General features: G+C 54.3%; 55 protein-coding genes and 1 other RNA gene (1 of these 56 running past the window's edge). 23 read left to right on the top strand and 33 right to left on the bottom strand.

Translation table 11 applies throughout. The annotated features are described in order from the left end of the window. Together HOJ08_05420 and bioD are read left to right on the top strand one after the other, a co-directional pair. A protein-coding gene (locus HOJ08_05420) for an 8-amino-7-oxononanoate synthase (GenBank protein ID MBT5672872.1) crosses the window boundary here: on the top strand, window positions 1–275 show its 3' end. It extends 886 nt beyond the left edge of the window; the window shows 275 of its 1,161 coding nt (coding positions 887–1,161); its start codon lies off the left edge, out of view; the stop codon is at window positions 273–275. Continuing rightward, a complete protein-coding gene (bioD, locus tag HOJ08_05415; protein ID MBT5672871.1) occupies window positions 275–955 on the top strand; it encodes a dethiobiotin synthase in 681 nt (226 codons plus the stop codon). Before HOJ08_05420 ends, bioD begins: the two co-directional genes overlap by 1 nt. A gap of 8 nt (window positions 956–963) precedes the next feature. On the opposite strand, the gene recR is transcribed toward bioD, so the two are convergent. The 5 genes from recR to HOJ08_05390 form a co-directional block, all read right to left on the bottom strand. After that, a complete protein-coding gene (gene recR / locus HOJ08_05410; GenBank protein MBT5672870.1) occupies window positions 964–1,557 on the bottom strand; it encodes a recombination protein RecR in 594 nt (197 codons plus the stop codon). 17 nt (window positions 1,558–1,574) lie between these two features. Beyond that, window positions 1,575–1,898, bottom strand: coding sequence for a YbaB/EbfC family nucleoid-associated protein (locus tag HOJ08_05405; protein MBT5672869.1), 324 nt, complete (start codon window positions 1,896–1,898; stop codon window positions 1,575–1,577). Continuing rightward, entirely contained in the window at window positions 1,895–3,751 is a 1,857-nt protein-coding gene (locus tag HOJ08_05400; protein ID MBT5672868.1) for a DNA polymerase III subunit gamma/tau, read from the bottom strand. The genes HOJ08_05405 and HOJ08_05400 overlap by 4 nt, the downstream gene beginning before the upstream one ends. Before the next feature lie 54 nt (window positions 3,752–3,805). Continuing rightward, window positions 3,806–3,896, bottom strand: an RNA gene (gene ffs, locus HOJ08_05395) — signal recognition particle sRNA small type. 57 nt (window positions 3,897–3,953) lie between these two features. Continuing rightward, window positions 3,954–5,246, bottom strand: coding sequence for an MFS transporter (locus tag HOJ08_05390; GenBank protein MBT5672867.1), 1,293 nt, complete (start codon window positions 5,244–5,246; stop codon window positions 3,954–3,956). 174 nt (window positions 5,247–5,420) lie between these two features. On the opposite strand from HOJ08_05390, the gene egtD reads away from it, so the two are divergent. From egtD to HOJ08_05375, 3 genes are read left to right on the top strand one after another with little or no spacing between them, the layout of a single operon-like run. After that, on the top strand, window positions 5,421–6,434 hold the full coding sequence (gene egtD, locus HOJ08_05385; protein ID MBT5672866.1) for an L-histidine N(alpha)-methyltransferase: 1,014 nt from the start codon (window positions 5,421–5,423) through the stop codon (window positions 6,432–6,434). Further along, complete coding sequence (nudC, locus tag HOJ08_05380; GenBank protein ID MBT5672865.1) at window positions 6,431–7,390, top strand: NAD(+) diphosphatase; 960 nt, start codon at window positions 6,431–6,433, stop codon at window positions 7,388–7,390. Before egtD ends, nudC begins: the two co-directional genes overlap by 4 nt. Further along, window positions 7,387–7,959, top strand: coding sequence for a manganese efflux pump (locus HOJ08_05375; GenBank protein MBT5672864.1), 573 nt, complete (start codon window positions 7,387–7,389; stop codon window positions 7,957–7,959). Before nudC ends, HOJ08_05375 begins: the two co-directional genes overlap by 4 nt. A gap of 24 nt (window positions 7,960–7,983) precedes the next feature. Here HOJ08_05375 and HOJ08_05370 read toward each other — a convergent pair whose 3' ends face one another. Both HOJ08_05370 and HOJ08_05365 read right to left on the bottom strand, forming a co-directional pair. Continuing rightward, on the bottom strand, window positions 7,984–8,829 hold the full coding sequence (locus tag HOJ08_05370; GenBank protein ID MBT5672863.1) for a prephenate dehydratase: 846 nt from the start codon (window positions 8,827–8,829) through the stop codon (window positions 7,984–7,986). After that, on the bottom strand, window positions 8,829–9,587 hold the full coding sequence (locus tag HOJ08_05365; GenBank protein ID MBT5672862.1) for a 3-deoxy-manno-octulosonate cytidylyltransferase: 759 nt from the start codon (window positions 9,585–9,587) through the stop codon (window positions 8,829–8,831). Before HOJ08_05365 ends, HOJ08_05370 begins: the two co-directional genes overlap by 1 nt. 153 nt (window positions 9,588–9,740) lie before the next feature. Between HOJ08_05365 and HOJ08_05360 the strand changes: the two genes are divergently transcribed. From HOJ08_05360 to HOJ08_05330, 7 genes are all read left to right on the top strand, one after another. Further along, the gene (locus HOJ08_05360) at window positions 9,741–10,283 is read left to right on the top strand and encodes a cytochrome c family protein (GenBank protein ID MBT5672861.1); all 543 of its coding nucleotides are present in this window, start codon (window positions 9,741–9,743) and stop codon (window positions 10,281–10,283) included. Window positions 10,284–10,311: 28 nt separating this feature from the next. Then, on the top strand, window positions 10,312–11,082 hold the full coding sequence (hisN, locus tag HOJ08_05355; GenBank protein ID MBT5672860.1) for a histidinol-phosphatase: 771 nt from the start codon (window positions 10,312–10,314) through the stop codon (window positions 11,080–11,082). An 85-nt stretch (window positions 11,083–11,167) separates the two neighbouring features. After that, entirely contained in the window at window positions 11,168–13,102 is a 1,935-nt protein-coding gene (locus HOJ08_05350; GenBank protein ID MBT5672859.1) for an ABC transporter substrate-binding protein, read from the top strand. Next, a complete protein-coding gene (locus tag HOJ08_05345) occupies window positions 13,099–14,202 on the top strand; it encodes a microcin C ABC transporter permease YejB (protein ID MBT5672858.1) in 1,104 nt (367 codons plus the stop codon). Before HOJ08_05350 ends, HOJ08_05345 begins: the two co-directional genes overlap by 4 nt. A gap of 1 nt (window position 14,203) precedes the next feature. Continuing rightward, complete coding sequence (locus HOJ08_05340; GenBank protein ID MBT5672857.1) at window positions 14,204–15,262, top strand: ABC transporter permease; 1,059 nt, start codon at window positions 14,204–14,206, stop codon at window positions 15,260–15,262. Window positions 15,263–15,267: 5 nt separating this feature from the next. Continuing rightward, on the top strand, window positions 15,268–16,902 hold the full coding sequence (locus HOJ08_05335) for an ABC transporter ATP-binding protein (protein ID MBT5672856.1): 1,635 nt from the start codon (window positions 15,268–15,270) through the stop codon (window positions 16,900–16,902). Between the two features lie 343 nt (window positions 16,903–17,245). Then, window positions 17,246–17,551 (top strand): hypothetical protein, encoded by a 306-nt coding sequence (locus HOJ08_05330; protein MBT5672855.1) that lies wholly within the window; start codon window positions 17,246–17,248, stop codon window positions 17,549–17,551. Between the two features lie 12 nt (window positions 17,552–17,563). On the opposite strand, the gene HOJ08_05325 is transcribed toward HOJ08_05330, so the two are convergent. Both HOJ08_05325 and HOJ08_05320 read right to left on the bottom strand, forming a co-directional pair. Next, window positions 17,564–17,914, bottom strand: coding sequence for a MarR family transcriptional regulator (locus HOJ08_05325; protein MBT5672854.1), 351 nt, complete (start codon window positions 17,912–17,914; stop codon window positions 17,564–17,566). Window positions 17,915–18,030: 116 nt separating this feature from the next. Next, window positions 18,031–19,410 (bottom strand): leucyl aminopeptidase family protein, encoded by a 1,380-nt coding sequence (locus HOJ08_05320; GenBank protein ID MBT5672853.1) that lies wholly within the window; start codon window positions 19,408–19,410, stop codon window positions 18,031–18,033. A gap of 202 nt (window positions 19,411–19,612) precedes the next feature. On the opposite strand from HOJ08_05320, the gene HOJ08_05315 reads away from it, so the two are divergent. Further along, window positions 19,613–20,293 carry a glutathione S-transferase family protein gene (locus HOJ08_05315; protein ID MBT5672852.1) on the top strand — a complete coding sequence of 227 codons (681 nt, stop codon included), beginning with the start codon at window positions 19,613–19,615 and terminating at the stop codon, window positions 20,291–20,293. A gap of 8 nt (window positions 20,294–20,301) precedes the next feature. Here the strand turns inward: HOJ08_05315 and HOJ08_05310 are convergent, their stop codons facing one another. After that, on the bottom strand, window positions 20,302–21,315 hold the full coding sequence (locus HOJ08_05310) for a TAXI family TRAP transporter solute-binding subunit (protein ID MBT5672851.1): 1,014 nt from the start codon (window positions 21,313–21,315) through the stop codon (window positions 20,302–20,304). A 9-nt stretch (window positions 21,316–21,324) separates the two neighbouring features. Beyond that, window positions 21,325–21,804, bottom strand: coding sequence for an OsmC family protein (locus tag HOJ08_05305; protein MBT5672850.1), 480 nt, complete (start codon window positions 21,802–21,804; stop codon window positions 21,325–21,327). A 144-nt stretch (window positions 21,805–21,948) separates the two neighbouring features. Here HOJ08_05305 and HOJ08_05300 point away from each other — a divergent pair, with 144 nt between their 5' ends. Next, window positions 21,949–23,244: a cation:proton antiporter gene (locus HOJ08_05300; GenBank protein MBT5672849.1), complete on the top strand. Its 1,296-nt coding sequence runs from the start codon at window positions 21,949–21,951 to the stop codon at window positions 23,242–23,244. A 37-nt stretch (window positions 23,245–23,281) separates the two neighbouring features. Continuing rightward, window positions 23,282–24,970: a glutamine--tRNA ligase/YqeY domain fusion protein gene (locus HOJ08_05295; GenBank protein MBT5672848.1), complete on the top strand. Its 1,689-nt coding sequence runs from the start codon at window positions 23,282–23,284 to the stop codon at window positions 24,968–24,970. 81 nt (window positions 24,971–25,051) lie between these two features. Here HOJ08_05295 and HOJ08_05290 read toward each other — a convergent pair whose 3' ends face one another. Next, window positions 25,052–25,255: a cold-shock protein gene (locus tag HOJ08_05290; protein MBT5672847.1), complete on the bottom strand. Its 204-nt coding sequence runs from the start codon at window positions 25,253–25,255 to the stop codon at window positions 25,052–25,054. Between the two features lie 255 nt (window positions 25,256–25,510). Between HOJ08_05290 and HOJ08_05285 the strand changes: the two genes are divergently transcribed. Then, complete coding sequence (locus HOJ08_05285) at window positions 25,511–26,425, top strand: ABC transporter substrate-binding protein (GenBank protein MBT5672846.1); 915 nt, start codon at window positions 25,511–25,513, stop codon at window positions 26,423–26,425. A gap of 3 nt (window positions 26,426–26,428) precedes the next feature. Here the strand turns inward: HOJ08_05285 and HOJ08_05280 are convergent, their stop codons facing one another. Beyond that, the gene (locus HOJ08_05280) at window positions 26,429–28,753 is read right to left on the bottom strand and encodes a xanthine dehydrogenase family protein molybdopterin-binding subunit (GenBank protein ID MBT5672845.1); all 2,325 of its coding nucleotides are present in this window, start codon (window positions 28,751–28,753) and stop codon (window positions 26,429–26,431) included. Window positions 28,754–29,037: 284 nt separating this feature from the next. Between HOJ08_05280 and HOJ08_05275 the strand changes: the two genes are divergently transcribed. Both HOJ08_05275 and HOJ08_05270 read left to right on the top strand, forming a co-directional pair. Then, window positions 29,038–31,077 (top strand): EAL domain-containing protein, encoded by a 2,040-nt coding sequence (locus tag HOJ08_05275; protein MBT5672844.1) that lies wholly within the window; start codon window positions 29,038–29,040, stop codon window positions 31,075–31,077. A 121-nt stretch (window positions 31,078–31,198) separates the two neighbouring features. Continuing rightward, window positions 31,199–31,624, top strand: coding sequence for a cupin domain-containing protein (locus tag HOJ08_05270; protein ID MBT5672843.1), 426 nt, complete (start codon window positions 31,199–31,201; stop codon window positions 31,622–31,624). Between the two features lie 3 nt (window positions 31,625–31,627). Here the strand turns inward: HOJ08_05270 and HOJ08_05265 are convergent, their stop codons facing one another. The 12 genes from HOJ08_05265 to HOJ08_05210 form a co-directional block, all read right to left on the bottom strand. Further along, window positions 31,628–32,518: an SDR family oxidoreductase gene (locus tag HOJ08_05265; GenBank protein MBT5672842.1), complete on the bottom strand. Its 891-nt coding sequence runs from the start codon at window positions 32,516–32,518 to the stop codon at window positions 31,628–31,630. Between the two features lie 29 nt (window positions 32,519–32,547). Further along, entirely contained in the window at window positions 32,548–33,264 is a 717-nt protein-coding gene (locus tag HOJ08_05260) for a dienelactone hydrolase family protein (protein MBT5672841.1), read from the bottom strand. Window positions 33,265–33,338: 74 nt separating this feature from the next. Then, the gene (locus HOJ08_05255) at window positions 33,339–34,574 is read right to left on the bottom strand and encodes an MFS transporter (protein ID MBT5672840.1); all 1,236 of its coding nucleotides are present in this window, start codon (window positions 34,572–34,574) and stop codon (window positions 33,339–33,341) included. A gap of 50 nt (window positions 34,575–34,624) precedes the next feature. After that, complete coding sequence (locus HOJ08_05250) at window positions 34,625–35,875, bottom strand: hypothetical protein (protein ID MBT5672839.1); 1,251 nt, start codon at window positions 35,873–35,875, stop codon at window positions 34,625–34,627. 72 nt (window positions 35,876–35,947) lie between these two features. Then, window positions 35,948–36,514: a DUF924 domain-containing protein gene (locus tag HOJ08_05245; protein ID MBT5672838.1), complete on the bottom strand. Its 567-nt coding sequence runs from the start codon at window positions 36,512–36,514 to the stop codon at window positions 35,948–35,950. Window positions 36,515–36,555: 41 nt separating this feature from the next. Further along, window positions 36,556–38,418: a hypothetical protein gene (locus tag HOJ08_05240; protein MBT5672837.1), complete on the bottom strand. Its 1,863-nt coding sequence runs from the start codon at window positions 38,416–38,418 to the stop codon at window positions 36,556–36,558. Window positions 38,419–38,538: 120 nt separating this feature from the next. Continuing rightward, window positions 38,539–39,693 (bottom strand): extracellular solute-binding protein, encoded by a 1,155-nt coding sequence (locus HOJ08_05235; protein ID MBT5672836.1) that lies wholly within the window; start codon window positions 39,691–39,693, stop codon window positions 38,539–38,541. A gap of 152 nt (window positions 39,694–39,845) precedes the next feature. Further along, window positions 39,846–40,979 carry a Rieske 2Fe-2S domain-containing protein gene (locus HOJ08_05230; GenBank protein MBT5672835.1) on the bottom strand — a complete coding sequence of 378 codons (1,134 nt, stop codon included), beginning with the start codon at window positions 40,977–40,979 and terminating at the stop codon, window positions 39,846–39,848. Between the two features lie 66 nt (window positions 40,980–41,045). After that, window positions 41,046–42,158, bottom strand: a complete 1,113-nt coding sequence (locus tag HOJ08_05225) for a Rieske 2Fe-2S domain-containing protein (protein ID MBT5672834.1) — start codon at window positions 42,156–42,158, stop codon at window positions 41,046–41,048. Between the two features lie 67 nt (window positions 42,159–42,225). After that, the gene (locus HOJ08_05220) at window positions 42,226–42,939 is read right to left on the bottom strand and encodes a cupin (protein MBT5672833.1); all 714 of its coding nucleotides are present in this window, start codon (window positions 42,937–42,939) and stop codon (window positions 42,226–42,228) included. A 72-nt stretch (window positions 42,940–43,011) separates the two neighbouring features. Further along, window positions 43,012–43,563 carry a pyridoxamine 5'-phosphate oxidase gene (locus tag HOJ08_05215; protein ID MBT5672832.1) on the bottom strand — a complete coding sequence of 184 codons (552 nt, stop codon included), beginning with the start codon at window positions 43,561–43,563 and terminating at the stop codon, window positions 43,012–43,014. A 41-nt stretch (window positions 43,564–43,604) separates the two neighbouring features. Beyond that, entirely contained in the window at window positions 43,605–44,153 is a 549-nt protein-coding gene (locus HOJ08_05210) for a carboxymuconolactone decarboxylase family protein (protein MBT5672831.1), read from the bottom strand. A gap of 132 nt (window positions 44,154–44,285) precedes the next feature. Here HOJ08_05210 and HOJ08_05205 point away from each other — a divergent pair, with 132 nt between their 5' ends. Further along, complete coding sequence (locus HOJ08_05205; protein ID MBT5672830.1) at window positions 44,286–45,188, top strand: LysR family transcriptional regulator; 903 nt, start codon at window positions 44,286–44,288, stop codon at window positions 45,186–45,188. Window positions 45,189–45,214: 26 nt separating this feature from the next. On the opposite strand, the gene HOJ08_05200 is transcribed toward HOJ08_05205, so the two are convergent. Together HOJ08_05200 and HOJ08_05195 are read right to left on the bottom strand one after the other, a co-directional pair. Next, on the bottom strand, window positions 45,215–46,213 hold the full coding sequence (locus tag HOJ08_05200; GenBank protein MBT5672829.1) for an NADPH:quinone oxidoreductase family protein: 999 nt from the start codon (window positions 46,211–46,213) through the stop codon (window positions 45,215–45,217). A gap of 39 nt (window positions 46,214–46,252) precedes the next feature. Continuing rightward, window positions 46,253–46,876 carry a class I SAM-dependent methyltransferase gene (locus tag HOJ08_05195; protein MBT5672828.1) on the bottom strand — a complete coding sequence of 208 codons (624 nt, stop codon included), beginning with the start codon at window positions 46,874–46,876 and terminating at the stop codon, window positions 46,253–46,255. A gap of 143 nt (window positions 46,877–47,019) precedes the next feature. On the opposite strand from HOJ08_05195, the gene HOJ08_05190 reads away from it, so the two are divergent. After that, the gene (locus tag HOJ08_05190) at window positions 47,020–48,087 is read left to right on the top strand and encodes a tartrate dehydrogenase (GenBank protein MBT5672827.1); all 1,068 of its coding nucleotides are present in this window, start codon (window positions 47,020–47,022) and stop codon (window positions 48,085–48,087) included. Window positions 48,088–48,097: 10 nt separating this feature from the next. On the opposite strand, the gene HOJ08_05185 is transcribed toward HOJ08_05190, so the two are convergent. From HOJ08_05185 to HOJ08_05170, 4 genes are all read right to left on the bottom strand, one after another. Next, complete coding sequence (locus tag HOJ08_05185; GenBank protein ID MBT5672826.1) at window positions 48,098–49,114, bottom strand: 4-hydroxythreonine-4-phosphate dehydrogenase PdxA; 1,017 nt, start codon at window positions 49,112–49,114, stop codon at window positions 48,098–48,100. 51 nt (window positions 49,115–49,165) lie between these two features. Continuing rightward, window positions 49,166–50,425 carry an MFS transporter gene (locus tag HOJ08_05180; protein ID MBT5672825.1) on the bottom strand — a complete coding sequence of 420 codons (1,260 nt, stop codon included), beginning with the start codon at window positions 50,423–50,425 and terminating at the stop codon, window positions 49,166–49,168. Window positions 50,426–50,692: 267 nt separating this feature from the next. Beyond that, complete coding sequence (locus HOJ08_05175; GenBank protein ID MBT5672824.1) at window positions 50,693–51,427, bottom strand: isoprenylcysteine carboxylmethyltransferase family protein; 735 nt, start codon at window positions 51,425–51,427, stop codon at window positions 50,693–50,695. A gap of 179 nt (window positions 51,428–51,606) precedes the next feature. After that, window positions 51,607–52,533, bottom strand: a complete 927-nt coding sequence (locus HOJ08_05170; GenBank protein ID MBT5672823.1) for a hypothetical protein — start codon at window positions 52,531–52,533, stop codon at window positions 51,607–51,609. Window positions 52,534–52,630: 97 nt separating this feature from the next. On the opposite strand from HOJ08_05170, the gene HOJ08_05165 reads away from it, so the two are divergent. The 3 genes from HOJ08_05165 (at window position 52,631) to HOJ08_05155 (ending at window position 56,227) form a co-directional block, all read left to right on the top strand. After that, complete coding sequence (locus HOJ08_05165; protein MBT5672822.1) at window positions 52,631–54,274, top strand: hypothetical protein; 1,644 nt, start codon at window positions 52,631–52,633, stop codon at window positions 54,272–54,274. A gap of 186 nt (window positions 54,275–54,460) precedes the next feature. Next, window positions 54,461–54,991, top strand: coding sequence for a cupin domain-containing protein (locus tag HOJ08_05160; GenBank protein MBT5672821.1), 531 nt, complete (start codon window positions 54,461–54,463; stop codon window positions 54,989–54,991). 108 nt (window positions 54,992–55,099) lie between these two features. Next, window positions 55,100–56,227, top strand: coding sequence for an amidohydrolase (locus tag HOJ08_05155; protein MBT5672820.1), 1,128 nt, complete (start codon window positions 55,100–55,102; stop codon window positions 56,225–56,227). 69 nt (window positions 56,228–56,296) lie between these two features. Here the strand turns inward: HOJ08_05155 and HOJ08_05150 are convergent, their stop codons facing one another. Both HOJ08_05150 and HOJ08_05145 read right to left on the bottom strand, forming a co-directional pair. Next, window positions 56,297–56,899 carry an aldehyde dehydrogenase gene (locus HOJ08_05150; GenBank protein ID MBT5672819.1) on the bottom strand — a complete coding sequence of 201 codons (603 nt, stop codon included), beginning with the start codon at window positions 56,897–56,899 and terminating at the stop codon, window positions 56,297–56,299. 5 nt (window positions 56,900–56,904) lie between these two features. Further along, on the bottom strand, window positions 56,905–57,459 hold the full coding sequence (locus HOJ08_05145) for a phosphonopyruvate decarboxylase (protein ID MBT5672818.1): 555 nt from the start codon (window positions 57,457–57,459) through the stop codon (window positions 56,905–56,907). Between the last annotated feature and the right edge of the window lie 212 nt (window positions 57,460–57,671).

The following is a 57,671-nucleotide window of genomic DNA, read 5'->3' as shown; positions in this document are numbered from 1 at the left end:
CCAAGCCCATTGCCAAAGCCCGTTTGTTTACCGATGCCCTTAGCCTGAAACCAGCCGAAAGTGCCGTGGTGCCCCTGATAATAGGCGATGAGGCGCGTGCGTTATCTGCATCAAGTGCGCTGGAAAAAGAAGGCTTTCTGGTCACCGCCATCCGCCCGCCCACCGTGCCAAAAGGCACTGCGCGCCTGCGCGTCACATTTTCTGCGGCGCATAGTGATGATGATGTTCTGGCACTGGCCCACGCCATCACCAAACTTGATCTGGTGTCTGTTTGATGGCGAAGGGTCTTTTCATCACCGCATCTGGAACCGAGATCGGCAAGACCCTGGTCGCTTGCGCGCTGGCCCACCAGATCGGCGCAAAAGGTGAGGACGTGACGGTTTTAAAGCCCGTCATATCCGGGTTTGACGCAAATGATTTTGAAACCAGCGACAGCGCCCTGCTGCTGGAAGCCGCTGGAAAACAGGCAACATTGGAAACCATTTCTGCCATATCCCCATGGCGCTTTGATGCCCCCATTGCCCCCAACATGGCCGCTCTTCGCGCGGGCAAACCCATTGATCTGGCCGCCGTGATCCAATTTTGCAATGACCAGCTTTCAGACAAGACAACCACCGTGATCGAAGGTGTGGGTGGGGTCATGGCCCCCATAACGGACCATAAAACGGTCATCGACTGGATGGCCGGCATTGATCTTTCTGCCATCATAGTTGTCGGCAGTTATTTAGGGGCGCTGTCCCATGGGCTCACGGCCATCGGTGCCCTGCAAAGACGCAACATTGCCATTGCCGGGATCATCATCAGCGAAAGCGAAGACGCCCCCGTCGCATTGGAAGAAACCAAAACCTGCTTTGAAAATTTTGTCGGAGAAATTCCTGTCCGCGCGCTGCCCCGCCTGAAAACGGACCTGCGTAATTGGGAATCTGCGCCAGATTTCTCCGACCTTCTCCCCTAGATAGGATTTTAAATAGGGCGACGTGCCTTAAGGGCCGCAGAGATTGTGCCGTCATCCAGATAGTCGAGCTCGCCACCCACAGGAACCCCATGGGCAAGGCGGGTCACGGAAACATCAACATCCCCTAAGCGTTCAGCAATGTAATGCGCCGTGGTCTGGCCATCGACCGTGGCAGACAGGGCCAAGATGACTTCGGACGTGCTTTCATCATCCGCACGGGCGATCAGGTTTGTGATGTTCAGGTCTTCAGGTCCCACCCCATCAAGGGCCGAAAGCACGCCACCCAAAACATGATAGCGCCCGCGAAATGAACCGCCGCGTTCCAGCGCCCAAAGGTCTGCCACTTCTTCCACCACACAAAGAAGCGACCGATCCCGCCGGTCATCGCTGCACAGCCCACAGGGGTCTCTCGAATCTAGATTGCCACAGACCGAACAGGAATGAATGGCCGCTGCGGTTTCTTCCAGCGCACGCGACAGCGGGGCCATGACAGATTCCTGGCGTTTAAGAAGATACAGCGTTGCGCGTCGTGCAGATCGCGGGCCAAGCCCCGGCAATTTCGCAAGCAGGCCGATCAGTCGTTCGATTTCTGGACTGGACATGGAAACAAACAGGCTCCCTAAAAAGGCAGCTTCATGCCGGGGGGCAATTGCAATCCGCCCGTCACTTCAGACATTTCTTCCGCAGCCATTTCTTCGACCCGAAGTTTGGCATCATTAAAGGCGGCCCTGATCAGGTCTTCCAACATGCCCACTTCATTGGGGTCAACGATTTCTGGATCGATTTTGAGACTTTGCAGGTTGCCTTTGCCGGTCAACACAACGGAAACCGCCCCGCCGCCTGCACTGCCATCCACCAAGGTCTTATCCAGTCGATCTTGCATTTCCTTCATCCGGTCCTGCATCGCCTGGGCCTGCTTCATCATTTGGCTCAGGTTTTTCATTCATCATTCTCCTGATTGTCATCTTCATTTTCTGGATCATTTTCCGGATCAAGTGCCATATCGGCAACGATCGGGGTATCGCGCACATCTGTGATTTTTGATCCGGGGAACGTTTCCAGCGCGGTCTTCACCAAGGGGTGGCCTGCGGCTTCACGCTTGCGGGCGGCATCTCTGGATTCGGCCTGTTCGGATAAGGTTGGGTCCCCTTCTTCACGCGATAAGCTAACACCCCAATGCACGCCGGTGAGGCGGTCTAAAACCGGCCCCAACCGGTTGGAAAGATTGCTGGACGCATTGGGCCCGGGCCGGAATTCAAACCGAGGGGGTTCAAACCGGACCAAATGGGCCTGGGTACGCAATTCTGCAGCCAACCGCCCTTCGCGGGCATCATCCAAAAGCGCCAGCATGGCTTCATAATTTTTTGGAAGCGTCCCCCCGGTTGCGGGCACCGTTTCAGGCGTGGGAACAGGTTGCAGGGCTGCTTGAGGCGCGCTTGAGGCTGTGCTTGATGTTGTGGCTGGTGCGGTTTCTGCTGGAGCCGGCGCTGGAGCCGGAGCCGAGACAGGTGCCTGAGTTGTTGGTGCCTGAGTTGTTGGTGCCTGAGTTGTTGGTGCCGCTGGCGCTGGGGCGCTCGAAACTGGCGGGGCCTTTTCAAGGCGAGAGACCATTTCTGCAGGCGTTGGCAGGCTGGCGGCATAGGCGATGCGTACCAAAACCATTTCCAATGCTTTCATGGGCTGGGGCGCTGTCTGAACTTCGCTCAACCCTTTCAGCAACATCTGCCAGGCCCGGGTTAAAACCGGCATGGACAGACCTTCGGCCAGACGCCGCCCAATGACCCGTTCGACCTCTGGCACCACAGGATCATCGGCAATAACCGGGGTGATTTTTACCCGCGTCAGCCAATGGGCGAGATCCAGTAGATCGCCCATAATGCTTTCCCCATCAGCGCCTGCGGCATATTGCGCAGAAAGACGGTCCAGCGCCTCGCCGATTTCACCGCTCATGACGGATTCAAACAGCTCAAACACTTCTGTGCGATCGGCAAGGCCCAGCATGGCGCGGACAGCATCTTCGCCAATGCTGCCATCCCCACTGCGTGATGCGATGGCCTGATCCAGAATGGAAAGGCCGTCGCGAACAGACCCATCCGCTGCGTGCGCAATCAGCCGCACCGCACCCGGATCAAGGTCGACCCCTTCTTCTTTGGCAATGCCTGCAAAATGGCTGGACAGTTCATCTTCATCGACGCGGCGAAGATCAAAGCGCTGGCACCGGGACAATACCGTGACCGGAATTTTGCGCGATTCGGTCGTTGCGAAAACAAATTTTACATGTTCTGGCGGTTCTTCCAGGGTTTTCAGCAACGCATTAAAGGCGCTGGTCGACAACATATGCACTTCATCAATGATGTAGATTTTATAGCGCGCGCTTGTTGGCCTATAGCGCACCCCTTCAATCAGGGTCCGCATGTCATCAACACCGGTGCGGCTGGCAGCATCCATTTCCAGAACGTCTGGATGGCGGCCTTCCGCAATGGTGATGCAATTATCGCAAACCCCACAGGGTTCCGGTGTCGGGCCGCCATTGCCGTCTGCGCCAATACAATTCAGCGCGCGCGCGATGATTCGTGCCGTGGTGGTTTTGCCAACCCCGCGCACCCCCGTCAAAAGCCAGGCATGGGCCAGACGGTCCGCATCAATGGCATTGGTCAGGGTCCGGACAACGGCTTCCTGGCCGATCAGTCCGGAAAAAGACTGGGGACGATATTTACGGGCAAGAACCTGATAGGCCACCCCCGAATTCGCACCCGTATCTGTACCTGTATCTTGTTCGCCGTTTTGCTCGCTCATGGCCGCTGCCGGGACCAATGCCCGGAACGCCTCCCGTTATTTTCAGCCTTAGGTGAGAGACTGACAAATGACCCGAAAAATTCCGTTACGGCTGCTTCCTTTCGGACCTGACCGGATTGGCGGGACTTCCGTCCACCGCCAGCCTCTCAGGCGGGACTATACCATTTTTGATCCAAAGGCTGGCAAGGGTTTCGCTATATTTTTATGGTTTTTCGGGTGGCGCTGGCTGGGGCCCGCGTTCCCCCGATGGTTTGACGTCAACCATCCGCGTATAGACCATGACAATTGTGAAGGAATAGGCGCTGAGAAAGCCAAACAGGCAGCGATAGGCGATTTCTGGAGCAGACCCGGCACCGCTGCCAATGCCAGCACCAACCTCGGCATCTGACCCAAAGAACCCCATCAAGGCCCCGGTTATCAACTGCACCACGGCAACACCGGTAAATGTGCCAAGATTAACCGTCGTCACCCCGCGACCAATCAGGTGTTCTGGATACAATGCCCGGCCAAGGGCGATATTGGTGATGTAATAGGCCCCTGACAGCCCGTACAGCGCGAATAGGCCCATAACCACCATCAAAGGCGGCTGTTCCAAAAGCGCCAAAATCGCCAGAATGCCAGAACTGAGAAGCCCGCCGCCGATAACCACGTATTTACGGGTATCCAGCAATCGGTCCAATGGCCCATAAGCCAAAAGCCCAACCACCCCGCCGATCACCAACAAGGACAGAACATTTCCCCGGGCCAATCCGTCCAACCCATGGACATCATGAAGATACGGCCCACCCCAAACCCCAACCAGCGTGATCATGATCGGATAGCCCGACATGGCCATTAACATGACATAGCCCATGCCTTTGATGCCCAGGACCTGTAAAAATCCCTGAAAAATATCACGGGCACTATCGGGCTTGCGCTGATGCCATGGATGATCGGGCGGTGCATCGCGGACCATTGACCACACCGCCATAGACGTCAGAACGGTCACCAGGGCTGCCAACAAAAAAGCCGCCCGCCAGCCCTCCACCGCCGAAAGGGCAGCCATTGGGGTGGCTGCCAACAACAAGCCGATAGCCTGAGATGCAGCGATCAACGTGCCCGCAACCTGGGCAAAGCGATCCTTTGGCACCCAACGCGCCGCCAACACCAACCCGCCCATCAATGCGCTGGCAAAGCCCATTCCGGTGATAAACCGGGCCGCAAACATCGCCCAGAACCCGTCAAACAACACGAAGGCGATGGTGCCAGCAGCGGCAAGCAGCTGCATCAGGGCAACGGTAACGCGCGCCCCAAACCGGTCCAGCAAGATGCCCGTTGGAATTTGTGCGGCGGCAATCCCAAAAAAGAAAGCGCCTGCGAGCGTGCCGTATTGATCAAGAGCAAGCCCCGTATCGGCCATAATATCAGGGGCCACCACCGACAGGGCCGCACGCATGAACTGGCTCATGGCCAGGGCCGCACACATGATGATGAAGATCAGAACCGATGACTTCATGAAATAAAACAACCTGTTATTCAGATTAACGCGAACGATGGTAGTGCCCTGCGCAGCGTTACATAAGCAAGCACTAAATGGCCCTATCTGGGTTTTTGCCAAGGCATGCTGGCTCGTCTATGATCTGGCAAAATTCAGCCAACAAAACATTACACAACGCAATACAAGGGCCTTATGGAACTTCTTAAAGACACCGAGCGCTTTCAGCTTGTCCGCCTTGGACAATCGGAAAATGATAAAGGGGACGATAACGGTGATGACGTTATCAATGCACTCGGCCAAATGCCCAAAACGCTGCCTTGTAAATATTTTTACGATGCCCTGGGGTCTCAATTGTTTGATCGCATTTGCGACACCCCTGAATATTACCCAACAAGGACAGAACGCAGCATTCTGGCCGCATCATCTGATGACATTGCGGCCCAGACGGGGGATTGCGAATTGGTGGAACTGGGCAGTGGGTCAGCCACAAAAACCCGTTTTCTGCTGGCCGCTTATGCCAAAGCAGCCGGAGTGGGCAATGCCATCCATTTTGCCCCCATCGATGTGTCCGAAACGGCTTTGACAGAAAGTTCACATGATCTGATTGCGGGTTTTGATACCCTGACCATCCGGGGCTTTTCCGGCACCTACGAACAGGCCCTGAACGCCCTGCATGCAACGCCTGCAAAGGCGCGCATGTTTATTTTCCTTGGCTCCACCCTTGGCAATTTCAGAGACCCTGAGCGTCTGGCATTTTTGGCCCGGATCAAGGATGCTATGGCGCCCGGGGATTATTTTCTTTTGGGCGTAGACCGGCACAAGGACAGCCAAACCCTGGAGGCCGCCTATAATGATGCAGATGGCTTCACCGCCCAGTTCAACCTGAACATCTTGACCCATCTGAACCATCGGTTTGGCGGCGATTTCGACATCACGCATTTTTCCCACCGGGCCTTTTATAATGAGGATGCCCGCCAGATCGAAATGCATCTTGAAAGTTTGCGCGATCAAACGGTCCAATTGAATAATCTGGATTTCACGGTTGATTTCAAAAAATCTGAGACCATTCACACCGAAATTTCAAAGAAATTTGATCCCATTAATACTGGCAATGAATTGGCTTCCCTTGGTCTTACCCAAACCGCCGTTTGGTCCGATGCGAAGGAATGGTTTTCTCTGATGCTATTTCAAAAAGGTGCGCAATGACGTTTATCAAAGAGCCCAATTTCTTTTCCGGCGGTGACATCGACCGGGCCGGGCTTTTGCGCAAAGACACTGCATGGGTCAATGACAGGATCAAGGACCCCGCCACCCGGATCAGTCTGGTCTGGCGCGACCACCATTTGATCGGGCCGGGCGATGCCCCGGTGCCCATCTATTTAACCCCCGATGAAGCCCGTGGGGTATCGGGCGAGGACACCCTTCATGTCTTGTTGGGCATGCACGGGGACGGGGCCTGTTTTGCCATCGATATTTCCCATCTTGAAAAACCCGAAGATCACCCGGCATTAAGCGCGCGCGGAAAATTCATGAATGTCCGCGATATTGGCTCCTTGCTGCACCCAACAGATGCCCAATTAATGGTCTATTCCCGGGCCCTTTTGTATTGGCACCGTCGCCATGGGTTTTGTGGCATTTGTGGATCACCCACGGTGGCAGATGACGCGGGCCACGTGCGCACCTGCACCAACGCCGATTGCGCGACCCCCCATTTCCCACGCACCGATGCCGCCGTTATTATGCTGGTGATTGACGGGGATCGCTGTCTTTTGGGGCGTAGGCCCGGCAACAAGAACTTCATGTATTCCACCTTGGCCGGATTTGTCGAACCCGGTGAAACGCTGGAAGAAGCCGTCGCCCGCGAAGTCATGGAAGAAGCAGGCATTGCCATTACCAATATCCGCTATGCCCATTCCCAGCCATGGCCCTTTCCATCCAATCTGATGCTTGGGTTTTATGCCGATGCCACCAGCACGAAAATCACCATTCAGGAAGATGAACTGGCCGATGCCCAATGGTTCACCCGCGATCAGGTGACCGAATTTATGACCGTCCGCGATCAAGCCGATTCAGAACGCCTGGGCGGCGCATGGCGTCTGCCACGCCCGGTTTCCATTGCTAGACGTCTCATCCGTGACTGGCTTGATGGACACGCCGTTTGACCCCCATTGCCCTTTTTATCCTGGCCATTGGCCTTGGCTCTGATGCATTTGCCGCCGCCGTTGCCAAAGGTGCCAGTACCCATCACCCAAGGCTTCGCGACCGCTTTGGCACCGCCCTTTATTTTGGCGGGGCCGAAGCCATCATGGTCAGCATCGGCTTTCTGATAGGTGCTGCCTTTCACGATGCCATCAAAGACATCGACCACTGGATCGCCTTTGTCTTGTTGGGGATCATTGGTGGCAAAATGCTGTGGGAAGGCTTTCAAGGCGTAAACGAAGAAGACGCTCACCCCAAAAAGCGCGAAACACCGATGATCATGGTCTTGACGGCCATTGGCACCAGCATCGATTCCGCTGTCGTCGGCGTGACCTTGGCCCTGCTGGGGGTATCCATCCTGCTGGCCGCGCCCATGATCGGGGCAACATCATTTACCATGTCGCTGATCGGAGTTTACATCGGCCACCGGGTTGGGCCGCTGCTGGGCAAGCGTGCAGAAATTATTGGCGGTCTGGTGTTGATCCTCATTGGCACCAAAATCCTGATCGATCACCTAAGCGGTGCTGTCTAGATTTCCTTGCGGAAGCTTGTTGATCTAGATTTCCTTGCGAAAATCGTGTGCAGGGAAAACGCCCATGATGTGGATTTTTTCTGAATAGAAGGCGAGTTCTTCTAATGCCAGCTTTACCGATGGATCATCGGGGTGGCCTTCTATTTCGGCATAGAATTCGGTCGAGGCAAAGGTGCCTGCCGCCATGTAGCTTTCAAGTTTGGTCATGTTGACATTGTTGGTGGCAAACCCGCCCATGGATTTATACAGCGCCGCCGGAATGTTGCGGACCCTGAACAGGAACGCGGTCATCACCAAACCATTGTCGGGGCCGGGGTCTTTGGCATCGGCGGCCAGAACAACAAAACGGGTGGTATTATGATCGGCGTCTTCAATGTTGGCGGCCAACGATTCCAATCCATAAATATCGGCTGCCAATTCTGACGCAATCGCTGCTTCCGCAATGTCGCCACGTTCTGCAACTTCGGCGGCAGCCCCTGCCGTATCGGCGTGCACCACCGGCTGCAAGCAATGGTCATGCAGGTATTTCCGGCACTGGGACAGCGCATGCACATGGCTGCGCACGCGAACCAGACTTTCCATGCTGGCACCTTTGGGGGCCAACAGATGATGATTTACCCGCTGGAAATGTTCGCCGATGATCTGCAATTTTGCATGGGGCATCAATTGATGGATATCGGCCACCCGGCCCGCCACGGAATTTTCAATGGGAATCATGGCCAAATTTGCGCGCCCTTCTTCGACGGCGGCGAACGCTTCTTCGAAGGTGGGGCACGCCATGGGCGTCATATCAGGATAGACCTGACGACAGGCAAGATCAGAATAGGCCCCGGACAGGCCCTGAAATGCGATGGAATTTTTGTTAGCCATTATTCAAGCATGCTCCGAGCCCGATCAAGATCGGCGGAAGTATCAACACCAAGGGGAACCGTGTCAACGAAGGCAACATCAATGCGCATACCATTTTCAAGGGCGCGCATCTGTTCCAGTTTATCGCGCAACTCCAATGGGCTGGGGGGCAAGGTCACAAAACGCTCCAGCGCATCACGCCGCCAGGCATACAATCCAATATGGTGCCAGATCGGGCTGGCACCCACCGCCATGGGTTTGCGGGTAAACCCTTTTGCTTGGCATCTGTCTTTTTGAACGGTTTCCTGAATAGGCACGACCTTCACCACATTGGGATTATCATTTTCTGATGCCTCGCCGATTTCGGCAGCCAAAGTACCAATGTCCACTTCCCCGATATCCAAAAGCCCGAGCGCACGGCCGGGCAAATCGGGGGCAAGGGTCGGCAGGTCACCTTGTAGATTGACCACGGCGTCATATTTGCGATCGGGGTCAAGGGTGGTCAGGCATTCATGGATGCGATCAGACCCCGATGGATGATCGGGCCGGGTCAACACGGCTTTTCCACCCATGCCTTTAATGGCATCAACGATTTCGGCCTCTCCCGCTGCCACAACAACCGGACCAATATCGGCCTCAACCGCGCGCCGCCAGACATGGACGATCATGGGCTCACCATTGATATCGGCCATGGGCTTATCCGGCAAACGGGTGGATGCCATCCGGGCCGGGATCAAAACAACGGGGTTAGCGGGCGTTTTCAAGGGTGATGGGGGCATCTGTACCAAAGTGGCTATTAATATGTGGTGTTAAAATATACCCCGAAACCGGGCCTGATACAGGCAGTAATTCTATACGCATTCCCGATTGGACAGAATCGGGGTGAAACGCTAATCTCTTTGCGCCTCAACACGTAATCGGGAAACAAACATATGTCCGCATTTGAGTGGAATAAAATCATCGGGGCCGTTTTGGTCACACTTTTGGTCATCAAGGTTGTGGATTTGGCAGGCGATGGCCTGACTCCGTCGCACCCATTGGCCAAACCGGCCTATTCGGTTCTGGCGGCAACGCCAACAGCTGCCCCAGCGGCCACCAAAGCCGCCAAACCTGTGGCCCAGCTCGCCTCTATTGCGCCGCTTTTGGCCAAGGCCAGCATGGATGCCGGCAAAAAGCTGGCAAAAAAATGCACCACCTGTCATTCCCTCAAAAAGGGTGGCAAGAACAAGGTCGGGCCAATGCTTTGGAACATTGTCGGTGCAAAACAGGCGGGCGGAAAGTTCAGCTATTCCAAGGCCCTGAAAAAATTAGGCGGGAATTGGGATTTTGAAGCGCTAAACCGCTTTATTGCCAAACCCAAAACTTACGCACCGGGCACCAAAATGGGCTTTGCGGGCATCAAAAAGCCTGAAGATCGCGCCGCCTTGATTGCCTATCTCAGTTCCCTTTCGGACCAGCCTGTCACCCTGCCCTAAGATGACAGAAGCGATATCCCTTGAAACCATGAACGGTTTCATCGACCTGGCAGATCGGGCAGCCGACGCGGCGGGTGTGGTTCTCAGCCATTATTTTCGGAGCGCTGCGCTTTCGGTTGAGACCAAGGGCGATTTAAGCCCCGTCACCAAGGCCGACCGCGAGGCCGAAATCGCCATCCGGGCCTTGATCGAAGATGCCTATCCCGATCACGGTATTTTGGGCGAAGAATTTGACTCGGTAAACATTGATGCCGAATTCGTCTGGGTACTGGACCCCATTGATGGCACCAAATCCTTTATCACCGGGAAACCCCTGTTTGGCACCTTGATCGCACTGGCCCAAAATGGCGTGCCCATCCTTGGGCTGATTAACCAGCCGATATTGTCTGAACGCTGGGCCGGGGTTGCGGGCAAGGAAAGCACTTTTAATGGCAAACCCGCCCGGGTGCGCAAATGCAAAAGCATCGATCGCGCCATTCTTTACGCCACCAGCCCCCATATGTTTGTGGGCAAAGATGCCGAAGCTTTTGCCCGGGTTTGCGATCATGTCCAGCATCCCCTTTATGGTGGCGATTGTTATGCCTATGGATTGTTGGCATCGGGCCACACGGACCTGATTGTCGAGGCTGATCTCAAGCCTTATGATTTTGCGGCCCTTGTGCCCATCGTTGAAGGTGCCGGTGGCATCATTACCGATTGGGAAGGTGCACCGTTGACCATTGCGTCGGGGCCAAGGGTGGTTGCCGCCGGGGACCCAGACATCCATGCTCAGGCGCTAGAACTGTTGCGCGATAACTAAAGGACTGTTCATGCAAGATAGGGGCGTGGGAAAGCCTGGATGGGCAAAATATGCTGTCCTTGTCAGCCTTTTTGCCCCCTGTCTGATGGCCTCATTCCCGGCAATTGCCGCAGAACCCGCATCCCATGCCGCCTCGCACGCCATAGCCATGCACGGGAAGCCCAAATACCCGGCAAATTTCCGCCATTATGATTACGTCAATCCATCGGCCCCCAAAGGCGGCACCCTGCGCCAGGCTGCCCTGCAAACCTTTGACACCCTTAACCCCTTTATCCTGAAAGGCGTGCCCGGGGCATTGACCGCCCTGCCCTATGACACGTTGCTGAGCTTTGCCTCCGATGAACCGTTTACCGGATATGGGCTGTTGGCGGAAACCGTATCCTTGGCCCCGGATCGGGGTTCGGTCACCTTCAAACTGCGCAAACAAGCGCGCTTTAATGATGGCACGCCGGTCACGGCCAAAGACGTGGTCTTTACCTTTAATATCTTGATGAAAAAGGGCCATCCGCGCTATCGCATCTATTATGGCGGTGTTTCAAAGGTCGAGGCGCTGGATCGCCTTCGCGTCAAGTTCACCTTCCGTAATAACCGCAATCGTGAACTGCCCCTGATCCTGGGCCAGATCGCCATCTTGCCGCGCCATTATTGGCAGAGCCGCGATTTTTCAAAAACCACCCTGACCCCCCCGTTGGGCAGCGGCCCGTACCGCATTATCAACGTCGACCCCGGGCGGTCTATCACCTATGAACGGGTCAAAAATTACTGGGGGAAAGACCTTGCGGTAAAAACCGGGCGACACAATTTTGATCGCATCCATTTTGACTATTACCGGGATTCCACCGTGGCGCTGGAGGCATTGAAAGGCGGCAATTACGATTTCCGTGAAGAAAACACCTCCAAATTCTGGGCGGCGTCTTATGATTCGCCCGCCGTGCGCCAAGGGTTGCTCAAAAAATTATTTCTGAACCACAATCTGTCTACGGGCATGCAGGCATTTGTATTCAACACCAGACGCGACATTTTTAAAGATGTCCGGGTGCGCAAGGCGCTCGCCAATGCCTTTGATTTTGAATGGACCAACCGGGTGTTATTTTTCGGTGCCTACACCCGCACCAACAGCTATTTTTCAAATTCTGAATTGGCCGCAACCAAATTGCCCGATGCACAAGAACTGGCGCTGTTAAAACCCTTTCGAGGCACCATCCCAGACAGCATTTTTACAAAAGTCTATGCCCCACCCGATACCGGCAGCACCCATGGGGGCCTGCGCCGCAATCTTTTGTCTGCCATCGCACTTTTAAAAAAGGCCGGCTGGATCATCCGGGATGGCAAACTGGTCAATGGAACATCCGGCAAACCCATGACCTTTGAAATTCTGCTCATCAATCCCAGCTTTGAACGCATCGTCTTGCCCTTTGTCGGAAATCTAAAACGCCTCGGCATTGAAGCCAATATTCGCACCGTAGATACATCGCAATACATCAACCGCATCAAGAAATTTGATTTCGACATGATCATCAATGTCTGGGGGCAATCGCTTTCGCCGGGCAATGAACAACGCGATTACTGGGCTAGCAAAAACGCTGATGTGACCGGCGGCTTTAACTATGCGGGCATCCGCGACAAGGCCGCCGATGCCATCATCGAAAAAATTATTCTGGCCCCGGACCGCAAAGCCCTGGTGGCCGCAAGCAGGGCGCTGGACCGGATTTTATTGGCCGGCCATTACGTCATTCCCCAATGGCATATCCGGGGCGACCGTCTGGCCTTTTGGGACAAATTTGGCCGCCCCAAAATAACCCCGAAAATGGGCTATCAGCTGGACAGCTGGTGGCTGGACCGGGACAAAGAAGCTGCCTTAAAAGCCCGGAAAACGGCCGTTTTGGAAGAAGCCAAAATAGAAAAAAGCCCAAAAGATGCCGATAAACCTAAGCCGTGGCCGTGGTTCATCGGTGGCATTTTTGCCATCGCGTTCGTATGGTGGCTTCGGTCCCGAAAACGCCGAAAGAAACAGCCATGATCGCCTATATCATCCGCCGTCTGGGCCTGATCCTGCCCACCTTGTTTGGCATTATGGTGCTGAACTTTGTCATCGTGCAGTTTGCACCGGGCGGGCCTGTGGAACGGCTGGTGGGGGAACTAACCGGGACCAAGGTTGAAGCCACAGCACGGATCAGCAACACCCAGCGCGAAGTAGGCACCAATAAATCCCCATCCCAACAAGGCAGTAGCAAAGACAGTGCCTATCGCGGGGCAAGGGGCCTGGATCCGGCCTTTATCAAAGATCTGGAAAAACTGTATGGCTTTGACAAGCCAGCCCATGAACGTTTTTTCCAAATGATGAAAAATTACGCAACCTTTGATTTTGGTTCCAGTTTCTATCGCGACCGAAAGGTTGTGGATTTGGTGCTCGAAAAAATGCCCGTCTCCATCTCGCTTGGTCTGTGGTCCACCCTGATTATCTATTTGATCTCCATCCCCATGGGGATCGCCAAAGCCAACCACGATGGATCACCGTTTGATTTCTGGACATCATCGGCCATTGTCGTGCTGTATGCCGTGCCTGGATTCCTGTTTGCCATTTTGCTGATTGTGCTGTTTGCAGGGGGGAGTTATTTCGACCTGTTCCCCTTACGCGGGCTGGTATCAAACAATTGGGAAGCGATGAGCTGGCCCGCGCGCATCGTTGATTATTTCTGGCATTTGGCGCTGCCGCTGACCGCACTGGTGATCGGTGGATTTGCCACCCTGACCATGTTGACCAAAAACAGCTTCATGGAAGAAATCCACAAACAATACGTGACCACGGCCAGGGCCAAGGGATTGAGCGAAAAGCGCGTGCTGTATGGCCATGTGTTTCGCAATGCCATGCTGATTGTGATCGCAGGCTTTCCTGATGCCCTGATCGCCATTCTGTTTACCGGCGCATTGTTGATCGAGGTTATTTTCTCCCTTGATGGCATGGGACTTTTGGGATTTGAAGCGGTCATCAACCGCGATTACCCGGTGGTCTTTGCAACCCTGTTTTTCTTCAGCCTGCTGGGCCTGATCATCAACCTGATCCGCGATATCGTCTATGTTCTGGTTGATCCGCGCATCAGCTTTGACAGGGCGCCATGATATGAGCACCCCCACCCCTGATCGTTTTTTCGGCACCCCCATCACGCCGCTGACACGCCGGCGCATTGATAACTTCAAGGCCAACCGCCGGGGCTATATTTCGCTGATCATTTTTCTGGCACTTTTTGTGCTGGGCCTGTTTGCCGAATTCATTGCCAATGACAAACCCATCTTGGTGAAATATGACGGGGCCTATTACACACCCATTTTCAAGGCCTATCCGGAAACGACCTTTGGGGGCGCGTTTCCAACCGAAGCAGATTACAACGATCCATGGCTTGTTGACCATATCGCCAAAAAAGGCTGGATGATCCATCCGCCCATTCCCTGGCACCACAACACCATTGATTATCGCCTGACCGTGCCCGCACCGGCACCACCATCGGCCAGTCACTGGGTTGGCACCGATGATCAAGGGCGCGATCTGTTGTCGCGGCTGATTTACGGGTTTCGCATATCGGTCTTGTTCGGCCTGACCCTAACCGTCATTTCTACCATCATCGGCATCATGGCCGGGGCGGTGCAGGGCTATTTCGGCGGCTGGATTGATCTTGCGGCCCAACGCTTCATGGAGGTCTGGTCCGGGGTGCCTACCCTGTATGTCCTGATCATCATGGCGTCCTTCGTCACGCCCGGGTTTTGGTGGCTTTTGGGGATTTTATTGTTGTTCCAATGGATGGCGCTGGTGTCTGTTGTGCGCGCGGAATTCCTGCGCGGCCGCCAGCTCGATTACGTGCGCGCCGCCCGGGCATTGGGGGTCACAGACAGCGTCATCATCTATCGCCACGTGTTGCCCAATGCCATGGTGGCGACCCTGACCTTTCTGCCCTTTATTTTGAACAGCGCGATTACTGCGCTCACATCACTGGATTTTCTGGGCCTTGGCATGCCGCCGGGATCGGCATCCCTTGGCGAAGTTCTGGCCCAGGGCAAAGCCAACCTTCAGGCACCGTGGATCGGGCTTTCCGGATTTTTTGTCCTGGCCATGATGCTCAGCCTGTTGATTTTTGTTGGCGAAGCGGTGCGTGATGCCTTTGATCCACGCAAGACGTTGGGATAAGCGCCATGACCGTATCGACGCCATCCCCTGAAAAACCATTCGTAGAAATCCGCGATCTTTCTGTTCGCTTTGGGACCAATGACGAAGATGCCGATGCCGTGCGCGGGATTGATCTTTCCATCAAGCACGGAGAGACCGTTGCCTTGGTCGGGGAATCGGGATCTGGAAAATCAGTGAGCGCACTTTCGATCTTGCAGCTTTTGCCCTATCCCACGGCCAGCCACCCAACGGGTTCCATTTTGGTTGATGGCATTGAAATGGTTGGTGCCGACAACACGACCCTTTCAAACGTTCGGGGCAATCGTATTTCCATGGTGTTCCAGGAACCCATGACGTCCCTTAACCCCTTACACAACATTGAACGCCAGATCACCGAAACGCTGGTGCTCCATAATGGGCTGCGCCCCTCTGATGCCCGGGCAAGGGCACTGGAACTGTTGCACATGGTCGGATTACAAGATGCGGAAAACCGGCTTCAGGCTTATCCCCATGAATTATCCGGTGGCCAGCGCCAGCGCGTCATGATCGCCATGGCATTGGCCAATGAGCCAGACCTGTTGATCGCCGATGAACCCACCACCGCTTTGGATGTCACGGTTCAGGCCCAGATTCTTGATCTTTTGATCGATCTGCAAAAGAAACTGGGCATGGCGCTTTTATTAATCACCCACGACCTTCGCATCGTGCGCCACATGGCGGACCGGGTTTTGGTCATGACCGATGGGCAAATCGTCGAACACGGCCCAACCGCCGATATCTTCGATCATCCCACCCATGACTACACCAAACATCTTTTGGCAGCAGAACCCAAAGCCAAGCCCGAACGCGAAGCACGCAACACCCCCATCATCATGGAGGCAGAAAACCTGCGGGTCTGGTTCCCCGTCAAGAAAGGCATCTTGCAACGCACTACCAGCCACATCAAAGCCGTTGATGGGCTTTCCGTACAATTACGTGTTGGCCGCACCCTTGGGGTGGTGGGCGAATCTGGGTCTGGCAAGACGACGCTGGGCATGGCGCTTTTGCGACTGCAACAAAGCGTTGGCAGCATTCATTTTGGCGAACACCAATTGGATGGCCGGCCCGAAAAAGAAATCCGGCCGTTTCGCCGTGAAATTCAGGTGGTTTTCCAAGACCCGTTTTCTTCGCTTTCCCCACGTCTATCTGTCAGCCAAATTATTGGCGAAGGGTTACAAGTCCACCAAATTGGCAGCGATGATGCGGCCCGTGAAACATTGATTGATGCTGCCCTGTCAGAAGTGGGTCTGGATGCCCATGACAAGCATCGCTATCCCCACGAATTTTCTGGCGGCCAGCGCCAACGCATTTCCATTGCCCGGGCACTGGTTTTAAAGCCCAAAATCATCATCCTTGATGAACCAACATCGGCCCTTGATATGTCTGTTCAGGCACAGATCGTCAATCTGTTGCGCGACCTTCAGGACCGCCATGGGCTGGCCTATATGTTCATCAGCCATGATCTTCGGGTCGTGCGCGCAATGGCCGACGAGGTTCTGGTGATCAAGGATGGCAAAATGATCGAATTTGGTCTGGCAGAAGATATCTTCGATCACCCCAAAACCCCTTATACCTTGGCCCTGATGGCGGCGGCCTTTGATCTCAGCACAATCCCCGATTAATTCGGGCATTGTGCCAACAGCAGAAACCTCAATAAAACTGCCAAATAATGGCTTTTCATGCGTAATAATCTTGCGAATTTCGCGTTTTAAAATTTCGCTCAAAGACATAATTAGAAAATTAACTTTTGTCCCTTAAAAAGGATGAACTACTTCTTTTGGCATAGACGCCAATCGCAATGACCCCGGAACCATCAGGGGCAAAAATGGGCAGACCCCCCGCAATCAGGGTCACAAGAAACAGGATTTATAAAGACCCGAGGCAGGGCGAACAAAAGGACAAGGATGATTGGTCTGGTGATTTGATCCACTCGATGTGGGGGGGATCGGAACGAAAGAGAAGACCATGAAACGCTTCTTGCTTCTATTGTTACCCATCCTGATTCTGGCCATAGCACCGGTCAGCCCCGCGCAAGCCGCCGTTTGTCTCGATCGTTCCCGCATGCTGGATACGTTGATTACCGAATATGGCGAACAACTGGCCGAAGTTCGCGAAATCAAGGGAACCGGCATTTTAGAATTCCATGTTTCCAAGTCCGATGGCACCTGGACGGCACTGCTGACCGATTACGAACAATGGTCTTGCGTCTTGGCCACAGGTGAGGGGCTTGTTCCCCCTGGCATCATCACTATCTCTGAGCGACGCATCTAAATCTAAAATGGTTTAGCGTTCGGTAACCGCTGCCGCCATGGTGATACGGTCGGCCATTTCACGCAAATACACAGACCCCGCAATGGTGCGCCCGACCAGAATAGAGCGCTTGTCCCGTTCATCGGGCAGGCGCTTTATCAATTCCAGTTCTTCCAATCGATCAAGGGCGCGGGTAATGGCCGGTTTTGAAACCCGCAATTCCGCCGCCAAGCCACGCACAGTGTGGGGGGGATTGCCCATGTACACCAAAAGGATCACGGCCATTTGCCGCTGGCTGAGGTCTGGGGAATCGGCGCGCACCGAACCCAAAACGGCGCCCCGCCAAATATCAAGGGCCTGATCAAAATCAAGTGCAATGCCCATGGGTCTCTTATCCTTATGCCACTTCACCGCATATTCATTACGGAGCCGGATCAAACTATCCTAAATCAGGAATTTGATCAAGAACTCTGCCTGATCTGAGCCTGATCGGGGCGAAATCAAGAACCAAACCGTTTCACGATCATGGCAAACAACGCCCGCATGCCCTGGGCCTCGCCCCCTTCAGGGCGGCCCGCACGCCCTTTATCATTCCAGCCCATAAAATCGAGATGGATCCAGGGCGTATCCTTTGTGACGAACGTCTCCAGAAACAAAGCTGCGGTAATGGCCCCGCCGTAGCCACCCGGCGAGATGTTGTTGATGTCTGCAATGGCGCTTGAAAGTTTTTCCCGGTAAGGCTGCCACAGGGGCAGGCGCCACAGGGGGTCTTGGGTGGCCATGCCAGCGGCCAGCGTATCTTCGGCCAATTGATCATCATTACAAAACAACGCCCCAATGCCTGTCCCCAGCGCCACCCGCGCAGCCCCAGTCAGGGTGGCAAGGTCGATCAAAAGATCAGGGGAATCTGTGCAGGCCGCATCCAGGGCATCGGCAAGAACAATCCGCCCTTCTGCATCGGTGTTGCCCACTTCGACCATGGTGCCCTTGCGGGTGTTGATCACGTCCATGGGATGATAGGCATTGCCACTGACCGAATTTTCCACGGCGGGGATAAGCACCCGCAGCTGAACAGGTAATTTTGCAGCCATAATCATGCGCGCCAATCCCAAAGCCTGTGCAGCGCCGCCCATATCCTTTTTCATCATTTTCATGCCGGCAGACGATTTTAAATCCAGCCCGCCCGTATCAAAACACACGCCCTTTCCACAAATGGTGACCCGGGGCAATTTTTTACGGCTGCCATGGCGCCAATTCAGATCGATCAATCGGGGGGCCTTGTCTGATGCACGGCCCACGGCATGGATTGCCGGATAGTTCTTTTTCAACAACTGGGCACCGGTGGTGACGGAAAGCTTGGCACCAAATTCACGGGCCAGCGTTTTGGCCGCAGCAGCCAAATCTGGCGGCCCCATATCACCGGCGGGCGTATTGATCAGATCGCGCACCAGAAATGTGGACAGCGCGGCATTCTCTACCAATTTTTGATCCGCCTTTTCCGGGAAAACCAATTGGGCACCCGATTTGGCTTTCGTAACGTAACGATCAAATCGATAACTGCCCAATGCCCAGCCCAGGGCTGCCTGAGCAGCAAGGGTTTTAGACACTGGCCCGGAAAGGGAATAGCTGCCCTTGGGCAACCCGGCAGATGCGGCAGCAAACGCCCAAAGGGTGCCATCATCAATGGCCGAATGACTGCCCGATGTTGGCACCACACCATTGGGGATACCGATAAAAACCCTTTCGAGTTCCCCGTTTCGGCCCGCCATCAGGCTTGTCGTTCCGGGTTTGGCCTGAAAGCCGCTGGCCCGCAGCCAAGCCTTTGTTCGAGCCGGACACCCAGCCCGCCATTTTATAAAATTACCCTCAGCAATGGCCATTAATGGAACCGTGCCTTTTTGTTTTTTCGCAATGAATGCCTTCAGTGTCATCAGACGCCTTTCAACCAGAATATGAACAAACCAAGACTAGCACCTCTTGGATCAAGGGTTCATTTTTTCCCCCTCCCTTGCCATAATTGATTCCCTCGCGTATCAGGAATGCAGATAAAATAAAATCAGACTTATGGGAGCATGCCCGGCAATGGCTGACATTACCTTTGTAATCGCCAACAAAAATTATTCATCGTGGTCGCTCAGAGGGTGGCTCGCTATGAAGTTAAGCGGGCTCGATTTTGATGAAATCGTTATCCCCCTGCGCCAAGCTGACTCCCGAACGGAAATTCTGAAATATTCGCCATCGGCAAAGCTGCCTGCCCTGATCGACGGTGCGGTAACGGTTTGGGAATCTATGGGGATTATTGAATATCTGGCTGAAAAATGTCCCGATGCAGGGCTTTGGCCGAAAGCCCCCGCAGAACGGGCCTGGGCACGGGCTGTGGCGTCAGAAATGCATGGCGGGTTCATCCCGCTTCGCCGCGCCCTGCCGATGAACATGCGCCGCCAAATCCCCGGCATTGAATTAAATGATTTGGTTCAGGGCGACATCAATCGCATTCAGGCCATCTGGCGCGAGGCACAGCGCAGCCATGCCAACGCGTGCGGGGAAGGGCCTTATCTCCTAGGCGAATTTTCGGCCCTTGATGCCATGTTCGCCCCCATTGTCAGCCGTTTCACCACCCATGAAATTCCTCTTGAAGAAGGCGCCATTGCCTATATGGATGCGGTCAATGCGCATCCCTTGATGGTTGAATGGTGTGAGGCTGCCAAATGCGAGCCATGGGTGATTCAGGAATTTGAAATTGACCCCACATCTGGTGAATAAAACCAGGCTCAAGGACGGTGTTTGGCCAGCATTCCCTTTTCACGATAGTAGCGCCGGGCACCGGCATGAAGAGGAATGACCACCCCATTCAGGGCATTTTCAACACGAATTTGCCGCGTTGCAGGCGGCCCCTGATCAAGGATGGCACGAGTGGTGGGATGCCATAAGGCCCGGGTGATGCCATAGACCGTTTTTTCATCCATTTTATCCGATACCAACCACAAAGCCCCAACGGACAAGGTTTCAACGGCTTTCTTGATGCCATAGGTGCCGGTGGGAATAATTGTTTTGGCCAGAAACGGATTGGTGATGCGAATGGCCGCCGTCCGTGTTCTGCGCATGGGTAACAGATTGATGGGCGTTTCATGGCTTAATCGTTCAATGGCGGGTGCAGGAAACCCGCCCACAAAAAAGAACGCATCAATTGTCCCGGCACGAAGCCGGTCCATGGCAGGACCGATCTGGGAATTGACCTGGCGAATATCTTTCAGGGTAATTCCGTAGCCCTGCAAAATACGCCGGGCAATGTTGCGGGTCCCGGAGCCACGAAGATCAAGCGAAATTCTTTTGCCACCAAGATCATCAATGCTGCGAATTTTTGAACTGCGCCGAACGACAATGTGGACGGCTTCGGGGTACAAATTGGCGATGGCCCGAAGGCCCCTGATTGCACCGGATTTTTTAAAAAGGTCTTTGCCATTGGCCGCGAAATACGCCATGTCGGCCTGGGCCAAGCCCGATTCGATTTTGCCTTGAGCAATGGTCTTAATGTTGGCAATCGACCCCCGGCTTGCCTGAGCCACGGCTACAAGGCCCGCGACACCGCATGATCCGCCCCTGCCACAAAGCGTTGCCCCTGACGGGTTGGAAATGGCACTGGCAAGAAGGCCACCAACGGGAAAATAAATGCCGGAAATTGAGCCTGTGCCAATTCGAAAAAATTTCATCTCTTGGGCTTTGGGTGATGAAACACCAAAGCCCAAAATGGCAATACAAACAAAACTGGCAAATAGCCGGAACATAGATAAAAACTAGCCTTTCATAGGACGTGCATTCCAAGTGACCGATGGTTCAAACCCGGCATCGGAAAACAAATTTCCCACAGGGCACCGGTCTTCAGACAAACTCGCCAATCGATCGACACGTTCTGATGGCTCATCGGTTTCAATATCAATAACCAAACTGGCGCCGGAAAAGCGCATGACCTTGTCATTGCCCTTTTTGCCCTCTGTGCGATCCGTGGTGGTGGTTGCTTCGATGGAAATAGCGCCATGGTTAAACCGCATGGCTTCGGCCACTTTAACAATCTGCACCGTCTGGCAGGCCGCAAGCGATGCCGTCAAACAGGCAAGGGGTGAAGCGCCGGTATCATCGCCACCGCGTGGCACCGGCTCATCGGTAATAATGGTATGCCCACCCGCATCAATTTCACAACGCACCTTACTGTTGCACACGGAATGTGCGCTTCGGGTGCTGGAACGTGCTCCTGGTTCCTTTTGTCTGATGGCCATCTTTATGTTCTCCCACGTCCTGATCGTTGGCTTTGCACCTGCCCTACATTCGTTTTATCATAAAGTGACAAAGCCGTCACATGGAACGGCACGGATGCAATCAGACGCTTGCACATTAACGGACAAGGCCCTAAGACCAGTTTAATGGAACCGCTTCTTCATCTTGCCATCATTTGGGCTGGCGTCCTGTTTGCTGTCTTTGCAGCCAAAAAAACGCGCCTGACCCCCGTTCTTTATTTTCTAGCCGTTGGGGCCATTTTGGTCAATTTGGGTATCCTGCCCGAAAACAGTCATCCGTTCATTCGTGGCTTTTCCGAAATTGGCATGATCTTGATCATGTTTGCGCTGGGGTTCGAAGAAAGCACAGAAAATTTCCTGGCTGGCGTCAAACGTGCCTGGGGCATTGCCCTGTTCGGCGCCATAGCACCCTTTTTCACCGCCTATTTTGTCGCCCAATATTTTTGGGCAGACACCAATATGGCCCTCATCTTTGGCCTGACCATGACCGCAACAGCCGTCTCGCTGACCATGGTGTCGCTCAAGGAAGAAGGCTTGCAATCGTCAAATGTCGCCAACGGCATCATGACATCGGCGGTCATCGACAGTGTCAGCTCATTGGCCCTCGTTGCCGTGCTTATCCCCATTGCCACCGGTGCGGGACCAGCCACCTTTCTCGGGGTCAGCCAGATTCTTGGCAAAACCATGGTGTTCTTCTTTGCCATTACTCTGATTGGCGCCTGGGTCTTGCCCCATGAACCCAAAGGGCTGGTTCGCTGGTTTCCATGGCTGGGACGGTTTGGCATCAAGCACATCTTGTCCCTCAGCGAGGGCCAACATGCCACGTTGATTATCCTGACCTTTGCCATGTTTATTGGACTGGCCGCCCACTGGTTTGGCCTTCATCCTGCGGTCGGGGCCTATATGGCAGGCTTGATTTTAAAAGAAGAATATTTCCACACCGCGCCAAAATCAGATCAGACCCCCAATGGCTCTCATTATCAGTTCACCAAGGGCATCATCGACAACGTCGCCTTTTCGTGGATTGGGCCCGTATTTTTTGTCGATCTTGGCACCAAAATCATCCTGAAATGGGATGTCGTGATTTCCGTCATTCCCCAGACAATGGTGTTGTTGGGGGCCATTTTCATTGTCCAGATCGCATCGGCGGCATTGGCCGCACGCTATACAGGAAAATTTGAATGGCGTGAAAGCATGATGATTGGCTTTGGCATGCTGGGGCGCGCTGAACTTGCCTTTGTGGTCATGGACATTGCCTATGTCCAGAATGCCATCCTCAGCGAGCAGGCGTTTTACACCCTGATGTTCACAGCATTCTGGCTGAATGTGTCGGTGCCGGTAACCATTGCCTGCTGGAAACCCTATTATCTGGGAAAGAAGACCTTGATGGGGCGGACGCGTTCCGATAAAGCTGGCCGATAAAGCTGGCCGATAACACTGGCGTATGCGAAAGAAACCTATGAACACAGATAAGACAACCGAAACTGATCCAGATCAGGGGCACGATTTCATCCGCACCATGATCCAGGGCGATCTGGATAACAATCAAGTGCCCGCGATCGTTACCCGTTTTCCGCCAGAACCCAATGGATTCCTGCATATCGGGCATGCCAAATCCATTTGCCTGAATTTTGGCGTAGCAGAAGAATTTGGGGGGCGCTGTCATCTGCGATTTGATGACACCAACCCCGCAAAAGAAGAACAGGTCTATATTGATGCCATCAAGACTGATCTCCGCTGGCTCGGGTTTGATTGGGGAGAACACCTTTTTTACGCATCAGATTATTTTGAACAGCTCTATACCTGGTCCGAACACCTGATTGAGGCGGGAAACGCCTATGTCGATGATTTAAGCGCCGATGAAATGCGCACCTATCGGGGCACCCTGACGGAACCGGGCCGCGAAAGCCCATCACGGGGCCGTGCGGTTGCAGAAAACCTTGATCTGTTCCGCCGCATGCGGGCCGGAGAATTTGACGACGGTTCTCATGTTTTGCGCGCCAAAATTGACATGGCATCGGGCAATATGAATATGCGCGACCCGGTTTTGTATCGGATCATTGCCGCCAGCCATCCGCGAACAGGCGATACCTGGTGCATTTACCCGACCTATGATTTCGCCCATGGCCAATCCGATGCCATCGAAGGCATCACCCATTCTTTGTGTACGCTGGAATTTGAAGACCATCGCCCGCTTTATGATTGGTTGTTGGAAAACCTGCCAACACCCGCTCGCCCCCATCAGACCGAATTTGCACGTCTGAACCTGACCCACACCATTCTTTCAAAACGTCGCCTGATCGCGCTGGTTACCGAAAACCATGTTGCGGGCTGGGATGACCCCCGCATGCCAACTCTGGCCGGTTTTCGCCGGCGCGGTTATCCGGCGTTCGCCATCCGTGATTTTATTGCCAAAATTGGCGTCGCCAAAGCCAACAGCACCGTTGAAGTCCAGATGCTGGAGCATTGCGTGCGCGAACACCTGAACCAAATTGCCCATCGGCGCATGGGCGTGCTTGATCCGCTGAAAGTGGTCATCACAAATTATCCAGAAGGCGACAGCGAAGAACTGGATGCGGTCAACCACCCCAATGATGAAACCGCTGGCACCCGCAAGGTGCCCTTTGGCCGCGAAATTTATATTGAACGTGCAGATTTCATGGAAGACCCGCCAAAGAAATTTTTCCGCCTTGGCGTGGGCCGTGAAGTGCGCCTGCGGTTTGCCTATTTCATCACCTGTCAAAGCGTAGTGAAAGACGACGCGGGCAACGTCACAGAATTACATTGCACCTATGATCCTGAAACCCGTGGCGGCGATGCCCCTGATGGCCGCAAGGTCAAAGGCACCATCCACTGGGTCTCAGCGGCCAAGGGCCAGCGTGCATCCATTCGCCTTTATGACCACCTGTTTGCGTCTGAAACACCCGGCACTTCTGGCGATGCCATGGATGACATCAACCCGGATTCTTTGAGCGTTCTGGAACATTGCATTCTTGAACCCGCCCTTGCGACGGCTGAACCCGGTGTGACGGTCCAGTTTGAACGACAGGGTTATTTTTGTGCAGATCCTGACAGCACACCTGAAAAGCTGGTCTTCAACCGCACCATTGCCCTTCGCGATAGTTGGGCCAAGACCAAAGGCAAATAGGGCTTATCGCTATTTCAAATCCCCGTAAGAAAAAAGGGCCGCCCACTTGGGCGGCCCTTTGAACAAGTTTTGAAATAAACTTTAAGCTTCAGACAGGTTAACAGCCTTGGGGCCGCGCGCATCTGGCTCAATATCAAAATTAACTTTTTGACCTTCGTTCAAACCTGCCATGCCTGATGCTTCGACAGCAGTGACATGAACAAAGACATCTTTGGAACCATCATCGGGAGAGATAAAGCCAAACCCCCGGGTGGTGTTGAAAAATTTTACGGTACCTGTAGCCATGAAAGTATTCCCATAAGTTTATATAACCACGCACGACATGTTGCGTGGCGATGACTTCCTTCACAAAAAATCTAGGAGATAAAGCCCTCGTCAGCCAATAAACAAACAGAAAGCAGGGTCTGCTAAATCTTGCAGCGGTCGTCGTACTTTTAATCTTGCGAGGGTTTCTATAAAATTACAACGAATATTTTGGCGCGCCCCTTAACCTGCGTCTTATAATAACGGGCATTCAAGCCCTGTCAGGAGGAAAAAACCATGGATTCCCTTACTGTAAGCGGTTATTCGCGCAGGCCCCCGCATGTTATTGCCGATGAAAAAGGGTTTTTTAAAAAAGAAAGCCTTGAGGTTGAATTTCACATTGCGACTCTAGCGCCGGAACATAATGATGAAATGGCCGCAGGGCGATGGAACATGACGCTGTCCAGTGCCGACACCATGATCGCGCGGTCGACCAAGGAAGGTGTTGATTACGTCATGTTTATGCAGGCCGAAGAAGGGCTTGGGGCATACCTGATCGGACAGCCGGGAATCACATCGGTGGAAGACTTGCGCGGCAAACTTTTGGCCGCTGATCCCGTTGATTCCAATCTGGATGTCATCCGCATGAAGATCATGCGCGAACACGGCATGATGGAAGATGACTACACATACGAAATCATCGGCAACACACCAAAACGCGCAGAAGCCTTTCTGGAAGGCCGGGTTGCCGCAGCCATGCTGACGCCGCCATCATCAGACAAGATTATCGCCAGCGGTGGCGTCCTTCTGGCAGATGGCGATGACTATGTTCCCAATTGGCCATTGGCCTGTGGCTGGAGTCTCCGAAGCTGGGTTGAAGAAAATCGTGAAACCGTGGTGCGGTTTATCCGGGCGTGGTCTGCATCGTGTGACTGGCTTTTGAAACCTGAGAACAAGGCCGAAACTATCGACATCCTGATGCGCCAGCAAGGGCTCACCCAGGAACGCGCCGAACATGCGTACGTTCGCGTTGTGCCCAAAGGGTGCATCAACCCCGATGCCATCCGCCAAAACATGGAGCTTAGGATCGAGCTGGGGTTATATCCGCCACCCCACCATTCAGCAGAACAATTCTACGATACCAGCTACTGGTGCGAAGCCACGGGCCTGACTGCACCCGCAGCCGGCGGCAAACCAAAAAATGCCGCCTGAAGTTTAAACGTTTGCAGCGCCTTTGATTAAACGCCAAAGACGCTGTGGGGTCGCTGGCATTGGCACAGACCGAATACCCAAAGGTGACAGGGCATCCATCAATGCGTTGGTGACCGCAGGCATGGCCCCAACGGCACCCGCTTCACCTGCGCCTTTTGTGCCCAATGGATTGGTCTCGGTCGGCACCGGGTTAGTCTCCACCCGCATGTGGCTGAAATCTGTGGCCCGAGGCATGGCGTAATCAAGAAACGTTGCGCTGACCAACTGGCCGTCATCATCGTAATTGATGTCTTCCTTTAAAATCTGGCCCAATCCTTGAGCAATGCCGCCATGGATTTGGCCATGAAGCAGCTTGGGATTCATGACCAAGCCCACATCATCCACCACGTTGTAATCGATGGGCTCAATCGTCCCTGTTTCGGGATCAATTTCTAATTCTACCACATGGCACCCATTGGGGAAGTTGGCCACGGTGGCTTTGCGCACAGCACTTTCCATCAATCCCGGCTCCATGCCTTCGGGCAAGTTTTTGGGCAACGGTGCCGCTTTGGCAATCTCTTTGATGGTGAGGGAGCGGTTAGACGCACCGCTTGAAAAAATGCCATCTTCAAAGGCGACCTCATCTAGGTCCACTTCCAGCAAATGCGCTGCAATTTTGGTGGCCTTTGCCAAAACCTTATCCACCGCCATATTCAGGGCAGAACCCCCATGGGTCGCCGAACGCGATCCACCGGTGCCATGGCCAAATGGGACCTTGTCCGTGTCTCCCCAGACATAATTGACATCATCCATTTCCAGCCCAAGACGGTCACACACCAATTGCTTGAACACGGTTTCATGGCCTTGGCCCTGGGTCACGGAACCCGCCAGAATGCTTGCCGTGCCTGAGCGATCAAAGCGCAATTCCATGCCTTCAATGCCCGGCCCTGCTGCGCGTTCAATGGTATTGGAAATACCGATGCCGCGCAGTTTTCCCCGGGCACTTGATTCTGCACGACGGGCTTCAAAGCCTTTGTAATCGGCAAGCGCCAGGGCCATATCCAGATTTTTCTCAAATTCTCCGGAATCATAGGTCTGATTAAGGGCCGTTTTAAAGGGCATCGCATCGGGTTGAACGGTGTTGCGACGACGCAGGTCCACCGGATCCACCCCCAAATCATCCGATGCCGCATCAATCATATGTTCGATCACAAAAGCAGCCTCTGGCCGACCGGCACCCCGATAGGGCGACGTTGGGTTGGTATTGGTGAAAACACCCGTCACATCCACATGGATGGCAGGCGTCGTATAAACACCCGCCATAGAGCCAATGTTGTTGATGGCCGGGTTGGGCGTGCTGTTGGTAACATAGGCGCCAAGCCCCGCAATGGTCTTCACCCGGAGCGCCAGAAAATTATAATCGGCATCAAGGGCCAGCGCCCCATGGGTGACATTGTCACGACCATGGGTGTCGCTTAGAAATGATTCGGTTCGTGTCGCTACCCATTTTACCGGGCGGCCTGTCAATTTAGACGCCAACAGGCACAACGGCCCTTCCGCATAAATATTGGATTTCATTCCGAAACTGCCGCCAACATCTCCGGCAACAATGCGCACCCGGCTTTCGGCAACCTTAAGCACCCGGTTGGCCAATTGAGACCGATATGGGTGCGCGCCTTGCAACGTTGTATAGAGGGTGTAGCTGTCAAAGGACGGGTCATACGTTCCCACCGTTGCCCGGGGCTCCATGGCCGATGCCGTCACCCGGTTAATGACCATATCGCGTTCCACCACATGGGCTGCAGTTTCAAAAGCAGCATCCACCGCCTTTTGATCACCGGCTTGGTGAACAAAAGAAATATTGTCGGGGCAATCATCCCAGACCCGGGGCGCATCAGGATCAAGGGCTGCTTTGGTGTTGGTGACCGATGGCAATGCCTTGTACGCCACATCAATCAATTCCGATGCATCCTGAGCCTGAGCAGCAGTTTCGGCGACGACAAAAGCAACGTAATCCCCAACCCGGCGCACCCGATCCGCCACAAGGGGAAAAATCTGGGTCTGATACATATCAGACCCATCACGGCGCTTCAGACCCTTGGCATTGGGAAGATCACCAAACCCCGAAGCCGCCCAATCATCATGGGTGAGCACAGCCAAAACGCCGGGTGCTGCCAAGGCCGCCTGCTTATCAATGGAAAGAATTTCTGCACTGGCATGAGGGGAGCGTAAAACGCAGCCAAACACCATCCGGGGCAGTTGCACATCATCAACATAGCGGCCGCCGCCTCTTAAAAGGCGCTTGTCTTCTGCCCGCCACACCGGCTGTCCGAGTGCATATTTCCCCATCAAACTCTCCCATTTTTCAAAATATGTTTATTTAATACGAATATACGGAACCCGCCCCATCTACAAGAGAATGCGCCCATCCCTGCGGGTATCAACACAATTGGGGGCAAGGTTGCCCCAGTTGTCGCAAGTCGTTCTTAATTAATCACAAGCAAATGTTAAGCACTAAACGGCTAAAATCTAGGGAATTTCCAGTGCATGAGGCACCGGAATCAAAGCAGATGACAAAGCACAAATGGCTCACTGAGTTATTCAATGCCTTGCCAATCTTGGGAAATAACTGCGTGGCGTTAAAACAACCCATTGCAAAAATAGCAACGCTGGCCGTGCCGCTTGTCCTTGTGGCGGCCCTTTGGGCTTTTACGCCCGAGCGATCCCCTTTGATTGCGACTCTATTGGGTGTGGGCGCTTTGCTCTGGGTCGGTACGGTATACTGGTTTTCTGCCACGAACAAACGCCGCGAAACCGAATTGCAACTGAATTGTGAAAAACTTTTGCTGCAATGTGCAGAACTCGAAGATACCAACGATCGGGTCAACAAAGAGGCAAATGATCATGCCGTCATCGCCGAAGAGCTGTTGCTTGCCCGGGACAAAATTAAAGAAAGCGAACGCCAATACCAGACATTGATGGAAGTGGTCTTTGTTGGAATTTGCCACATCACGCCGGAGGGAAAGTTGCTTTATGCAAACCCACCAGCCCGGACCTTTTTCGACATTGATACGATTAACTGGCTTGATGGAAAGTCTTTAGGAGCCATCGCCCGGCCAGAATTTTCCGAAACACTATTGAAAACCCAAAGACAGTGGCGGGATGGCAATGTGGCTGCCTGTGAAGTGGCATTGGCAAATGATGGCATTGATGATGACAGTGATGATGACAATGAAACATTCATCAAATTTTTAGGCACGCCCATTTTTGATGCCAAAGGAAAACTTTCCAGTATCCTTGTCACCCTGTCCGACATCACCGAGCGCAAACACAATGATGCCATAAAATGGAAAATGGCCCATACCGATCCCTTGACGGGCCTACCCAACCGCCAGTTGTTTCATGACCGCCTGGAAGATGCTGTCAAGAATTCCACCCGTTCCGGCATGGGCGGGGCCTTGTTATTTCTCGATCTTGATAAATTCAAAGAAATAAATGACAACTTCGGCCACCCCATCGGGGATGAACTGCTCAAGACCGTCGCCAAAAATTTACACAAGTCCGTGCGTGATACCGATACAGTCGCGCGGCTTGGCGGCGATGAATTTGCCATTATCCTGACCAATCTGGCAGACAACGCCCCTGTGCATAGGCTGGCCGACCGCATTGTTAAGGCGATTTCAGAACCCCACATTGTCAGTGGTTGCTATCTCCAAGCGGGCACCAGTATTGGTATTTCTTTTTTCCCCCATGACAGTGGGGACCCCGATGAACTGATCCGCAAGGCGGATCAGGCGCTTTATCATGCCAAGGATGAAGGCAGGAGCTGTTATCAAATTTATGACAATGCACTGCATTCCCGCATCACCGAACAGGAAACAATGGAAAATGAATTGCGTCTGGCCATCGCACGCCAAGAATTCCTGATGCACTACCAGCCCCAATTTGACACCAATACTCAAAAATTAACCGGCGTCGAATCGCTGATCCGTTGGAACCACCCAGGCAAGGGGCTTGTGCCTCCCGGCGCATTTATTGGCATTGCAGAAAATAGCGGGCTAATTATTCCCATGGGGGAATGGATTTTGGAAGAGACCTGCCGCCAAAACAAGGCATGGCAGGAACAAGGGCTCCCCAAAGTCCCGGTGAAGGTCAATATATCCGCCATCCAGTTTGAGAACGCCGGGTTGGTGGATAGCGTGAAAGCGGCACTCACCAAATCCGGCCTTGATCCGCAATGGCTTGAACTGGAAATCACCGAAAGCATGACCTTGTCGGGCGGCGTCCATGACATGGATCAAATCATCGCAATGCTTTGGGATTTGCGTAATATCGGGGTCAGCCTTGCCATTGACGATTTTGGAACCGGGTATTCATCGCTTAGCTACATCAAACAATTCCCGATCCAGCATCTGAAAGTTGATCAATCGTTCATCCGAGGCATGGTTGACGACGCCCCCACTGAGGCCATCACCAAAACCATCATTGATCTTGGGCATTCTCTAAACCTTAAAGTCATTGCCGAAGGCGTGGAAACGCAGGAACAACTGGATTGCCTCCGTGCTTTTGGCTGCGACGAAGTGCAGGGTTATTATCTGGCAAGACCTTTAACGCCTGAGAATTTTGTCAAATTAGCATCGCAAAACAAGCCCCAGAGTGATGCCGCCCAATAGAGGTTAATCTCACCGGCATTTCCAAAAATGTAGCTTCATCAACCCAAAAATTGCGCTAATATCGCGATACATTCCGTTTTGCCCGACGCGGCGACAGAGAACCTTGAACAGGAGAAAAACCATGGCGATTGAAATAGTTGATGTTGTCGGCTTGGCCCATGAGCGTAGAAAACGCAAAATAATCATGGATACCCGCAAAATGCATGCCTGGATGCACTATTATCCCAATCCCGGCGACAAAGATGACATGCATTGCCATCCCGGTGACCAGACGTTCATGTGTCTGGAAGGCGCCTGCACCATGTCCTTTCCCGATGGGGGTGCATCAACCCTGGGGCCCGGCATGGCCGCATTGATTGAAGGCGGTTCTTTCTATCAGCTGGAAAATACGGGCGATGGCCCCATGGTTCTGATGGGCACCCGCACGGGACCAAATAGCGCCAACACACATATTAATTATGACACCAAAAAAGATGTGCTGAACATCCGCGATACACGCGCTGTTGGTGAAAAAACCGATCGGCGCGACAGCCAAAACCTGAAATAATATTTAGCTGATCGGTTCTTTCCAGGCCCGATCCAAAGGTGTGGGGCGTTCTGGCACGGGGAAAATTGCCCGCTCCCGGCTGCCTTCCGCTGCGTTCATGGCCTGATCTGGGCCCAGCACCCCAAGAGCGCTATCCCATCGGTCAGCCGCATAGCGACATCCCGTAATGCCATCAGACGCGTTTGATGCCAACCACACCGAAATCGGCCCGATCACTGCCGGATCAAGGCCCCGGTTCTGTATCTTTCCCGTTCCAAATCGTGTATTGACCGCACCCCCCGGGCTCAATGAATTCACCGTGACCCCGGTATCGATCATGGCTTCGGCCCAGGCAATGGTTGCGGCATCAAGTGCCGCCTTGGAGGGGCCATATGGGGTGATGGATTTCTTGTGCATGGAATCGGCACGTTTTGAAATATTGATAACCCGCCCCCAACCCCCATCCAAAAGATGCCGGGTTACCGCATTGGCCATCAAGAATGGGCCAAGAACATTGGTCTCAATCACGTCCCTCAGCCCAGCCGGGTCAACATCAGAAATCGAAAGTGCCGTATTCCCACCATGGACATAGCGACCCGATTTTCCGGCATTGTTGACCAATATATGAAGCGCGCCGAAGGCCTTCAGGGTTTCATCCACCACACGCTGGCAATCCGCCGCATCTGCAACGTCAGCAATGATTGCCAACCCCTTGCCCCCGGCCTTTTCAATGTCAGCGATAACCGCGTTCAATTCGGCATTGATCCCATCGGCGTTTTCATCCGCCCCGGGTGCCGCCGTTATGGCAATGCCTGCAGCACCGGCCGCAGCATAGGCACAGGCCATTTCCCGGCCCAGCCCTCTGGAACCACCGGTGATAATGGCAACCTTTCCCGAAAGTGGTTTATCTGCCATGAACGGCCCCTTTTCCTTAAGTGCCGAGCTTAAGAGCCGAGCGTTTCTTTCATGAATTCTATACTGCGCTGCCATGCAGTTTTTGAATGTTCGCCATGATAGCGTTCTGCATTTTCATCATTGTGAAAACCGTGTTTGCCGCCATCATAAATAAAGATCTGATGATCAACGCCTGCGGCCTTTAATGCCGCTTCATATGCCGCCACCGAAGGGGTGATGTTTTCATCCAGTGACCCATAATTGAGCAACAGGCGCGCCTTGATCTTTGCGGCGTCTTCATCTTTGGGGGATCGCCCATAAAAAACGATGCCGGCATCAAGGTTTGGATCGTGAACAGCGATTTGGTTGGAAAGCCCACCCCCCCAGCAAAATCCGATGGTCCCAACCTTGCCATTGCTATCGCTTCGCGTGCGAATGCTATCAACTGCCGCCAGGCCATCACCGATGGTCTTTGCCATATCCAGAGACTTGGTCCGGGCCGGGCCATCGGCTTCCAGATCCGGGGTGCCGCCGGCCGGAGTCAGAAAATCCGGTGCCAAGGTGATAAATCCTTCAAGGGCGCCGCGACGGGCCACATCTTTGATATGCGGGGTCAGCCCCTTGTTTTCATGAATAATGACAAGGCCAGGTGCACTGTCAGCGCCCTTGGGGCGAGCCAGATACCCATTGATGTCACCAGATGCGCCTGCAAAAGAAACAGTTTCCGTTTCAATGCGGGCATCATTTTCATCCACTTGTGCTGCCATAATGGCCTCCCTTTGTTGTGATGGTATTGCTCTAAATTACCACTGGTTATCAGCTTGGGCTAGAGGATTGGCAATCAAATCTCCAAAGCGGCTGCCATGGTTTTAAGCCGCCGTCGGCCCCATACCCAAATACCAAGACACAGCGCCGCACTGGTTGCCATGGGCCAGTGCCACCCAAAATTTTCCGACAATATGCCCAGGATCAGTGCCCCGGTTGCGGGGCCTGCCCGAAAGATCATGCCATAGATGCTGATCACACGGCCGCGCAGGCTGCCATCAACCGCATTCTGGACCAAAGACTGGCTGGAGATGCCAGTGATGGTCATGGCGAAACTGCCAATGCCCAAAACCACCAGCGCCAACCAGAAAGTAGGTGCCAGCGCAAATGCCATTAACGCCACACCGGTTAACATGGTGTTGGCCACAGCCATTCGGGTCAGCCCCGAAACATGGCCCCGCTGGGCCACGCCAAAAGCAGCGATCATAGACCCAAACCCCATGACCGATGTCAGCCAAGCCAGGCCGACCGCGCCATTTTCAAACACCGCACCGGCAAACCCCGGCAACAAATCCCCAACGGGCCGCGCCAGCACTGCCGTGGCCAACAACATGCCCAATATGGGGCCGATGCCGGGATGACCAACGACGTAGCGGTAGCCCTCAATCAACTGTGCGCCTAAGGATTGCCGCTTTCTGGTAAATTCTTCGCGGAACGGCAACCGCAACCGGGACAGCGCCAGCAGAAACACCAAAAACGTGACCGAGTTGAACACAAAGGCGTGGCCGACGCCCCATTTGGTGATGATAACCCCGGCCAATGCCGGACCGATAAACCGGGCGGTATTGAAAAAGACAGAATTCAGCGCAATGGCCGTTGGCAAATCTTCGGGTGGAACCAAACTCGGCACCAGCGCTTGGCGGGCGGGATGGCTCCACGCATTCAAACATCCACGCAGGGCGGTTAATCCAACCAGCCCCCAAATTTCAATCATGCCCGTAAACGTCAACCCCGCGAGCGCCACGGCCTGACCCATCAAAATGGCCTGGGTAACGATGGATATTTTCAAACGGTCCGCTTTATCGGCATACGCCCCGCCCAAGGGGCTGAACAAAATAGATGGCGCCAGTTCCGCCATGGCAATAATGCCAAGCCAGGTGCCCGATTCCGTCAACTCCCAAGCCAGCCAGCCAATCGCCACCCGTTGTACCCAGTTGCCCAGAAGCGAAACCAGATCACCCACGGCAAATCGGCGGTAATTGGTATGGCGCAAGGCGCGGCCAATACCGCCTCCTTTTAATCGATCCAGCATTTAAATTTATTAGCCCTTTGCTCTAGGCGGCAACCCCCGCCTGGCGATGATTACTTACAGTCAACAAGCGTCGATTCTGTTTTCGGGCCGCGATAGGTCACCGCACAGGCCATGCCGACCTTCAATTTTCCACGAACCGTGCTCTTGCCAGCAATTTTAACGATGGTGCGTGATCCACTGATCTTGGATTTGGTTTTTTTACCACCCCCATAAGTGAAATGAATCTCGCGCCCGCCCCGGCGAATTTCGACCAATTTCACATCAATGGTAAAGGTCTTGGGCTTGCTGTTTTGCAGCTCGTTCAACATGGCAACAATTGTGGGCGGCTGTTTCAGGGTTTCACGAATGGTTTTCGCCACGGCCTCACCCACAGCCGGGCCGATCACGTAATGCAATTTTTTTGCAGCCGCCAAAAGCCCCGCATCCGTATAGGCCTTGCCATAGGCATCGCGCAATGCCGCCAACCGATCAGCACGAATGGCCGGTGGCCCTGCGGTTACCCGCATGATTTGGCCCTGGCTCGCGATCAATTTCATCACCGCCTTCTGTTCCGGTGTTTTGGCAATATCTGCGCCATAGGTCATTTCGCCATGACCGGTTTCACGGGTGCCGCCAACCTGAAGGATAAAGCGCCCCCGGCCCCGGCGAACAAAATCCCCCTGGCCGCTGATGGCACCCATTTTCCCGACCACTTCACCGCGCATCATCGCCAAATCATCATCGGTGCCGCTGTATCCCGACATCAGCTTGATCTTGAGATTGTAAACATTGGCCAGCAATCGCAATTCCGTATAGGCGGCACTGCCAACGCCCGATACCGCAAAGGGTACCGGTTTCTTCGCCTTTTGCAGATCATGGAAACTTTTAAACGGGGACTGGGCCGCCACCATGATGATGCGTTTGTCAGCTGCCGCCTTACCCACCCATGACATTTTGGCCAGATCAAACCGCGCCGCCTTGGACCCCACCAATTGGGAATATAAAACGCCCATGTTAAAGCTGCCGATGGTCTGGCCATTGGGCCGGGCGCTGTAAATTAAATTGGTGCCAATCAGATGCCCTGCACCCGGTCGGTTGATCACCACAAAGGTTGACCCCGGCAAATATTTTTCCATATAACGCGCCGTCAGCCGCGAATACCCGTCATAGCCCCCACCCGGTGAGGTGGCGACGACATAGGTAATGGTCTTGCCCTTAAAAATGTCTGATGCCTTTGCGGGTGCGGCAATCGTTCCAAGCCCCAAACAAAATGCAGTACTGACAAATGCTAACCTTACAACCCGGTTGATGCTGTTTCCCATTTTGGTCTCTCCATGCATTTTTATCGGTTGATGCGAAGCACCTTTATACGATGGTGCTGCGCAGAAAGCCCCCTAAAAGGAACTGTTTGGCTCCTCTAAGAATGCCAGTTCCGCAGTGCTTGATTGACGCCCAAGGGCCATGTTTCTGTGAGGAAAACGGCCAAATCGGTCAATGATCTCTTTATGGCGCTTTGCATATTCAAGGCTTTCGGCCTGACCCAATGCCGCGTAAAGGGCGCAACTTCGGGCCTGCACATCCGCCTTTTCACTGTGTTGAAAGGGCAGATACAGGCATTGGCGTTCCAGGTCGGTGAGCAACCGGTCAAGGCCACGATCAACGGCCCCCTCTGCCATCAACAGCGCCATCCCATCGGTGGCAAATGCCTTGGCAGAATCACGGAACATATTGCGCGGAAATTGATCAAGGACGATGATCGCCGCCAAAACAATGCGCGCCGTTGCCCCTTCCAGTTGGGGGGGAGACCGGGAGAATATTTCATACAACGGCCCAAAACGGCGGCGCACCAAAGCATCGGTTTCTTCGCTGCGTTGATACCAATCCTTTGGCGAAAGGTCTTTGAACCAAAAACCAAGCACATCATCAACCCAGTCCACATCTTTAGCTTCAGACCCCGTCATGGCCCACCAACCCTGCCTCGATTTAGTCTGGCATTAATCTGCTACAGACTGGCCGTTCGAACATCGACGACGGAAACGCCGCCGTCTTCGACCACCTTAACCGCACGCTTAAAGGCTTCGGCCAAATCGCCAGGTTCGCTAACCGGCCCTTCGACAACCGCACCGTAGCCTTCTGAGACCTTGGCGAGATCAACGTCAGGGTCACGGGTGGTGGTGCCGATATAGGCGTTCTCCGTTGCGCGACCGCGATGCTTGGCGACTTTAACCTGGAGTTCTTCGTCGTTGTACCAGGACGTATTATTGTTGATGACGATAAGGAGCGGCGTCTTGTAATGGACCGCGCTCCATACCGCACTGGAACCCATCATGAAATCACCATCACCGATGATGCCGACCGGGAAGCGCCCGTCATCGCGACACGCAAAGGCCGCACCGACCGACGCACCTGCCCCGTGTCCAAGACCGCCACCAGACGAATGCCCCGCATACTGCCCGGCACCCTCAAATTCCCATACCCCTTCGGGCCAGGAACGGTGATTGCGGAGCGTCAGGTACCAAGGCTTTTTGCGCACTGCGGCCCAAAGTTCGGCCACCATGCGGTCCGGTGAAATCGGGTTTTCATCCCAGCGTGCCTTAAGCTTCGCCTGCTGTTCCCGGGTTAGTGACGCCTTTTCCTTGGCAAGGGTTGCTGTGCGGGCCTTGAAGCGTGCCGCAAGGGCGCGATCAGACCGAATGCGTTTTTTGACCGCAGCGATGATCTGGGAGATGCCGGTCATGGGGTCGGCCATCAACTGTAGCGTCGTGTCGGCAATGGGGCCGCCGACACGATTCCAGCGTCGCGATGCGCCTTCGTTCATCGACAGGTCGATCACCTTTTGACGTTTGGCATCCTTGCGCTTGTAGTCATCGCGGTTATCGCCATAGCCGCCAACCGACCAGCGCACATCGGCACAATCCAACGCCAGCACCACATCGGCCTTGTCCAGCGCCTTGCGCGATCCGGTCAGGTTCTGGGGGTGCAGGGTCGGCATGGTAACAAAGGTGCGGTCTTCGCGATAGGCAGCACCCAGCAGTTCCACCAGTTCACGGATCTGCCCGGTGGATGTAGATACGTAGCCAACCCGCCCGCCAATAATCATCGGATAGCGTGCGCGCACCAATAAATCTACGATATCATCCAATGCATCGGCAGGGATGGCCGCGGGTACGGGGGGCTGGAACGCGGGTTGGTCGGTTTCGGGGATGATGACCGGTTTTTTCAGTTCCTGTTCCTGCAAACCGCTGTCAAAGGCGATATAGACCGGCCCCTTAGGTGCGGTATTGGCAATCTTGTAGCCGCGCGCGACGGAATCGAGCACACCATCTACCGTGGTCGCTTCGTCGTCCCATTTGACATAGGAACGGACCGCTTCGCCCTGGGTATTTGCGGAATGGGTATAATCCACAGGACCGCGCAATGCCGGGTCCGATGGGCCTGATCCGCCCAGGATCAGAACGGGCATGCCAGCACAGTACATGTTGAAAATTCCCATTGTTCCGTGCAACAGGCCAACCAGATTATGCAGGATACACAGCGCCGGGCGTTCAGCTGCGGTGGCGTAGCCTTGCCCCATCGCCGTGACGACGTCTTCATGGAGGCCGAGGATCGCCTTGGGCTGGACGTTGGCGTTGTAATTGACCAGTGAATCATGCAACCCGCTAAAGCTCGATCCGGGATTGAGGAAGGCATATTTAAAACCGTAATTGCGCAGCATATCGACGACGGCGTCGGAACCGTATTCAGCCCGGTTGTGCTTGCGCGTCTTGACCGGCACCTCGCATGCAGACTTGGCCACCTTACGCGCCCTGACATTAGATTTTTTTAAACTGGGATTTTTGGATTTGGCCTTGGGTGCACGCGACATAGATTTTCCTTTCCCTGTGATCCGCAAGAAATGATCACATTGATTTGACTGAACGATTTGAGAAACCGGTGGCAATGACGCCCCAACCGAGCAGGCCCGGCGGGGCGTCATGCCTTTGGGTTATTTTTTCTTTTTACCCTTGCCCCTGCGGCCACGCTTGCGGCGTTTGCCCTTTGGACCACTGCCGCTTTCCCAATACGGGCCCCAGATTTTCATCAGCGCAGGAAGGTCTTTCGACAGCTTGCTCGGGTCATGAAAGGCCATGGTCTTGCCCAGGGTTTCTTCCGGGAACGGCAAAAATTCTTTGATTTGCAGCGCCTTATGGATTGGGCGTCCCCCGGTATGACGATACTGGAACAGCTGACCTTCCATGCTCAGCAACCAATTGAGATATAATTTCCCAGCATTGGTGTTCGGCGCACCTTTCAGCAAGCCCACGGCCGATGCATTGATCATCACCGTATCAGGACAGTGAAAGGCCACCGGGGCGCCCTTCCGCTTTATCTGAGCAACCATGTAGGCCGCAACGGCGAGGGTTGATTTAAACTCACCCGCACCGGTCAGGCTGGTCAGCGATGTCATGCCTTCTTTGCGACGCTCTGCTTTGAGTTTGCCATAGATGTCGTGAATGAACTGGGTTGTCCATTTGGGGCCTTTTTCACCCCATAGCGGCAGCAACCACGATCCCACGCCATACCACAGGGCGGTCTTGCTGTTTTGCAACGCTTTAGAGGACTTCAGATCGTCCCAGGTTTTTGGCAATTCGCTCTTTTTCACCAAGTTGGTGTTGTAGACCAAACAGTAATACCGCAACCGGGCACCGATCCATTTTGTCGCACTTCCCCCGAATTTTTTGGGGATATTGTTGCGGTTGGGCATGTCTGACAGATCGGTCAGCGCATCCAATTCCCGGAACAGGTTCAGGCGGGTATTAATGCCCGTCACAATGTCGGTGAGATACCGGCCCTGGCGAAAGGCAGTCAGGGGTTTCAAAACCCGGGTGTTTCTGGACCCACGGGTATAGTTGACCTTGATGAAGGGATAGCGTGCACGGAAGGGTGCCGCCATGGGTTTGAAATCCGTGGGTCTGGCACTGCCACTGATCTTGAGCGCGCCTTCTTTTTTTGCACCGGCCAACCAAGCGGCGGGAACCTTGTGTTCGCCTTCCCAGCGCGACATCAGTTCCGGAGAAACCTTGTATTCCTTGGCAAGTTTTAACGCGACCGCCGGTGTTTCACTGGCAGCGTCTGTTGGTGCCCCAATCGCAAGCGCCATTGCGGCACCTGCCCCCATTAATATGAACCGCGCGGGTCCGAATTTGTTCGCTATACCCATCATGTTGTCTCCCAGTTTATGGTTATCTTTTGTGGCTATGATACGCTGTAATATGGATGCCCGCCAATAATAGCCGGGGCTCAGGCCCAAAATCAGGCATTGATGATGTCTGGCGGTTTCAAGGTGCCATCGGAAAAGTTTTTACCGGCATCAAGGCGAATATAATCTTCCATACCGTGTTCGCGAATAACCCCAAACGGGTCTTTGCCTTCTTCGACGGCCTTAATGGAATCGGTCAATAACCGGCGAAACATAACGATGCCTTCGTCCGATGTGCCCAAAAATTCGCGGCTGCGGTCGGCAATCACGCCCTGACTTTCCTGAGCGATGCGGTCTTGTTCATGGGATGGAATGCCCCACCAGCCATCATCAATCGGATCAAATTCCAGACGGTCGCTGCTGGCATGGCCACGGGTTTCAAGGCGGTACGGGCCTTTTTCGGCGATTTCTGCCTGAAGGAAAAAGGTGATGGTCAATTCATCATCCACGGGTACGCGCAAATTAAAATAATGCTTGGGCGCATTACCGACCCGGGCCGCAAGACGGCGGGTATGGGACGGAAAAACCTGTTGGGTGACATTCACAAGGCCGTCTGGGTAATCCATTTGGGTGCGATAGCCATAAAGCGTTTTTTCCCATGTGATCTTGGCCGGTTGAAGGGCGATCTGGGGGTAGCCCGGCGCATGGAGCGCCATCAGGTGATGGGGGTCATAGCCGTTCTCTGCCCGCTGCAACCAGTTGCAATGTTCTTCTTTTGAATACAGCACCCGGTGACAATCTTTGCGGAACAAAAGATCAAATTTAGGCAGCAGCGGCACCGGATCGGGACCAAGATAGGCAAACACCAATCCTGCGGTCTCAAAGGTTTCATAAGCCGTCTGGCGGACCTCATCTTTCAGGGGGGTATCGGCCGGTTCTGCGGGCATATCGATGCAACGGCCATCGGCGGCAAACTTCCAGCCATGATAACAGCACCGCAATCCGTCTTCTTCTACCCGGCCAAATTCCAATGATGCGCCCCGATGCGGACAGCGCTTGTCCAGAATGGCCACCTTGCCACTGGCGTCACGAAACAACACCAAATCTTCGCCCAGAAGCCTCACGGGCACGGGCTTGTCGGTCACCAGTTCCGAAAACCAGATAGGCCACCAGTAACGACGCAGCATTTCGCCCCCCGGCGTGCCGGGGCCAACACGGGACAGGCGTTCATTTTCCTGTGGCTTCATACGATTACGGCTCCCAGATTTATTCTAATTCCGACCGTTATGTTCGGTCGTTTTATAATTCAAGTGTTAAGCCTCAATGACTTCTCCGTCACGCACCTTATGGGCATCGAACGTCATCATATCATCTCTTGGCTCGCGCACAATTCCCGGCGGGTCTTCGCCCCGTTCCACGGAATCAATGGCGTCACCCAACATGCGGCGGAACATAATCACGCCACGATCCGAAGTGCCAAGTGTTTCACGGCTGCGATCCGCAATCAAGCCCTGGCTTTCCTGACAGGCCCGGTCTTGATCCCGGGACCCAAGGTCCCACCAACCATCAGCCGTCCGGTCATATTCCCCCCGCACCACGTCGCGATATCCAGCCGTAATCACCTGATCGCCCTTACCATGGGCTTCGCGCAGGCGGATAAAAAACGTCAGGGTGGTTTCATCATCAACCGGCACCCGCAAATTGCAGTTATGGCTGGCCTCATCGCCAATTCTGGCCCCGAAATAACGGCTATGGGAGGGAAAGATGAAATGCGACACCTTGGCCGCGCCATCGGGAATCTGGAATGCGGCCCGCACCCCGTAGTCGGTCTGCTGCCAATCGACATCCGGGCGCTTCAGGGCAAATTGGGGATAGACCGCTGCGTGCAGCGCGATTGAATGCATCTGGTCCACGGCATTTTCTGCTCGCTGCATCCAGTTGCAATATTCAAAACTGGCACCAATGCGGCGAATGCAATCGGTGCGATACAGGTTATCGTAACGCGGCAATTGGGGGGCTGGATCGGGGCCAAGATAGGCAAAGATCAACCCTGCCACCTCTTGTGTTTTATAGGCGCTCAATCGGGCCTCGGCCATCAGGGGACTGCCGGGCGATTCTGCTGGCATATCACAGCACCGTCCATCGGCGGAAAATTTCCAGCCATGATAACAGCACCGCAACCCGCCTTCTTCAATCCGGCCAAATTCCAATGATGCGCCACGGTGGGGGCAGTGTTTATCAATGAGGCCAAGGGTGCCGCCGGGTTCGCGGAAAAGAACCAAATCTTCGCCCAGAATGCGCACTGGAAACGGCTTGTCGGTCACCAATTCTGTGAACCCAATCGGCCACCAGTAACGGCGCATCATATTGCCCCCCGGTGTGCCCGGGCCGACCCGTGTCAGCCGTTCATTTTCTTCCGGGCTCATAGGCCCCCCAATTTGCAATTCTTCACCAGCCAGATGTCATAAAGTATTGCCCTTGGCCCCCGCTTCGTCAAGAAACGGATCGGCTGGCCGGGTCGTTCAAAGTCCCATCATCGGCCAATAAATGGCCGGTTTTGACGTATATCAGGCATCCATCGCTAGAGAATGGTGTGTGCTGGCTTTGATGGGGGCTGCGGATCCACGTGCCGGTTGGATAGGACCCAAATTCATCCTCAAAGGTTCCCTCAATAACAAATATTTCCTCACCGCCATAGTGGCTATGACGATTGAAAACAGTGCCCGGTTGCCAGCGCACCAGGGCCACGCTTTCAGTGCCAAATTGATGCAAGGGCAAAACGCTAAGCCCATCCACCAAGCCCGGCGCGAAAGCCATCGCACGGGTGTCCATCTTGACCGGGCTTAGGTCGTCATTCTGAAATTGCCACAGTTTCACAAATAGCGTGCAGCCCTTTTCGGTGAACGGCGCATGAGATGTGCCAACCGGGTTTCGGATATATGACCCGGGGCCGAAATCGCCGAATTGATCAGAGAATATGCCGTCTAGCACCATGAATTCTTCGCCGCCCCCGTGGGGATGCATGGGAAATTTGCTGCCCGGTTCAAACCGCACAATGGAGGTGGCGCGCGCCACTTCATCGCCGATCCTGTCCAGCATGATGCGGTCCACCCCGGCACTGGGCGAAGAAATCCAATCCGCATCGGCCGTGTTGATAACGGCGCGATCATTAAAATCTGCATTAATTTTTAAGGACTCTTTTGTCATGACGTGCCTCATCGGTTTTGGGTTCATTTTACCTGAGTTGGACTTTAAATTCATCCGACTTCACCACCGGCTTCAATTTCGGGCTTCAATTTCGGGTTCGGTAAACCGGGGGGTGATGTGTTGCGGGCAATTCCAGTCCACGGCCTCAATGCTCAGCACCACCCCACGTTCAACCCGGGCGCGATAGGTGGGCACCTCCAGGCGCGCCAAAAGTGCCGGGTCTTCATCGTGATGGACAATCTTTGCCCGCGCCCAGATTTTAAGACGCCGCCGGTTTGGATAATCCATCAATATCAAAGCCACACGATCATTGGCCGCCAGATTACCGGTACTGATATATTGGGTATTGCCGCGAAAATCGGCGTAGCCAACGGTGTTCCCATCCAGCACTTTCAAAAATCCGATGGGGCCACCGCGAAACTGCGCATAGGGCCACCCATCTTCGTTGACCGTGGCTTGATAAAAACCGTCCCGTGCTTCCACGAATGCGGCCTCAACCGCACCCAGCCAACTAGCTGGGGCATCCATCGTTTCAAATCCCTTGTTCCTGTCCCGGCTGCCATACCGCGTCTGGGCTGCTTTGACAGAGGGCGTAAATGTGATGTCAGCGAATGTAGTGGCCATGACAAATTCCTTGTAAAAATTTGGGGGAATATCGGCGAACTTTAAGCCGCCTGTTTCTGTAACGAGACCTTGGGAAAGTCGATATCCACCTGTGAGGCCTTGCCAATCAGGTTGGTCAAGATGTTCATCCCCACATGGGTGATGATCTCGACGATTTCGTCATTGCCGTATCCGGCGTTTCGAACCGCATCCAATTCGGCCTGGGTGACATCACCCAGATTTTCATTCAGTGCTTTCGCGAATGCGACGGCAGCGGCGGCTTTTGCATCTTGGGATGATCCCGCCCGATTGGCTTCCATCTCTTCATCTGCCAGCCCGGCCTTACGACCAATGGCGGTATGGGCGGAAAGGCAGTATTCGCAAGAATTTTCCTGGGCAACAACCAGCGCGATGCGGTCGCGGGTTTGGGGGTCTAGCCGACCGGTTTCGGCAATGGTGTGAAGGCCGAGGAAAGCTTTCAAGGCATCCGGCGAATGCGCCAGAATGCCCAGAAAGTTAGGGACCATGCCGAGTTTGCTCGAGATGACCTCAAGCAGCGCTTTTTGCTCTCCGTCGGCATTTTCCTGGGTAACGATGCTGATACGGCTCATGATTATTCTCCTTTTTGGGTTTGTGTGCCCGTTTGCGTTCTGCATTCGGTGAATAAAGAGATAATCTGTTTCACAAATCATTAGAATGGCCATAATATTGAAATAACTATTCAATATAACGGAATAATAAGAATGGATCGTTTTCACGCCGTTCAGGTATTTGTAAAGGTGGCCGATTGCGGGGGCTTTGCCGCGGCTGCCAGGGATTTATCCATATCACCCCCCGCCGTCACCCGCGCCGTCGCTTTGTTGGAAGACCGGCTGGGGACCCGTTTGTTCGTTCGCACCACCCGTTCGGTCCGCCTGACTGAAAGTGGCGAACGGTTTCTGGCCGATGGCAGGCGGATTTTACTTGAGCTGGAAGAGGCCGAGGAAGCAGCGGTAGGCATCCATGCAGCACCGCGCGGCGAATTACGGATCACGGCGCCGGTTTTGTTTGGCCGAATATACGTGACCCCGATCCTGGGGGATTATCTGGATTGCTATCCAATGGTAAACATCCAGACTCTTTTTGTTGATCGGGTGGTCAGCCTGATGGATGAAGGGTTGGAAATCGCCATTCGAATTGGCGAATTGCCTGATTCTTCCCTCACCGCCATTCGGGTTGGATTGGTTCGAAGGGTCATGTTTGCATCACCCGAATACATAAAAACGAATGGACTGCCAAAGCGCCCCGAAGATATTGCCAATCACCAGCTGATCAAGTCTACGTCTGTGGAGACTTCTCAAGAATGGGCATTTCAGGAAAACGGAGTGCCGCTATCGGTTCGGGCTGAACCCCGGCTTCGCATGAACACCAATGACGCGGTGATTGAATTGGCGCTTCGGGGATGGGGGATATCACGGTTGATGTCATACCAAGTCGCCCCCTATCTGGCCGATGGCCGGTTAAGGGCAATTTTAGAACCGTTTGAAATGCCCCCGATGCAGGTCCACGTCATCCATCAGGAAGGCCGAATGGTTTCGGCCAAGGTCCGGTCCTTTGTGGATTTTATGGTCGAACGCCTCCGGGCCAATGCGGCCCTGAATGAATGATTGTTGCCGCCTGATCAATCAGGCTTTTAAACCTGTGGCAAAAGGGCCACCCGCCCGATGACACGGCGCTCCCGAACTGCTTCCATCGCCGATGCAAAATCAGCCAAGGGATAGCTTTCATGGATCATCGGCGCGATCTTGCCTTCCTGCCACCAATCCACCAATTGCGCCCATAAGGCTTGCGCACGCGGCGCATAAAATTCGCGGTTATCCTGTGGTGACCAGCCGATATACAGGCCCCAGTTCAACCCCGCGACTGCGATGTTTTTCAACATGATGATGTTGGCCGCCGCCTTGGGGATTTCCCCGCTGACATAACCGATGGACACCAGCGTGCCGCCCTCTGCCAAACAGCGAAGGCTTTCATCAAAAATGGCCCCGCCCATGGGGTCCAGCACGGCCTGCGCCCCGCCATCGGTTAACCGCAACACGTCTTCACGAAAGGTGGGCGCGGCACTATCAAGGACAACGTCTGCACCCCGGGATTTGAGATGTTCATGTTTGTCCACGCCTGCGCGCGCAATAACATGGGCACCTATGGCCTTGGCAATTTCCACCGCTGCCAGGCCAACCCCGCCCCCTGCCCCGTGGATGAGAATCCAGTCGCCTTTTTGAAGCTTCGCGCGCCACATCAGGGCGCTGCCTGCCGTGGAATAGCTGATCGGCAGGGCAACAGAGGCCGCCAAATCCAAATCATCTGGCAAGACGGTTGCGTGTATTGCATCGACAACGGCCTGTTCAGCGGACCCGCCCCAATCGATGGGGGCAAACACCCGCATGCCCGGTTTCAACCCGGTAACGTCGTCGGCGACCTCAATCACGGTGCCGGCAATATCGGTGCCGGGGGAAAACGGAAACGGGGGCTTGCGCTGGTATTTACCGGCCACAACGATCTGGGTTGAATAACTGACCCCTGCGGCTTCGACCCGAACCCGAACCGCGCCCGGGCGCATTTCCGGTTCCGGAACATCCTTTACCGTCAAATCCTTGTAGTCACACCAGTGATCGCAAATAAGTGCCCGCATAAACCCTCCAAAAAATTTGTGGTTCTTAGACCATCACCTTTAACCTTTACGCCAAACGGTCGCAAGCCACGGCTGTTGATCGCGCGGGCGGCCTGCGGGGCGGAAATAATGCTGCACCTCTATGAAGCCCGCCCCCGTGACAAAATCGCGCCATGTTTCAAGATCGAAGAAACAGCCATACCGTCCATTGTGCATGCCTTCATCATTATCGCCGCGCGGGTTTGAACAAAACAAAACCCCCCGGGGTTTCAGGGATGCAAAAAGTTCCAGCAACACGTTCGGCAATGCTTTGCTCGGCACGTGAAACAGGGACGCGTTTGCGAACACGCCATCAAAATGCCTTTCCGGCAATGCCATGGACAGAAAGTCTTGATGTAATACCTCACACCCGGAATGGGCGCGTGCCATTGCGACAAATTCCTTTGATCCATCCAGACCCGTTACATCGTGGCCCATAGACCGAAAATGGTGAAGGTCGCGCCCCGGGCCACACCCCAAATCCAAAATGGCGTGAGGGGACGTGCCCTCTATCGCATCCAGCAGCGCGTTATAATTTTGGCTCACGTCATGATCGCGGGTGCCGGTCCAAAAGGATGCGGCGGACCGATCATAATGCGCAATGGTCACCTCTGATGGATGGGGCGTCTTATTTGAATCCTGCATACGCCGCACCTTCCCGGAATGTCTTGGTGATTGAAAATTTGATTATCAGGCAAAATACAGGGAATTTTGCATGTTGGGGCCAAAATCTGTGACAATAACCCCATGATTTCAATCTAACGCCAATGATCGGAGCACATCACCGCATGACAAACACCCATAAAATAGCGGTCATCGCCGGGGATGGCATCGGCAAGGAAGTGATGCCCGAAGGAATGGCCGCCATGGACGCGGCGGGCAAGCGCTTTGGCTTCGCCCTTGATTGGCAAGCATTCCCATGGAGCTGCGAAACTTATGCGGCCACCGGTCAAATGATGCCCGATGACGGGATTGAAACCCTGAAACCGTTTGATGCCATTTATCTGGGTGCCGTTGGCTTTCCGGGCGTGCCCGATCACATTTCGCTTTGGGGATTGTTGATCCCGATCCGCCGCCACATGCAGCAATACATCAACATCCGCCCCGTGCGCTTGTTGGATGGCATCACATCGCCACTGGCCGGGCGCGGAAAAGAAGACATCGATTTTATTGTCGTGCGCGAAAACAACGAAGGCGAATATTCAGAAATTGGCGGGCGGCTTTATGCCGGGACCGAACAGGAAACCGTGGTTCAGGAAAGCATCTTTACCCGCACCGGCGTGGATCGGGTGTTGCGCTACGCCTTTGAAATTGCCAAAACCCGGGCGGCCAAACATGTCACCTCGGCCACCAAATCCAATGGCATCATTCACACCATGCCGTTTTGGGATGAACGGTTTCGCATCATTTCTGATGAATACCCGGGCATCAAGACCTACCAATACCATATCGATATTCTGACCGCGCATTTTGTGCTCCATCCCGACTGGTTCGACGTGGTTGTTGGCTCTAACCTTTTTGGCGACATCCTTTCAGACCTGGGCCCGGCCATTGCGGGGTCCATCGGCATTGCACCTTCGGCCAACATCAATCCGGAACGCGATTTCCCATCCATGTTTGAACCCGTCCATGGTTCTGCCCCCGACATTGCCGGGCAGGGCATTGCCAATCCCATCGGCCAGATTTGGTCGGGCGCCATGATGCTGGAACATTTAGGCGAAGACGATGCCGCCAACACCATTGTTGCCGCGATTGAAACCGTGCTGGCCGATCCCGCAGCGTTAACGCCAGATTTGGGCGGCAAGGCCAACACCAAAGATCTCGGCCGCGCCATCTGTGATGCGATTTCTGGTTAGATTATTTCAGCTATGACGCTTTGTTTTTGCGGGCATCTGCCATGCGGCACGTCAGCAAGAATGCCTGGCGCATTCCTTCGGGATCAGCGACGCCCTTGCTGACAATATCAAAGGCCGTGCCGCTGGCGGGGGTGGCAATGGCCACCGGCAAGCCGCCCGATACCGTCACACCCTTGTTGAACCCCATGAGCTTCATGGCGATCTGGCCTTGATCGTGATACATGGTCACGACCGCATCAAACGCACCGTCGCGGGCCTTTACAAAGATGGTATCGGCCGGATACGGCCCGTCTGCATCAATGCCTGCGGCCTTAATTTTTGCCACCGCTGGCGCGATGATGTCGATTTCTTCACGCCCGAACATGCCGCCATCCCCGCCATGGGGGTTGAGCGCACAAACCCCGATGCGGGGTGACGCAATTCCGGCACTTTGCAGGGTTGTGTTGGCAAGCCCCGCCATTTCAATAATGCGTTCTTCGGTGACGCGCGACGCGGCCTCTGCCACCGGGATATGGGACGATACGCGCACGGTCCACAAATCGCCCAGCACGTTATGTTCACAGAACGGGCCATCAAAGCCTAATTCGTGGGCAAACAAAATATGTTCATCGGCAAAGGGGGACCCGCCCAATTTTAACGCCTTTTTATTCATGGGCGCAAAACAGAACCCGTCAATCACATCGTCGCGGGCCAGTGCCAATGCCTGTTTGATCGCCAGATAAACCGACCGACCGCCTTCGGGCGTCGCCGTGCCCGGTGTGACGGTATCGGGCGCCATGCTGTCTTGATGCAGCAGTTCAATGCCACCATCAAACGCAGCGTCCGTAATGCTATCAATTTTATGATAGGGCAGCGATAGCCCGGCAACCGCGATCCCCATGTCGAGCACGCGGTGGTCTCCGATCACCAGAATATCGGCGCGCGCACGCATTGTTTCATCGGCTAATACTTTGGCCGCCAACTCTGGGCCGATCCCGTTGGGGTCGCCTAAAAGAATGCCGATGCGCAGTTTCACGGTGTCGCTCATGGTGTCACTATAGAACCATCAGGGTTTTGATCAATCTCGGCGCGATATGGCTTAATCCCGGAACGCGGGCACGCGCCGGATGGTCAGGGCAACGACGATGCAACACACAATCAAGAACCCGCCGCAGACGTAAAAGCTGTTTTTAATGCCGACGATATCGGCGACAAACCCCATGACAAACGGCACCAACACCGCAGACAAACGATTAGACGTGGTGCGCAGGCCAATAGAGGTGCTTTGCACGCTGGAATCCACGGCCCGGGCCAACACCCCAAAGATCACCGGCTGGGTCAGGCCCTGGGCAAACCCCCGCCCTGCGGTGGCCAAGGCCAACAGCAAAAATGTGCCGCCCAAAAGCGGCGTGATGGACACAAACGCCAGCGACATAATGACAAACCCGATCAAAACCCAATGGGGCCGGATATACTTTTCCCACCACCCAGCGATCAGGGCACCAAAAATACCCGCACCTTCAGACAGGCCAACCAACACCCCAATCAGGGTGCCGAAGAACCCGATTTCCTTCAGATAGACGATATAAAAAGAGGTCTGAATGCCGGTCGATGAATTGCGCAACGCCGTCATGGCGACCACAAAGGCCACCGCCGGGATGGCGATCAGGGAAAAAGCGCCTGCATAGTCTTTCCATTTAGGCATCAAATCCCAGAGCTTGATTTTGACCGGTTCTGGGGCGGGGGCTGATACGGTTGCGGGTTCAGTTGTGGTCGGCACCATCCGCAAAACGACCAGCACCAAAAGCGCACACCCGCCCACAAAGGAGAACGCGCCAAAGGGACCCGCCAGATCCCACATCGCACCAATGACCACCGGGCCCAACAAGGTGCCGGTGCGCGCGGCAACAGAAAACCGGGCGATCAGGGTCGTCTTGCCCTTGGTATAGCCAATGATCAAAGACTGCGCCCCGACCCAAACCATCGAAGAAGACAGGCCTGTAAACAGCTGCAATCCCAGCACCGCGCCAAAAAATGGAAAGAACGGATACAGCGGACACACAATGGCGGTGATCAGCGCATAAGCAATGGTCACCCGGCGCACCCCCAACCGATCCATCAACACGCCGCCATGGATGGACAGCAGGAACGGCATCAACGACGACAAGCCAATGGCAATCCCGATCTGGCTCGCCGAAAATTGCAGCTCTATGGCCCAAAGCGGAATAAGGACCTTCAGCATCATAGCCACCCCATTGCCCGCAAACCCTACGCCATACGTGGCGTAAATGGCGCTTGCCGGGGGCTCAGGCGCTGGCTGGGCCGGCGGCTGATCGGTCACGCTGGGCGCATCAGCCACAGGCATCTCTCCATAGAATTTTTTGCATCAACCCTCAACAGGATCAATGACGGCGAAAACAAGCTAATCCAGAGGGCACCGCCTGCAAAGCAGAAGTTACGAAGTGGGGTGAGGTTTTATGGGGGTGTGGTGACGCTCAAGTGCGCGGGCAGATCGGGGCGGTGGCAATAGATGATTTTGAGATACTGGCGGACCGGGTCGGATGAAAAGATAAAACACGAGAATTACAGTGGCTAAATAAATATTGGGGCCCGCCGCCTCACCTGCCTATTTTTTGGAGCCCGTGGGGAAGATCATGGGGACCCGGGATTGGTAGTCGGTGTAGGCGTCGCCGAGTTCTGCGACGAGGTCGCGTTCTTCTAATAATGAAAGCGAGAGCAGGATGTAGGCAGTGGTGACGGCGGCAAAGAGCAGGTGGCCCATGGTCATGACCGGGGTCGCCCAAAAGGCGATAATGAAGCCCAGCATGATGGGATGGCGGACCACCTTGTACAGGCCCAATACCATGAATTTGGGGGGGGATGATTCGCGGCCCTTAAAATTATCGTAAACCTGTGTGAGGCCGAACAGATCAAAGTGGTTGATCATGAAGGTCGACACCAGAACGACCAGCCAGCCAATGCCGAAGATCGTCCACAGCGCGATCACGCCGATCTGGTTTTCCACCGACCAGACGATGTCGCCCATGGGCTGCCACTTCCAGAAAATAAGGGCCAAAATCAGGCTGGTCAGCAGGACGAAGGTGCTGCGTTCTACGGCCTTTGATATGATCCGGGTCCACCATGCCTTAAAGCCGGGGCGCGCCATGATGCTGTGTTGGACGGCGAAAATAGACAACAACGCGACATTAAGGACGATGGCATCAAAGATGTTTCCCGAAACCCCGCTATCGATGGCTTTCGGCACGACTTGGTTGCCAACGAACCCGATAGAATAAAGAAAGGTTGCAAAAAAAAGTAAATAACTGATGGCCCCATAGACCAGTGCGATCGTGCGTCCCATATTTGCGTCCCCCTATTAAAAATCAAATGCCCCTGCTTCTCGTTCCCCCATGACCAAACGCGATCATCTGGGTGACGGACAGGTTGCGCATGATGATAACGATCAACGCGGGGAGGACAATGGAAAGTGCGCGGGATGGATGGAATAATTCGGGCCGCCCAACGCAGACGAGACAGGGCTTAGTGTGCCGGGGCCGGGGGCGCCGCACAGCGATTTTTTGGGTTTTGGCAATATTTGTGCGCCCTGATAATTTTCTCTTTTCTTTTCAGATAGACAAAATCAACCAGCCCCATGCGAACCAATGTATCCATATTTGGTTTCCAGATGGGCTTTGAAGACATTTCACCGATGGCCCATCGGGCAATGCCATATTTCCGGAACAGACCCAGATAAAGGCTGGCGGCATTGGTTTCCGCTTTGGTGAGGGGGGACGCATCAGCATACGACCTGCCGACCTGATGAAAGGCGATGTTCGTTGCTTCTGCCACAATGCCCTTTGGCGATGCCGCAAGCACCAGCACGCAAACCGATTGGCACCGGTCTTCGGCCAGAACCGCAATTTTATATTTAGAGATGACCGCCGCCAGCTTGGCCGCAGGAAATACCAAGCCGCCATGGCTTGAAATCCGCAGCACCTTGATCGCTGGATCACGAAGGGCCACCACCACCAAAGCAGCGGATTGATCATTGATCGCGCCAACCAGCACAAGGTCCGTCTTGTTATCCCGATACACTTTGAAATGATCGAGCGCCGGATTAAAGCGTGCCTGCAAAATCTGGATGTGTTGCTTCGCCGTGAGGGCGACATACCCCACCCCGCCAAGGGCCACCACGGTGGCAACCAAGATTGCGATATGGGGGACAAAAGAACGTGCCGCACGGGTGGCGGATCGATAAATTCCAACCCATTGCCAGATGCCAACCACCAACGCCAAGCCTTTCAAAATAAGGCTGGTGATGATGATTTCGCTATGGGGCAAGAGGGTCGAAACCCTGGCCCAGATTTCACCTGCCAATAGGCACAGCGCCAAAACCGCAACCCCATTGACCCAAAAAGCCCGGATAAGGGGGATTTTCCCCGCCCAATGATCTTTGAAATAAGCCATCCCCTAAGGGGTTAACCATAAATTAATCATGATTACGAGTTTTTTGAAAATATTGTATAATGGGGTGCTCGTAAAAATACGATGAGGAAGCCGGGGGATGACCAAAGCAATCGCCATGTCAGTGGCGCTGCACCTTGTTTTAGGCCTTTTTACCTTTGAAGCTGTTTCAGGGGATGCGGCTTTGGGTCTGGTTTCCGGAATCATCGCATTCATTTTATTTCTGACGATGCTGTTCGGTGCGTTTTGGTTGTTGATCACCTCCGCCATGACCATTGCTGCCGTCGCGGGTGCGCTGATTGTGGTTGTATCCATGGGTGCGTTGATGAGTGGCATGTTCGATGCCAACGCAAAAATAACCGCCATGAAAGATCCTGTGAAGGTGGAGATGCTGACCATCAAGAATCTGTCGAAAGATGTTCAGGACACCATTGCAAGGGCTGAAATTGCGATGGCCGCACTTCAAAAACAAACTGGCGCAAGCGAGATTACTAAAAGCAACGTTACAAAACTGTCAAAAAGCGCTGCCGTCACCAAAACCAAACTGCGGCCCTGGCTCAGCCTGAAGAGCAAGACAGAAAACGAACAGCCCGGACATCAATCAAACGCCAATGCGACATCATCGGTGCAATTGGCCCGCGGCAATGAAATGCGCAAGGCAGTCACAAAACAATTACGCGATCAAGCAAGTGCCAAGCTTTTGGATGCAAATGCTGAGCACCTGGAATCGCGTCCGGAGAAAATTTCAAAAATCTTCGGCCAAATCGGAAAGTCCGTTCGCCGCCTTGAGACCTTGCGCATGGCAATGTTAAAGCAGAAACCCACAACAGAAACAAAAGCCAAAACAAAAGCCAAAACGAAAGAGCAGCGCAGCATTTCTCGCAACATCGAACAATTGGCAAAAGAAGGGTACCCCCATGCCCAGTTTTCGTTGGCCGAGCATTATCTGACCAAGGACCACAAGAAAGCCGAAATTGCGACGGATGCCGCATTGGCAAAGCAATATCTCAACCATGCCGCATTGGCAGGCCACAGCCCGTCTCAGATGGTGCTGGCCATGTTGGCGGCCCAAGATACCCCGGACCCTGATCTTGCCAAGGCACATGCCTGGCTGGGCGCTGCGGAAAAGCACGGCATCAAAGCTGCCCATACGGCCCGCGATCAACTGGCAAAGTTGATGGCGCCCCAAGACAAGATCAAAGCGCGCAGACAACAATTGGAGCTTGAAAAAATCATCTCCATGTTGGCGACACATTCGCCTGCCGTCCAAAAGGGGTTGAGCAAGAAACTTCAGGTGGCAGCAAAAGTGGGAGATGTTGAACAAATCCATCTTCTTTTGGCCCAGGACGCCGATCCTGATACCGGGGATAAAGACGGCCGGACCCCGCTGATCGAAGCGGCATGGCGGGGATATAACGGCATCGTTTCAACCCTGTTGCATGCCGGTGCCCAGGTCGATCGCCTTGATGCCAATGGCAGGGGCGCATTGGCATGGGCCGCCATCAATGGTCATGGCAATATCATCCCAACCCTGATCAAGGCCGGGGCGCACGTCAACATACGTGATGGGGATGGCTTTACCCCCCTCATGCGGGCAGCCTGGAATGGGCATATGGGTGCCGCAAAGGCGCTTTTACAGGCCGGGGCCGATCAAACCCCAAAGAACCGTTTTGGCAAGACCGCCAGTGATTACGCCCGACAAGAAGGCCATCACGATATCTTGCGTCTTTTCAACCAGAATTGACCCCCCCCAAAAATCACCAAAAACAGGTCCGGTACTGTCTATTTAATGGCGTAAAACCGGGCATTCTGCACCCCCTGCCTGCATCCCATGCAAGAAGACAACGTGGCCTGCAGGGCGACAAACGGGTTGCAAAAAAGGGCGGGAAAGGCTATTAGATACCTAAGCAAATGATGAGGAGATGCCCCAATGGATGATGTAAGAATTTTTGAAAGAACCCCTAATGTCGCCACGGACAAGGAAAAATTGTTCTCGCTGCGCGATACGCCAATGTTGGAGCAGGGAACCTCGTACGAGCCACTGGCCACAGCAGAGAACCTTTGGGTGAACCTCAAGGTTTACGCCAGCGGCGGCGAAAATGCGCTCCATTCTCACGGCGGTGAAGATCATTCCTTTATCATCTTGCAGGGCAAGGCGACCTTCACCTTTGGCGATGGCCGCACCCAGGAAGTTGGCAAATACGAAGGCGTGATGTTGCCAAAGGACGCCCAGTACAAATTCGTGGCAGATGAAGCGGAAAATCTTGTGATGTTGCGAGTCGGGGGCGGTGTGCGCACCGAAACCGGCCTTGATGATCTGACATCATTTGGTACGCCGAAAGACGTTATCGCCAAAACATCATTTGCCAATGGCGAGGTCAAAGTTGGCAGCGCCAAGAAGAACGGCGAATCCTCCAAGAAGCGTACTATTGCTGAAGGAAAGTTTTTCCCCGCCGATTAGGGCAGATATCAAGAGTCAGAAACGCGGCGGCCATTCGCCATCGCGCCTTTAAGTTTGGCCGCGCAGCAACGCCGGCCGATAATCAAACAATTATTATGGGAGTGAAAAATGGCAGAATTACCCGTGGATGCCACCAAGTTTGCAGGCATGTCGGAAGAGCAAGCAAAGACCTTTCCGCGCCGGACCCTTGTCGGCGATCCGTTGAGTGACGCACAATTGGCCACAATGCCAAAAATGATTTCCACCGATTCTCATGTTATGGAGCCGGATGAACTTTGGCAGGAATTGCCGAAACGTCTGAGCGAAAAACTGCCGAATGTGCCCTTCCGCAACTCGCCTCCGGGCGCGCTGGACGCGAACCTTCGTCTGGAAGACCAGAACAACGACGGCGTTGCCGCAGAAATTCTGTTCCCCAATTATGGCATGGCGCTTTATGGGATCGATGATGTTGAACTCCAGGAAGAAGGGTTCAAGCTCTATAATGATTGGCTGACCGATTGGTGCGCCCCAGATCCCAAGCGCCTTGTCGGCACGCCCTTGATCTCGGTTTACGACCCAAAGGCCGCCGTGAAGGAATTGCACCGATCCATTGATAAGGGCCTGCGGGGTGCCGTGATTTGGCAGGTGCCCGATCCCCAGCTTCCCTTCTCCAATACCGAGCATTACGACCCGATCTTCGCCGCTTGCGCCGAAGCAGACCAGCCGGTGATCTGCCATATTCTGACCGGACATGGCTATATGAAGACAGGGCACAAGCGGAACGTCGAAGGGATCAAGGATTCCACGAATACGAAAACCCATGATTCGGCCAATACCCTGTTTGACATGATCTTCTATGGCTACTTCGAGCGCCACCCAAAGCTCAAGCTCTTGCTTGCCGAGAGCGAGATTGGTTGGATTCCGTTCCTTCTCCAACAATGGGATTACTATTTCGCGCGTCACCGCGATTCCTACCCGATCCCCATCAACCGCAAGCCCAGCGAGATCTTCGCAGAGCACGTTTACGGCACCTTCCTCGAAGACTTCGTCGGAACCCGTTCGTTATCATGGTGGGGAGAGAAGAATTGCATGTGGTCAAACGACTACCCGCATTTCAACATGACCTTCCCCCATTCACGCCAGGTCGTTGAGCGTCAATTGAAGGATTTATCCGGTGATCAACGCCGCCGCTACACATGGGACAATGCCATGGATCTCTTCAAGCTGGACCTGACGGAAGAAGATCGCGTCCACTAGCATACCGTCACCAAAACGACAGATGCATCAAGCCCCCGCTGCCCTGCAGCGGGGGCTTTTGCTTGGACTCTACCAGCCTTCCTCGCCCGTCATCGCCGTGCGGAAACGGCGCGATATATAGGTGCCATCGCGCGATATGTCGAGCCTAGGCCCGGTCACGGTCTTCACCTTGACCACGGCAAAATAGGGGCCGGGGCGATCATGAATATCGGCCATGGCGGCATCAATGCCGGCGGTGTCGGTGATCAGCGCAGTGCTGGTAAAGCCCGATGCTTTCGCAATGGCGACCAGATCGACGCCAGCCGCCGTATGGGTAAGTTGGTTTCCGGTCGCGCCATAGGCCTGGTTATCAAGCACCACGATGGCCAGGTTTTTAGGCTTTTCAACGCCGATGGTGAGTAAGCTGCCGATGCCGGCCAGCAATTCCCCATCACCCGTAATCACCAGCACGCGGCGTTTGGGCTGGGCCAGCGCCACGCCGAACGCGACCATGGATGCGCCACCCATGATGCCGCCCAGATACATATTGCGCGCATCATCGCCACACGATGCCACGTCATGCACGGCGTTGCCGATGCCGGTGACCACCGCCGCATCGCCCCGCTGGCTTAAAATACGTTTCACCACATCGCGGCGCTTCAGTGTGATTTTCGCTGCTTTTGTCTTTCGCATCGCCATCAGCCCCGCCCCCCGCTCTTGGTAATTCGCTGGGATATAATCACCGCGACGGCGCGATTGCCGTCATAAGCCATCCGAGCCGCCGCCTCAACAGTCTCGGCGATTTCATCGGCGCGATCGACCGGTTGGACGATAACATTGGCGGCCTCAAGCGCTGCACGGGTCGACTGGCCCATTGGAATTTGCCATGGGTAGGCCTCACCCCACTGGCCGCGCATCGACACAATGGCGAGCAACGGAATGCGGCATTCCTGGATCATTGAAAACATGTTGATGCAGTTGCCAACACCGCCCGATTGGGTTAGGAACACGCCGCGCTGGCCGCCGAGCCAGGCACCGGCCATTTGTGCGATGCCCTCTTCCTCTGTGGTCAGCACCACTGAGCGCATTTTTTTATCGCCATTGCAAAGATCAATCAGCTTCGCCAAACCGCCATCGGGCACATAGGCCACCTGGCGCACATCCGCTTTTTTCAGAACGCTGTGCACGTCATGTGACCAATGCCGCGTCTTTGCTTTCGTCTTCACCATGGTTATTCGTCCCTCATCCCTCATCAAGCCACCAAGTGTGCGGCGCCAGTCCAATACAATTTTTTAGGCGAAACCGGGCCTCATGGCTAGCCCGTTAGAACAACGTCTGTCCGTCGTCATATAAAATGGAACATCTGGCGGCCTGATCTAAGAGAGGGTCTGGCCCATCTGGTTGATCATATTAAGCGGCGTATTTGCGGTATTGCAAGCGCCGGGTTTCCATGGTTTTCCGTTTG

This window comes from Rhodospirillales bacterium, from assembly GCA_018666775.1.
Taxonomy (GTDB): Bacteria; Pseudomonadota; Alphaproteobacteria; order SMXQ01; family SMXQ01; genus JABIXC01.
This window is presented reverse-complemented; position numbering and strand designations above follow the sequence as displayed.

Excerpts from the sequence above, each read along its gene's own strand:
- HOJ08_05220 (MBT5672833.1), bottom strand. The coding sequence starts at position 42,939 with ATGACAAAAGAGTCCTTAAAAATTAATGCAGATTTTAATGATCGCGCC.
- HOJ08_05160 (MBT5672821.1), top strand. The coding sequence starts at position 54,461 with ATGGATGATGTAAGAATTTTTGAAAGAACCCCTAATGTCGCCACGGAC.
- HOJ08_05370 (MBT5672863.1), bottom strand. The coding sequence starts at position 8,829 with ATGGCTAACAAAAATTCCATCGCATTTCAGGGCCTGTCCGGGGCCTAT.
- HOJ08_05150 (MBT5672819.1), bottom strand. The coding sequence starts at position 56,899 with ATGCGAAAGACAAAAGCAGCGAAAATCACACTGAAGCGCCGCGATGTG.
- HOJ08_05330 (MBT5672855.1), top strand. The coding sequence starts at position 17,246 with ATGAAACGCTTCTTGCTTCTATTGTTACCCATCCTGATTCTGGCCATA.
- HOJ08_05175 (MBT5672824.1), bottom strand. The coding sequence starts at position 51,427 with ATGGGACGCACGATCGCACTGGTCTATGGGGCCATCAGTTATTTACTT.
- HOJ08_05300 (MBT5672849.1), top strand. The coding sequence starts at position 21,949 with ATGGAACCGCTTCTTCATCTTGCCATCATTTGGGCTGGCGTCCTGTTT.
- HOJ08_05170 (MBT5672823.1), bottom strand. The coding sequence starts at position 52,533 with ATGGCTTATTTCAAAGATCATTGGGCGGGGAAAATCCCCCTTATCCGG.
- HOJ08_05340 (MBT5672857.1), top strand. The coding sequence starts at position 14,204 with ATGAGCACCCCCACCCCTGATCGTTTTTTCGGCACCCCCATCACGCCG.
- HOJ08_05270 (MBT5672843.1), top strand. The coding sequence starts at position 31,199 with ATGGCGATTGAAATAGTTGATGTTGTCGGCTTGGCCCATGAGCGTAGA.
- HOJ08_05200 (MBT5672829.1), bottom strand. The coding sequence starts at position 46,213 with ATGCGGGCACTTATTTGCGATCACTGGTGTGACTACAAGGATTTGACG.
- HOJ08_05165 (MBT5672822.1), top strand. The coding sequence starts at position 52,631 with ATGACCAAAGCAATCGCCATGTCAGTGGCGCTGCACCTTGTTTTAGGC.
- HOJ08_05265 (MBT5672842.1), bottom strand. The coding sequence starts at position 32,518 with ATGGCAGATAAACCACTTTCGGGAAAGGTTGCCATTATCACCGGTGGT.
- HOJ08_05215 (MBT5672832.1), bottom strand. The coding sequence starts at position 43,563 with ATGGCCACTACATTCGCTGACATCACATTTACGCCCTCTGTCAAAGCA.
- HOJ08_05255 (MBT5672840.1), bottom strand. The coding sequence starts at position 34,574 with ATGCTGGATCGATTAAAAGGAGGCGGTATTGGCCGCGCCTTGCGCCAT.
- HOJ08_05230 (MBT5672835.1), bottom strand. The coding sequence starts at position 40,979 with ATGAAGCCACAGGAAAATGAACGCCTGTCCCGTGTTGGCCCCGGCACG.
- HOJ08_05290 (MBT5672847.1), bottom strand. The coding sequence starts at position 25,255 with ATGGCTACAGGTACCGTAAAATTTTTCAACACCACCCGGGGGTTTGGC.
- HOJ08_05335 (MBT5672856.1), top strand. The coding sequence starts at position 15,268 with ATGACCGTATCGACGCCATCCCCTGAAAAACCATTCGTAGAAATCCGC.
- HOJ08_05315 (MBT5672852.1), top strand. The coding sequence starts at position 19,613 with ATGGCTGACATTACCTTTGTAATCGCCAACAAAAATTATTCATCGTGG.
- HOJ08_05245 (MBT5672838.1), bottom strand. The coding sequence starts at position 36,514 with ATGACGGGGTCTGAAGCTAAAGATGTGGACTGGGTTGATGATGTGCTT.
- recR (MBT5672870.1), bottom strand. The coding sequence starts at position 1,557 with ATGTCCAGTCCAGAAATCGAACGACTGATCGGCCTGCTTGCGAAATTG.
- HOJ08_05400 (MBT5672868.1), bottom strand. The coding sequence starts at position 3,751 with ATGAGCGAGCAAAACGGCGAACAAGATACAGGTACAGATACGGGTGCG.
- HOJ08_05360 (MBT5672861.1), top strand. The coding sequence starts at position 9,741 with ATGTCCGCATTTGAGTGGAATAAAATCATCGGGGCCGTTTTGGTCACA.
- HOJ08_05325 (MBT5672854.1), bottom strand. The coding sequence starts at position 17,914 with ATGGGCATTGCACTTGATTTTGATCAGGCCCTTGATATTTGGCGGGGC.
- HOJ08_05240 (MBT5672837.1), bottom strand. The coding sequence starts at position 38,418 with ATGTCGCGTGCACCCAAGGCCAAATCCAAAAATCCCAGTTTAAAAAAA.
- bioD (MBT5672871.1), top strand. The coding sequence starts at position 275 with ATGGCGAAGGGTCTTTTCATCACCGCATCTGGAACCGAGATCGGCAAG.
- HOJ08_05190 (MBT5672827.1), top strand. The coding sequence starts at position 47,020 with ATGACAAACACCCATAAAATAGCGGTCATCGCCGGGGATGGCATCGGC.
- HOJ08_05405 (MBT5672869.1), bottom strand. The coding sequence starts at position 1,898 with ATGAAAAACCTGAGCCAAATGATGAAGCAGGCCCAGGCGATGCAGGAC.
- HOJ08_05260 (MBT5672841.1), bottom strand. The coding sequence starts at position 33,264 with ATGGCAGCACAAGTGGATGAAAATGATGCCCGCATTGAAACGGAAACT.
- HOJ08_05390 (MBT5672867.1), bottom strand. The coding sequence starts at position 5,246 with ATGAAGTCATCGGTTCTGATCTTCATCATCATGTGTGCGGCCCTGGCC.
- HOJ08_05210 (MBT5672831.1), bottom strand. The coding sequence starts at position 44,153 with ATGAGCCGTATCAGCATCGTTACCCAGGAAAATGCCGACGGAGAGCAA.
- HOJ08_05145 (MBT5672818.1), bottom strand. The coding sequence starts at position 57,459 with ATGAGGGATGAGGGACGAATAACCATGGTGAAGACGAAAGCAAAGACG.
- HOJ08_05280 (MBT5672845.1), bottom strand. The coding sequence starts at position 28,753 with ATGGGGAAATATGCACTCGGACAGCCGGTGTGGCGGGCAGAAGACAAG.
- HOJ08_05320 (MBT5672853.1), bottom strand. The coding sequence starts at position 19,410 with ATGGCCATTGCTGAGGGTAATTTTATAAAATGGCGGGCTGGGTGTCCG.
- hisN (MBT5672860.1), top strand. The coding sequence starts at position 10,312 with ATGAACGGTTTCATCGACCTGGCAGATCGGGCAGCCGACGCGGCGGGT.
- HOJ08_05345 (MBT5672858.1), top strand. The coding sequence starts at position 13,099 with ATGATCGCCTATATCATCCGCCGTCTGGGCCTGATCCTGCCCACCTTG.
- nudC (MBT5672865.1), top strand. The coding sequence starts at position 6,431 with ATGACGTTTATCAAAGAGCCCAATTTCTTTTCCGGCGGTGACATCGAC.
- HOJ08_05295 (MBT5672848.1), top strand. The coding sequence starts at position 23,282 with ATGAACACAGATAAGACAACCGAAACTGATCCAGATCAGGGGCACGAT.
- HOJ08_05310 (MBT5672851.1), bottom strand. The coding sequence starts at position 21,315 with ATGTTCCGGCTATTTGCCAGTTTTGTTTGTATTGCCATTTTGGGCTTT.
- HOJ08_05225 (MBT5672834.1), bottom strand. The coding sequence starts at position 42,158 with ATGAGCCCGGAAGAAAATGAACGGCTGACACGGGTCGGCCCGGGCACA.
- HOJ08_05205 (MBT5672830.1), top strand. The coding sequence starts at position 44,286 with ATGGATCGTTTTCACGCCGTTCAGGTATTTGTAAAGGTGGCCGATTGC.
- HOJ08_05250 (MBT5672839.1), bottom strand. The coding sequence starts at position 35,875 with ATGGGAAACAGCATCAACCGGGTTGTAAGGTTAGCATTTGTCAGTACT.
- HOJ08_05155 (MBT5672820.1), top strand. The coding sequence starts at position 55,100 with ATGGCAGAATTACCCGTGGATGCCACCAAGTTTGCAGGCATGTCGGAA.
- HOJ08_05305 (MBT5672850.1), bottom strand. The coding sequence starts at position 21,804 with ATGGCCATCAGACAAAAGGAACCAGGAGCACGTTCCAGCACCCGAAGC.
- HOJ08_05185 (MBT5672826.1), bottom strand. The coding sequence starts at position 49,114 with ATGAGCGACACCGTGAAACTGCGCATCGGCATTCTTTTAGGCGACCCC.
- HOJ08_05235 (MBT5672836.1), bottom strand. The coding sequence starts at position 39,693 with ATGGCGCTTGCGATTGGGGCACCAACAGACGCTGCCAGTGAAACACCG.
- HOJ08_05285 (MBT5672846.1), top strand. The coding sequence starts at position 25,511 with ATGGATTCCCTTACTGTAAGCGGTTATTCGCGCAGGCCCCCGCATGTT.
- HOJ08_05365 (MBT5672862.1), bottom strand. The coding sequence starts at position 9,587 with ATGCCCCCATCACCCTTGAAAACGCCCGCTAACCCCGTTGTTTTGATC.
- egtD (MBT5672866.1), top strand. The coding sequence starts at position 5,421 with ATGGAACTTCTTAAAGACACCGAGCGCTTTCAGCTTGTCCGCCTTGGA.
- HOJ08_05195 (MBT5672828.1), bottom strand. The coding sequence starts at position 46,876 with ATGCAGGATTCAAATAAGACGCCCCATCCATCAGAGGTGACCATTGCG.
- HOJ08_05350 (MBT5672859.1), top strand. The coding sequence starts at position 11,168 with ATGGCCTCATTCCCGGCAATTGCCGCAGAACCCGCATCCCATGCCGCC.